Origin of the sequence: Streptomyces sp. NPDC053069, from assembly GCF_044546895.1 — a bacterium.
In the GTDB taxonomy this organism is placed as follows: domain Bacteria; phylum Actinomycetota; class Actinomycetes; order Streptomycetales; family Streptomycetaceae; genus Streptomyces.
Genome location: NZ_JBITZN010000004.1, coordinates 338013 through 394259, shown reverse-complemented (window position 1 = coordinate 394259; position 56247 = coordinate 338013). Strand labels below are relative to the sequence as shown.

Sequence of the window (56247 nt, the reverse complement as noted above, 5' to 3'; positions counted from 1 at the left end):
CGAGGGCGGCGCCGACGCCGTGCGCTCCCTCCTCGATACGTACGGCGGCACTCGTATCGTTCATGGCCACAGCCCGATTCCCTACCTCCTCGGCGAGGTCGGCTCCGAGGACGGCGAGGAGGGCACCGGCCCGGTCGTGGAGGACCCGCACGTCTACGCCGACGGGCTCGCCATCGCGATGGACGGCGGGGTGACCATGGCCGGAAAGCTACTGGTCCGGCAACTCCCTCTGACTATCTGACCGTCCTGCGGGCAGGCGTCCCCAGGCAGAGCACACGCACGCCGGGGGCAATTTCCGGCAACCCCCTGTCACCGTGTGCCGTCGCGGCTCTACCATCGGCTTATCCGTAGCAGGCTCCCCTCCGTTTCTGCCCGACGGCTCGCCGGCGTGCGAGCCCCAAGCCCTACGGAGCATCGGGGGATGCACATGAACAGCGTTCCGCAGCACCTGCAGAGCGAGGACCGCCAGGAATTCGAGCGGCTCCTCAATGAGGCGCTGCGCTCCGCACCACACCGACCGGAACTGGCCGCTGTCGGACAGCGACTCAATCCCGAACAACTGCGCACCATGGCACTCAACGCCAGTGCCCTGATCACGGCCGCAGCAGCGGCCGAATACCAGCACTATGTGAAGGTCCGCCAGGAACTGCGCCACCCGGCCATGACCCCGTCGGCCGCCGGCGACTCGGCCGCCGCGGACCCGACTTCGGCCACGGCGGGGCTCGTCACCACCCTCGGCGAGGCCGCCGAGAGCACCGGTGCGGGCGCCATCGCGGTCATCGCCGTCCTGGCTCCCGTCCTCTCCGGAACCGCCGCGGCGATCTTCCTCCTCGTCGGCTACATCCTGAAGACGCTCAGCCCCGGACAGGCCTTCGCCCAGACCATGCTCACCGCCGGCTGGGTGTTCGGCGCGGTGACCGCGGCCTCGGCCCTCGTCGCCGCTGTCGGCCTGCTCCTCACCGCCCTGCGCAACGGCAGCTCGCCCCAGGCCCAGGCACTGGACGCGGCGCACCGGGAGCTGGACAGGGCCAGAGAGGCCTGGCGGGACGCCCTGCTGGAGCGAGGCATCGTGCCGTTCCTGCGTGAGGCACTCGCCGAACCCGGACCGGCCGCACTGCACCGCACGACGCCGCCCGCCCCGAGCGGCCGCATGCCCCGCCTCGGGTACGACCGCCCCGGCTTCAGCAGCCCCGACGACGGCACCGAGTCCGGCCGCCCGAGCTTCACCAGCCCGGACTACACGAGCCCGGACTTCGGCGGCCCGGAGCACCAGCCCGACTGACCCGCATCAGCACCCGAACAACCCGGCTTGCGCTCTCAAGCGGGGGCCCGGCCGGGCGGACGGAGCGGCCAACCGGTGTGGCCTCACCACCCGGTCAGCCGCACTCCCGCCGGCCCCCCGGCCGCACCGGACGCCTCAAGGGGCGACCCGGCGCGGCGAGTTGCTCCCACCTGTCTCAGTCGGCGATCGGCAGATACACCCTGTTGCCGCTCGCCGCGAACTCCTTCGACTTCTGGGCCATGCCCTCCTCGATCTCGGCGCGGTTGCCACCGTGTTCGCGGCGGATGTCCTGCGAGATCTTCATGCTGCAGAACTTCGGTCCGCACATGGAGCAGAAGTGGGCCGTCTTGGCGGGCTCGGCCGGCAGGGTCTCGTCGTGGAACTCCCGTGCCGTGTCCGGGTCCAGAGCGAGGTTGAACTGGTCCTCCCACCGGAACTCGAAGCGGGCGTCGGACAGCGCGTCGTCCCACTCCTGGGCTCCCGGGTGTCCCTTGGCGAGATCGGCCGCGTGCGCGGCGATCTTGTAGGTGATGACGCCGGTCTTGACGTCATCCCGGTTGGGCAGGCCCAGGTGCTCCTTGGGCGTTACGTAGCAGAGCATCGCCGTGCCCCACCAGGCGATCATCGCAGCGCCGATGCCGGAGGTGATGTGGTCGTACGCCGGCGCGATGTCCGTGGTCAGCGGGCCGAGCGTATAGAACGGAGCTTCATCGCAGATCTCCTGCTGAAGGTCGATGTTCTCCTTGATCTTGTGCATCGGGACGTGTCCCGGGCCCTCGATCATCGTCTGTACGTTGAAACGCCTGGCGATCCGGTTGAGTTCCCCGAGGGTTCGCAATTCCGCGAACTGTGCCTCGTCGTTGGCGTCCGCGATCGAGCCCGGCCGCAGACCGTCGCCCAGCGAGTACGTGACGTCGTAGGCGGCGAGGATCTCGCACAGCTCCTCGAAGTTCTCGTACAGGAACGACTCCTTGTGGTGTGCCAGGCACCACGCGGCCATGATCGAGCCGCCGCGCGAGACGATGCCCGTCTTGCGGTTGGCGGTGAGCGGGACGTACGGCAGCCGCACGCCCGCGTGGACCGTCATGTAGTCCACGCCCTGCTCGGCCTGCTCGATGACGGTGTCCTTGTAGATCTCCCAGGTCAGTTCCTCGGCCCTGCCGTCAACCTTCTCCAGCGCCTGGTAGAGCGGCACCGTGCCGATGGGGACGGGGGAGTTGCGCAGCACCCACTCACGCGTCGTGTGGATGTTGCGGCCGGTGGAGAGGTCCATGACCGTGTCGGCGCCCCAGCGGGTCGCCCAGGTCATCTTCTCCACCTCCTCCTCGATGGAGGAGGTCACCGCGGAGTTGCCGATGTTGGCGTTGACCTTCACCAGGAACCGCTTGCCGATGATCATCGGCTCGATCTCCGGGTGGTTGACGTTGGCCGGCAGTACCGCCCGGCCTGCCGCGAGCTCCTCGCGGACCACCTCGGGAGAAACGTTCTCCCGGATGGCCACGTACTCCATCTCCGGGGTGATCTCGCCCCGACGGGCGTACGCGAGCTGCGTCACGGCCTCTCCGCTGCGGCCCCGGCGCGGCTGACGCGGCCGTCCGGGGAAGACCGCGTCCAGATTGCGCAGCCCGCCACGCGGCGACGTGTGCTTGATGCCGTCGTCCTCGGGACGGACGGGACGGCCCGCGTACTCCTCGGTGTCGCCGCGGGCGATGATCCAGTTCTCCCGCAACGGCGGCAGGCCCCTGCGGACATCGGTATCAACGAGTGGATCGGTGTACGGGCCCGACGTGTCGTACAGCGTGACCGACTGCCCGTTGGTGAGGTGCACCTGGCGGACCGGCACGCGCAGGTCGGGGCGCGAGCCCTCGACGTACGCCTTGTGCCAGCCGATGGACTTCCCGGCCTCCTGGGACTTCTCGTCCTGAACGGAGGCAGGCGTGCGTGCGTCCTTGTTGGTCATGAGACCTACTCCCTACGCCGGCATTACCCGGTAACAGGTTCGGCGGTCGACGCAGCGGTTTCCGTCTGCCGACGTTTCCTGCGGAACATCGCCTGTTCCACGTGAAACATCGCGTGTACGGAGGTCAGCGCCCTCTCAGCCCGGTGCTCCGAGCTCCCGCGTGTGCAAAGGTGCCTCCACGCTAGCGTCATATGTGGCGCGGTGAACAGTGGGCCCCCCGCCGTTCTTGCAATGATCGGGCGGTGACCAGGATGGAGCAGTACCCCTATCAGCCGCACGAGCCGCACCATCGAGAGGGCTCGGGGCAGGCAGCCGGCTTCGGCGGGAGCGGCGGCGACCAGGGTCCCGAGCGGGGATCCGGTGGGGACGACGGCCGCGGTCACGGCCGCGGGCACAGTCACGCGCACGGCCACAGCCACAGCCACAGCCACGGTCCCGCGGCCCCGGTCTCCCAGCACCTGCGCAAGGTCATCGCCGCGATCCTGGTCCCGTTCACCGCGGCGGTCGTCGTCGGGCTGCTGGTGCTCTGGCCCGGGGGAGCCCCGGCCCACAAGCGCACCGGCGTCGGCTTCGACCGGGAGACACAGCAGGCCACGGTCACCAGGGTCGTCGAGGTGAGCTGCCGGTCGGTGAACGCCTCCGGTGACACCCCGACCGGCGACACCTCCACCGCCGAGGGCGCCTCGGCGCAACAGGAAGCGAAGGGACGCTGCAAGAAGGCGACCGTCCGGGTCGACACCGGCAAGGACAAGGGCCGTACGTTCACCGAGATCGTGCAGCCGGACCAGACCCGGCAGTTGCACCAGGGCGAGAAGGTCGTGGTCGCCTACGAGCCTTCGGCACCGAAGGACCTGCAGTACTCGGTGGCGGATGTGAACCGCAAGTTCCCCATGACACTGCTCGCGGGGATCTTCGCGCTCGCCGTGGTGGTGGTCGGCAGGCTCCGCGGCGTCATGGCGCTCATCGCACTGGCGGTGAGCTTCCTGGTGCTGACCCTGTTCATCCTGCCCGCGATCCTCCAGGGTTCGAACCCGCTGCTCGTGGCAGTGGTCGGATCGAGCGCCATCATGCTGATCGCCCTGTACATGTGCCACGGCCTGTCGGCGCGGACGTCGGTGGCGGTGCTCGGCACGCTGATCTCCCTGTCGCTGATCGGTGCACTCGGGTCCCTCTTCATCGGCTGGGCCGCCCTGACCGGCAACACGGACGACAACACCGGCCTGATCCATGGCCTGTATCCGTCGATCGACATGAGCGGCCTGCTGCTGGCCGGCGTCATCATCGGCTCGCTCGGTGTCCTGGACGACGTGACCGTGACCCAGACGTCAGCCGTCTGGGAGCTGCACGAGGCCAATCCGTCAATGGGCTGGCGCGGGCTGTACCGGGCCGGCATCCGTATCGGCCGCGACCACATCGCCTCCGTGGTCAACACCCTTGTCCTCGCCTATGCCGGTGCCGCGCTGCCGTTGCTGCTGCTGTTCTCGATCGCGCAGAGCAGTGTCGGGACCGTGGCCAACAGCGAACTGGTGGCCGAGGAGATCGTGCGCACGCTGGTGGGCTCGATCGGTCTCGTCGCCTCGGTCCCGGTCACCACCGCGCTCGCCGCCCTGGTGGTCTCGGCCGACCGCGCCAGCGGGGACGCCCCGGCGCTGCCCGTGACCGCACGCGGTGGCCGCGGCCGGCGCCGGAAGCGGTGAGCCCGAGCTGAACGGTCCGGGACAGGGCGCCACGCAGAAGCGTTACTTCATGCGTCCACGCGGCATGGTGGAGCGCTCGGCGACCCTGCCGTAACGCTTCAGCCCGCGCTCTGCTCCTCGGCCAGAATGCGGTCCAGTGCCTCCTCCAGATGGGCGTCGAAGTCGGCCAGGGCGCCCTCCTGGCCCAGCGGCACGAGCTTGTCCGTACGGTCCAGGAAGGCCACCAGTGGAGGCGCGGAGGACCGGAACAGCGCCTGGTCGCAACCGACCTGAAGCCTGATCAGCACCTCGCCCAGCACATCGGTACTGACCGGAGCAATGTGCACGTCCCCTTCCCCGCACGGCCGGCCGACGCCGTCGATCAGCAGCTCACGGCCGAACGCCCACGTCACCGGGGCGTCACCGGGCAGATGAAAGGTGAGCCGCACGGCATAGGGATCACTGGTCTCGTAGCGCAACTCCACCGGGATACGGAAGGAGAGTTCCTCCGACACGAGAAAGCTCATCATGACCTCTGCCTGTACGGACTCGCGCATCGTCCATCCCGTCATATGACATCACTGGCCGGGTTTGATCCCCTGTAGCCGTGGTCAAATCTTGCTGAACGTACACGGGAGATCACAAGGAGTAAGTTTTCAGATACTGATAGAGAGGGTGAGTGTCCCCAGATGCCGCCCGATCTCCGTCTGCAGCCGACGGGCGGCGGGCAGCAGCCGGTCGGCCTGGTCGGCCGGCAGCGACATGGCCATCGTGGCCACGGTCGTGCCGACCGTGATCGGCACCGCCGCGCAGACCGTCCCCAGCACGTACTCCTGACGCTCCACCACCGGCTCCATGCGCGGCATCCGGGCCAGCCGCCGCAACAGGGCATCGTTGTCGCGCACGGTGTACGGCGTGAGGGACTGGACGGGGTAGCGGGCGAGGTGGTCGCGGCGGGCGTCCTCGTCCAGTTGGGAGAGCAGACACTGCCCGATGGCGTGCGCGTGGCCGGTCTCGCGGAAGTCGGCCCACTCTTCGACCGCCGGCGCCTCGGGGGAGTCGGAGACGCACATGACCTCGATCTCGCCGTCCCGGTACATCGCGTAGTACACCGGCACCCCGATGGCATCGCGCCAGTGTGCGAGCGTGTCGGCCACCGCGCTGCGACGTTTCTGCTGCGCTCCGCTGCTGCCCAGCCGCTCAGCCGCCTCGCCGAGGAAGAACAGCCCTCTCTCGCGGCGCAGATAGCCCTCGTGCACCAGGGTGCGCAGCAAGTGGTACGTCGTCGGCAGGGCCAGGCCCGTCTCCCGGGCGAGTTGCTTGGCGGGGGCGCCGTATCCGTGTGTGGCCACGGTCTCCAGCAGACGCATGGCGCGCTGGACGGACCCGATGAGCGTCGCGGCGGCCGGTGGTGCGGAGGTGTCGGCGGGATGCGGCGGCCCTGAGGCGCCGGTGCGGTGCGGCGGGGCCGAGGCGCCGCTGGGATGCGGTTGTTCGGGGACCGCGACGGTCGGCGGCCGCTGGGCGGGGGGTGCGGGGGGCTCTGCCGGTGTGGTGTCAACCGTGGCCAAGGAGTTACTCCCGGAGCGCGAGGGGCAGCCCGTGCGGAGGAGGAGCACGGAGGGGATCTGCGCCGCCCGCGGGGCCGGTCCCCGCGGGAGTTCCGGACTCTAACCGTCGGCCCCCGACCACAGACGGCCTCCCGGGGAAACTTCCCTCCCCCGAGGGAAACCGGTGATCACCTTGCCGGCAACCGGTGATCCCGTGAGCGGTCACCAGTTACCGCGGCCGTCACCAGTCGCTGCGTGACGAGGAGCCCGCCATGAACTTGCGCACGAGGTAGATGAGTCCGCCGACCAAGGCCACGAAGACCAGGGCCTTGAACAGCAGGTCGATCACGAACCCGACCACGGTCGCTATCAGGCCGCCGAACACGAGCAGGGCGATGACCGGCACCGCGACCCACTTCACCCACCACGGCAGTCCCGCGAAGATCTCTCGCATCGCCCTCGTCCTTTGCGTTCTCGTACGTCTGTGTTGTCGGTACAGCGTTGGCGTTCTGCACTCGATGCTAGGTCCGCCAAGGGGCCCCGCGGGGGCCTCGCGTCCCTTGTCCTCCCCTGACCCGTCCCCTAGGGAACCCCGAGGTGCGGACTCACGCCTCAGGCGGAGAGAAGACGACGAGAACCCTCAGGTCCTCGCTGATGTGGTGGAACTTGTGGGCAACGCCGGCCGGCACGTAGACCACGCTGCCCCGCGCCACTTCGGTCGTCTCCAGGCCCACTGTGATCGACGCCCGGCCGCTCACGACGAAGTACACCTCGTCCTGGTTGTGCGGCTTCTGCGGGTCGTGCTCGCCCGCGTTGAGGGCGTACAGGCCGACGGACATGTTCCGCTCGCGCAGGAACTGAAGGTAGGCCCCCTCGTTGGCGGTGCGCTCCGCCTCCAGTTCGTCCAGCCGGAATGCCTTCATCGCCGTTGTCCGCCCTTTGCCACTCTGCTCGTCGTCGGTCCGGTCTGCCACGATCAGACACATGAAGAATTTCGTAGTCAAGACGATCGCCAACGCGGGCGCCCTGGCGGTCGCCGTGTGGCTGTTGGACAAGATCACTCTTACGGGTGACAGCACGGCCAGGAAGGCCGGCACGCTGGTGGTCGTCGCGTTGATCTTCGGCCTGGTGAACTGGCTGGTCAAGCCGATCGTGAAGGTGCTGACCTTCCCGTTGTTCATCCTGACCCTGGGCCTGATCACCCTGGTCGTGAACGCGTTGATGCTGCTGTTGACCTCCTGGGTGTGCGGCAAGCTCGATCTGAGCTTCCACGTGGAAGGCTTCTGGACGGCCGTGGTCGGCGGCCTGATCATCTCGGTCGTCTCCTGGGCCCTGCACATGGTCCTGCCCGATGAGGACTGAGCGGGCATGACCTACCGCGTCTGCTTCGTGTGCACCGGCAACATCTGCCGCTCCCCCATGGCCGCGTCCGTCTTCCGCGCGCGGGTGGCGGAGTCCGGCCTCGAGGACCGGGTGGAAGCCGACAGCGCCGGCACCGGCGGCTGGCACGAGGGCGAACCCGCCGACCCCAGAACCGTCTCGGTCCTCGAAGAGCACGGCTACGGCAGCGACCATGTCGCCCGCCAGTTCCAGCCGTCGTGGTTCTCCCGCCTCGACCTCGTGATCGCCCTCGACACCGGCCACCTCAAGGCCCTGCGCCGCCTCGCGCGCACGGAGGAGGAGGCGAACAAGGTCCGCCTCCTGCGCTCCTACGACCCCGCTGCGCGTGACGACCTCGATGTGCCGGATCCGTACTACGGACACCGGAACGGCTTCGAGGAGTGTCTTGAGATGGTGGAGAGGGCGAGCACCGGCCTGCTCGCCGCCGTACGCGAGCAGCTGGAAGGACGGGCCGCATGAGCGACACCGCCAAGCACGAGGGCCGTAGCGGCGACGGCACGCGCGCGGTGCGCGCCGGACTGCCCGAGCCGGTCAAGCACGAGCCGACCCTGCCGGGACCGGTGTTCGCCGCGCACTTCCACCTGCCCGGGGAAGTGACGGGTCCGTACGCGTACGGCCGGGACGACAACCCGACCTGGACGCTGCTGGAGCGTGCCATCGGCGAACTGGAGGCACCCGGCCGGGACGACGTCGAGACGCTGGTCTTCGCCTCCGGCATGGCGGCGACCTCGTCCGTGCTGTTCTCCCAGCTGCGCGCGGGGGACGCGGTCGTACTGCCCTCCGACGGCTACCAGGTGCTGCCGCTGGTCCGCACCCAGCTGGAGGCGTACGGCATCGAGGTGCGCACCGCACCCACCGGCGGCGACGCACAGCTGGAGGTTCTCGACGGAGCACGGCTGCTGTGGATCGAGTCCCCGGCGAACCCGGGGCTCGACGTGTGCGACATCCGGCGGCTGGTGGAGGCGGCCCACGCACAGGGCACCCTGGTGGCCGTCGACAACACCCTCGCCACCCCGCTCGGCCAGCGCCCGCTGGAGCTCGGTGCCGACTTCTCCGTGGCCAGCGGCACCAAGCAGCTCACCGGCCACGGCGACGTGCTGCTGGGCTACGTCACCGGTCGCGACGCCGAGGCGATGGCCGCCGTACGGCGCTGGCGCAAGATCGCCGGAGCGATCTCCGGGCCCATGGAGGCCTGGCTCGCGCACCGGTCCATCGCCACGCTCCAGCTGCGCGTCGACCGGCAGAACGCCACCGCCCTCGCGGTCGCCAAGGCCCTCAAGCAGCGGCCCGAGGTGTCGGACCTGCGCTATCCGGGGCTGCCCGACGACCCCTCGCACAAGATCGCCTCGGAGCAGATGCGCCGCTACGGCTGCGTGGTCTCCTTCACGCTGTCCACGCGCGCGCGTGCCGAGCGTTTTCTCCAGGCCCTGCGCCTCGTCGAGGACGCGACGAGCTTCGGCGGCGTACGTTCCACGGCCGAGCGCCGCCGCCGCTGGGGCGGGGACGCCGTCCCGGAGGGATTCATCCGCATGTCCGTGGGCGCCGAGGACCCCGAGGACCTGATCGCCGACCTGTTGCGCGCCCTGGACGAGTCCGCCGAGTGAGCCCGTCCCCTTCGCCCACTGAGGTCGCGGGACGGTCCGAGCCTCCCCCCTCGTGGCTCGGACCGCCATCGGTTCCGCGTGCGAAGAACCGCGCGCACAAGGCTAGTTGACTCTGTGTCAGTGTCCAATCACGCTAGCGACAGAGACCTATCGACTTATTTATAGTTGGGACCTGCCTGGGGCCGAAGGAGGGCAGGGATAGGGGAGGGCACGCCATGGATCTGGCCTTGTTGCGCACCTTCGTCACTGTGCACCGGGCTGGTTCCTTCACCCGCGCCGCCGCTCTGCTCGGCCTCTCCCAGCCCGCCGTCACCTCGCAGATCCGCACGTTGGAACGACAGGTGGGCCGACCGCTCTTCCTTCGTCAGGCGCGCGGGGTGACCCCGACGACCATCGGTGACGAACTCGCGCACAAGGCCGCGCCCCATCTCGACGCCCTGGTGGAGATAGCCGAGAGAGGGCTGGACGACGAGTCCTCGCTCAGGACCCTGCACCTCGCCGGCCCGCCCGAGTTCACCGCCGAACGCGCCCTGCCCGCCCTGACGGAGCTGACCGGCGACGACGGCCAGGGTTTCGCACTCCGCGCCTCCTTCGGCACGGCGGAGGAAACCCTGGAAGGACTGGCCTCCGGACACCATGATCTGGCCATCAGCACAGCCCGACCGCGCGGTGCCCTGCTCACCGCGACTCCGCTGTGCGACGAGGAACACGTCCTGGTCGCCGCCCCTCGCTGGGTCGAGCGGATCGATACGGAGGCGTTGCGTCTGAAGGGTGCACCCGCGCTGGAGAATCTGCCCGTCGTCGAGGTCCACGAGTCCCTGCCGCTCGTCTCCCGCTACTGGGCCTCCGTCTTCGACTCCCGCCCCGCCGCCTCGGGTACGGTCATCGTCCCTGATCTGCGGGCTGTGCTCGCCTGCACGACCTCGGGTGCCGGACTCGCGGTGCTGCCCCGCTACCTGTGCGCTGCGGCCCTCAGCGAGGGCACGGTCGCGGCCCTGCACGACCCGGCGGTGCCGCCGCTGCGCACCTACTTCCTGGTGGTGCGGACCGGGACCCTCGCCATGCCCCCTATAGCGCGAGCTCACGAGTGGCTTCTGCGGGCGGCCACGACCTGGTGCTGAGGCACTGCCGCACAGCGTCCACGGACGGCGGTCATGCGGTGACGCTTTGCGATGTTTCACGTAGAACCAGCCGGGCCACATTTCTCCCATGACCGTCCGACCCGTGGTCAAGCGCACCGCCCGTGCCGTTCTTCTGGACGGCGACGACCTGATCTTGATCAAGCGCACCAAGCCCGGTGTCGATCCCTACTGGGTCACTCCCGGTGGCGGGGTCGAGCCCGGAGATCCCACCGTCGTGGACGCCTTGCACCGGGAAGTGTCCGAGGAACTCGGCGCCAAGATCACCGATGTGGTCCCGTGCTTTGTGGACACTGTCGAGCACATCGGCGAGGACGGCGGCGCGACCGGCGTGAAGGTGCAGCACTTCTTCGTCTGCCGGCTGGAATCCATGGACCCGGCCCTGCGGCACGGCCCCGAAGTGGAGGAGCCGGCCGGTGAGTACGAGATCGTCCGCGTCCCCTTCACTCGCGTCGGCATCGCCTCCGTCCATCTGGTCCCCCTGTCGCTGCGCCACTACCTGGACGGCAACATCGAGGGCGTACGCGCCATGCACGCCCCCGACCTCGGTTGAGCAGCAAACAGGTCCTTGTCGGACAGGGCGTCCAACCGGCGGTCGGTGTTTCACGTGAAACACCGACCGCCGTCCACAGGCTGTGCATATGGCCACGGCATGACCAAAAGCACGTGTGTCTGCGTCGAAACGGGTGGACGCCGAGGGCGCCGGTCGGCCAGCCTGACCTGCGTGTCGACTCCTTCCCTCGCCGCTCTGCCCATCCGTCGTCTGACGCTTCGCGATCTCACCGCCTGCGCCGACTTGTCCGAGGACCGGGGGTGGCCACGCGAGGAACACAAGTGGGGGTTCCTTCTCGCGGCCGGAAAGGGCCTCGGCATCGACGATCCCCGGGGTGGTCTCGTCGCCGCGTGTGTCGTCACGGAGTACGGCTCGTGGGACCGCCCGGCTCTCGGCGCCATCGGCATGGTCCTGGTGGCCGAACGCCATGCCCGTCAGGGCGTCGGGCGCCGCCTGATGCGCCATGTCCTCTCGACCATGGGCCCCACCCCGCTCACCCTGCACGCCACGCCCAACGGCCGTCCCCTGTATGAGGAGCTGGGGTTCAAGGTGACGGGCCGGGCGGAGATGCTGATGGGCCACTTCGTGCCCGGCGGGCCGGAGACCGGCGTGCTCACCCGAGCGGCCACCGCCGAGGACCTTCCGGCGATCCTGCGCCTCGACGAGGAGGTCTTCGGCGCCGACCGCACCCCCCTGATCACCCGGCTGCCCGCCTTCGCCGACCAGTTGCGGGTAGCCGAGGAGAACGGCCGGATCATCGGCTACACGGCCGCGTGGCCCAATATGGACACCCACGTCGTCGGTCCGCTGATCGCCCGGGACACCGAGACCGCCCAGGCTCTCCTCACCTCGCTGGCGGCCCGTACGGACCGTCCGCTGCGCACCGACATCGATGTGCGCCATGAGGAGCTGCTGGCGTGGGCGAAGGCGCGGGGGCTGGCTTCCGTGGCCTTCAACGCGGTAATGACGTACGGCATCACGGACCTCCCGGGTGATTGGACCCGGCGGTTCGCGCCCCTGACCGTGGCCGCGGGCTGATCCCTCGTACGACGAGCGCCGGCCCCGCCGCGTCGTGCGGTGGAGCCGGCGCTGTCCGTCCGGGGCCGAGTGATCAGGCGAGCGCCCGCACCGCTGCGGTGGCGAAGCCGTGGTCCTGCTCCGGCGCACCGCCGCCGACACCGATCGCGCCGATCAGCCGGCCGTCCCGGTGGACGGGCACACCGCCCGCGATGAAGAGCAGGGGCCGGTCGAGGGCAGTGGGCAGCGTGTGGAACAGGCCGCCCGGCTGGACGGCGTCGACCAGGTCGGCGGTGGCGGCGTTCAGCTGGAGGGCGGTGTAGGCCTTGCGGGTGCTGGTCTCGCCGGAGATCAGCACGGCCCGGTCGTCCCGGCGGAAGGCGAGCAGATGGCCGCCGGCGTCCAGGACGGTCACGCTGACGGTGACCCCGGCGTTCTCGGCCGCGTTGCGGGCCGTGGCGACGAGCAGTTCGGCGTCCTCGATGGACAGCGGGGCGACGGCAGTGGTGCTCATGGAGGTTCTCTCCTCGGGTGTTGCTGAGATGGTTGCGTGCCGTACCGGGGGACGACCCCGGCACGGAGGCAGTGGGGTACGGGCGTTGAGGCGGGCCCGGATCCCAGGGGCTCAGTGGTGGACCGGCGTCTGCTGCCCAGCGGGCGTCCCGGAGGCGACCACGGTGCTGGGGGCACCGGCGCGCCGCTCCAGCGCCGACGAGAGCACGGCGAGGGCCAGGGCGGCCGCTGCGAGGGCGGCACCGACCCAGTTGGGGGACGTGTAGCCGAAGCCGGCCGCGATCACGATGCCGCCGAGCCAGGCGGACAGCGCATTGCCCAGGTTGAAGGCGCCGATGTTCACGGCCGACGCGAGCGTCGGGGCTCCGTGCGCCTGGTCGAGCACGCGCTTCTGCAGCGGCGGTACGGTCGCGAAGCCCAGGGCGCCGATCAGGGCGATCGTCACGGCCGCCGCGATCTTGTTGTGGGCGGTGAGCGTGAAGAGGCCCAGAACGAGGGCCAGGGCGCCCAGGGAGACGTACAGGATCGGCATCAGGGCGCGGTCGGCGAACCTTCCGCCGATGAGGTTGCCGCCGACCATGCCGAGGCCGAACAGGACCAGCAGCCAGGTGACCGAGCCGTCGGCGAAGCCGGCGACGTGCGTCATCATCGGCGCGATGTAGGTGATGGCCGCAAAGACGCCGCCGAAGCCGAGAACGGTCATCGCCATGGCGAGCAGGACCTGGGCGTTCTTGAAAGCGGCCAGTTCGTGCCGCAGGTGCACACCCTGGGGCCGCGGCACCTCCGGCACCAGCTTGGCGACGCCGGCGAGACCGATGACCCCGAGAGCGGCGACGACGCCGAAGGTGACGCGCCAGCCGGCGTGCTGGCCGATGAGCGTGCCCAGCGGAACACCCACGACATTGGCGACGGTCAGGCCGGTGAACATCATGGCGATGGCGCCGGCCTTCTTGTCGGGCGTCACCAGCTCGGCCGCCACGACCGAGCCGATGCCGAAGAAGGCACCGTGCGCGAGGGAGGCGACCACGCGTCCGAGCAGCATGATCGCGAAGGTGGGCGCCACGGCGGAGAGCAGGTTCCCGACGATGAACAGGCCCATCAGCAGCATGAGCATCCGCTTGCGCGCGACCTTGGTGCCGAGCACGGTCATCAGCGGGGCGCCGATGACCACGCCGAGCGCGTAGCCCGTCACCAGGAGGCCCGCCGTGGGGATGGAGACTCCGAAGTCGCCCGCGACCTGGGGCAGCAAGCCCGTGATCACAAACTCGGTCGTTCCGATTCCGAAGGCCCCGATCGCGAGGGCCACAAGCGCGAGAGGCATGGAGGGGTACACCTTCCCAGAAGATTGCAGGAGCGCTTTGCGTGCGTTCACAATAGTTGCAGACGCCGTTTAATTGCAAGCGCGCACTATTGCGGGCGTGCTCTACCCTGGATGCAGCCGCTCCGGGACGGAGGAAACGCCAATGACAGCGACGGACCCCGCGCTCACCGCCCTCGCACAGGGCTGGTGCGCTCTCTCTGCGCTGCACGGAAGGATCGAGGCGCACATCGAGCGCGCCCTGCAGGCGAAGCACGACCTGAGCGTGCGCGAGTACTCCCTGCTCGATGTGCTGAGCCGACAGCACGACGGCGAGGGCGGCCATCTGCAGATGAAGCAGGTCGCCGACGCCGTCGTCCTCAGCCAGAGCGCCACCACCCGCCTGGTGACCCGACTGGAGGACCGAGGCCTGCTGGAGCGCTACCTCTGCCCCACCGACCGGCGCGGTATCTACACCAACGTCACCGAGACGGGTCTGCGGCTGCTGGAGGAGGCGCGGCCGACCAATGACTCCGCCCTGCGTGAGGCTCTGGACGAGGCCTCCCGGAACCCTGAACTGGCCCCGCTCGTCCGGGTCGTGGAGTCCCTGAACGTACCGGCATGAGGTGCGCGCACGGGAGATCTTCCCTGCTCATCGAATGAGCGATCGGCACCCCGCCGCTCAGGAGCTAGCGGACACCGCGCCACCCCTCGGGGTCCACTCCGCCGGGGATCGGCGCCTCAGCGTCGTACGGCTGCCGCGTGAACACGAAGGAGCCGAGGTCGAGGTGGCTCACGGCCCCGTCCGGACGTCGTACGGGCCGCAGCAGCTCTCCGGCGAAGTAACCCTCCAGGCCCGTCCAGCTGCCGTCACCGTTCGAGCGGAAGCGGGCGCGCCGGCCGCTGCCGGTCAGGGGGCCGAGTGCGAGCAGACCGTCGGCAGTCACCCGCAGGCCGAAGGCGTTGGTCCCCCAGTACCACTGCCCCGCCAGCTCCAGGACCGCCGGGTCGACCTCACGCAGCGGCCGCCAGGGCTCCGGGATCCGCGGCTCCGCCTCGGCGACGATCCGGACGAGGTCCGCACCGACCGCTCCGAGTAGCGGTCCGCTCGTGCAGTTGGCGAGCACCACTGCCGCCACGTCGTCCTCCACGGCGATGGTGAGGTTCGCCAGGAAACCCGGCAGTGAACCGGAGTGCCCGACCAGAAGCCGGCCGTCGCGGCGCTGGATCTGCAGACCGAGGCCGTAGGTGGCCCCGTCCAGCAGGTCCGCGGCCTCGGCGGGCGCCGCGGGCGTACGCATCTCCCGCACCGACTCCGCACTCAGTACCCGGTCGTCCCCCACGGCCAGAAACGCGGCGAACCGCGCCAGGTCCCCCGTGGTCGACCACAGCTGACCGGCCGGCGCCATCCTGCCCAGGTCCTCCAGCGGCTCCGGCAGCATGGCGTCCGCCCACGGATGCACGGCCCATCCGCCGGCGTGCGGAGCCTCGGGCTGCATGCTCGTGCGGTGCAGACCGAGCGGCTCGAGGATCTCGCTGCGCAGCACCTCCTCCCAGGAAGCGCCACGCACCTCCTCCACCAGCGCGCCGAGCAGCGTGTAGCCGGGGTTGGAGTAGTGGTGCCGCCGCCCGACGGGGTGCAGCAGGGGCTGCTCGCCGAGCACATCGGCCAGTTCCGGGCGAAGGGTGCCCGGGGTCCGCTCCCACCAGGGGGCGGGCGACTCGGCCGCCAGTCCCGCGGTGTGCGCGAGCAGGTCCGCGATCGTCGCCTCGCCCGCGCCGGTACCCGGCAGATGCTTCTCCAGGAGATCACCGAGGTCGAGCAGGCCCTCGTCGCGCAGCCGCATCACCAGGACGGCTGTGAAGGTCTTGGTGATGGATCCGATCCGGTACTGCACGTTCTCGTCCGGGCCGTGGCCGTCCACCGAGGTGCGCGCCCCGTGCCACACGGCCCGCCCGCCCCGCACGACAGCCGCGACCAGCGACGGCGACCGCCCTTCGGCCTGTGCGACGGCGATCCGGTGCAGCAGGGCTCGTCGGGTCGTGGGCAGCAGATCTTCGTGGGGTGTCGTCATGGGCCCAGTCCACCGGGTGAAGCAGCGGCCGTCGAGTTGTTTCGCCGACGGCGTCCGCGGAGTACGACGCGCTCGGACAGGCTGGCCGCCCGAGCGTCCGCGATCACCGGGGCCGACGCGCTGTTCTGCCAACGGCGAAGACCGGCCCGGCCGGGCTCGACGATCACTACGGTCCAGGATCATGACGACGGTCACCACGCGCACGGTCACCTACCCGGCCGACGGCCTGACGATGGTCGGGCATCTCGCGCTCCCCGCCGGAGCCGACCGCCGGCCCGCAGTCCTGATCGGGCCCGAGGGCATGGGTCTCAGCGACGTCGAGCGCCGCCGTGCCGATGCCCTAGCTGAGCTGGGATACGTGGCGCTGGCCTTCGACCTCCACGGCGGACGCTATCGGGGCGACCCCGCGGAGATGCTGGACCGTTGCATGCCGCTGCTCGCCGACCCCGGGCGGATGCGGGGTATCGGCCGTGCGGCACTCGATGTGCTGCGTGCCGAGCCGCGGACCGACCCCGACCGGATCGCCGCCATCGGCTACGGCACCGGGGGCGCGATCGTGCTGGAACTCGGCCGCGACGGCGTCGACCTGCGGGCGATCGGGACGGTCAACGCCCTGACCACGGGCCGACCGGGCGAAGCGGCGCGCATCCGCTGCCCCGTGTGGGCCGGTGTCGGATCGGAGGACCCGATCATGCCCGCCGGCCAACGGGACGCCTTCGCCGCCGAGATGCAGGCCGCGGGCGTCGACTGGCGCCTCGTGGTCTACGGCGGCGCCTTGCACGCCTTCCACCACCCGCCGGTCGACCACCCCGTGGTCCCCGGCGTCGGCCACCACCCACGGCACGCGCAACGAGCCTGGCGCGACATTGTCGGCCTGCTCGCCGAGTGCCTGCCCGTGAGGGAGTGAGCCGAGAAGCCACACGGTGTACAGGGCCCCGAACGCGCGTCACCTTGAGAAGCGGGCTTCGATGCCGTCGAGCAGGAAGTCGAGGCCGATCCGGAAGGTGTGGTCGGCGTCCAGGTGGGCGGCATCGCGCACCACCTTGGCCAACGCGGGGAATCGGCCGGTGGCGAAGGTTCGCACCAGATAGGGCCCGAGTGAGGCCTGCCAACGCTTCTCGTCCATCCCGGTGGCCCGCTCGGCACGCCGCTCGGCGATCTCCCTGCGCACGGCGCCGATCACATACGCGTTGACCGCGCCGACCACCGGCATGACAGCGTCCAGGTCCATGTCGCCCAGTGCGGCCACCACGGTCTCCCCGGTGGCCAGCGCGTGCGGCCCGAGCTGGGGTCGGCCGCCCAGCAGATCGGCGAGCCATTCGTGCTCGTGAGCGGCGTGCCGAGTGGCTTCGGCAAGCGACCGGAGCACCTCCCGCCAGCCGTCTCCGACCGGCCTGATCTCGGCGTAGGCGGCGTCGACCATCAGGTCGAGCAGCTCCTCCTTGCCGGCGATGTAGCCGTACAGCCGCATCGGGCGGACGTCCAGCGCGGTGGCGACCTTGCGCAGCGACACCGCTTCCAGGCCGTCCGCGTCGGCCAGCCGGATCGCCGCGCCCACGATTCGTTCCCGGCTCAGCGGGGCCGGCACCGGTCGATTCGGCGGCTCCGGCCTCTCCCACACCAACATGCGGCCAACAATACATCGCATCGGGACGATACAGTGTATCGATCAGTACGGCGTATCGGCGTATCGAAGGAGGATCAACCATGGCCATTGCCATCGTCGGAGCCGGCCTCGGCGGCCTGGCTCTCGCCCGTGTGCTGCACGTCAACGGCATGGATTCCGTCGTGTACGAACGTGAAGCGTCACGGAGTGCGCGCAGTCAGGGCGGCATGCTCGACATCCACTCCGGCCAGCGGGCGTTGCGCGAGGCCGGTCTGATCGACCAGTTCTACGCAATTGCCCGTGGCGAGGGCCAGGACATGCGGCTTCTCGAGCCGGACGGCACCCTGCTGCTGCAGGAGGACACGCCCGAGGGCGCCCCTCTTGAGCGCCCCGAGGTGGACCGTGCCGACCTGCGCAACCTGCTGCTGGACTCTCTCCCTGAACACACGGTGCGCTGGGGGCACGCGTTCGAATCCGCCGACAATGGCGTGCTGTACTTCGCCGACGGCAGCAGTGCGACGTACGACCTGCTGGTCGGCGCGGACGGCGCGAACTCCCGGGTCCGCGCACTGCTCACCGACGCCCGCCCGGCGCACATCGGCCAGAACGTCGTCGAGGTCGGCATTCCCGACATCGACCGCACGCACCCCGACCTCGCGGCCATGGTCGGGCGCGGCAACTACTGGGTGCTCGGCAACGGCATATCCCTCGGGGCGCAGCGCAACGGTGACGGCCGCGTGCGCATCGGCCTGAGCTTCTACAACACCGCCGAGGACTGGTTCGACACCAGCGGGATCCCGTTCGACGACCCGGCCGCCGCCCGGGCACGGCTGATCGACCTGCTCACCGGCTGGGACTCACGGTTCACCGCCCTGATCGCGGCCTGCGACGACACGATCGTGCCGCGGTCGCTCACCGCTCTCCCGGCCGGCCTGACCTGGCCGTCGACGCCGGACATCACGCTGCTCGGCGATGCCGCGCACCTGATGCCGCCGGTGGGACAGGGCGCCAACATGGCGCTGCTCGACGGCGCCCTGCTCGGCCTCGCCCTGGCCGCGCACCCGGACGACCTTCCCGCCGCCGTCGAAGAATACGAACGCGAGATGTTCGAGCGCACCAGCGCTGCCGCCCGGATGTCCGCGGACATGCAGGAATTGCTGACGTCGCCGGACGCTGCCCGGAAAATGCTCGCATTCTTCCAGCCCGACGGTCCCTGAGACCCCGCAGTGTTGGGCGATCAGGTCTGGGCCATGTCCACGAAGCGGGAGTAGTGACCCTGGAAGGCGACCGTGATGGTGGCGGTGGGGCCGTTTCGGTGCTTGGCCACGATCAGGTCGGCCTCGCCCGCGCGCGGGGACTCCTTCTCGTAGGCGTCCTCGCGGTGCAGCAGGATGACCATGTCGGCGTCCTGCTCGATGGAACCCGACTCACGCAGGTCGGAGACCATCGGCTTCTTGTCGGTGCGCTGCTCGGGACCACGGTTGAGCTGCGAGAGCGCGATGACCGGGATCTCCAGCTCCTTGGCGAGCAGCTTGAGGTTACGGGACATGTCCGAGACCTCCTGCTGACGGCTCTCGGCGCGCTTGGAGCCACCCGACTGCATCAGCTGGAGATAGTCGATGACGACCAGCTTCAGGTCGTTGCGCTGCTTGAGGCGCCGGCACTTGGCGCGGATCTCCATCATCGACAGGTTGGGCGAGTCGTCGATGTAGAGCGGTGCGGCCGAGACGTCCGGCATGCGGCGGGCGAGCCTGGTCCAGTCCTCGTCGGTCATCGTGCCGGACCGCATGTGGTGCAGGGCGACCCGGGCCTCGGCGGACAGCAGACGCATCGCGATCTCGTTGCGGCCCATTTCCAGCGAGAAGATGACGCTCGGCAGGTTGTGCTTGATCGAGGCGGCCCGCGCGAAGTCCAGCGCGAGCGTCGACTTACCCATGGCGGGACGGGCCGCGATGACGACCATCTGGCCCGGGTGCAGGCCGTTCGTCAGCGAATCGAAGTCGGTGAAGCCGGTCGGCACACCGGTCATCTCACCGCTGCGCGAGCCGATCGCCTCGATCTCGTCGAGCGCGCCTTCCATGATGTCGCCGAGCGGCAGATAGTCCTCGCTGGTGCGCTGCTCGGTGACGGCGTAGATCTCGGCCTGGGCACGGTTGACGATCTCGTCCACGTCGCCGTCGGCCGCGTAACCCATCTGCGTGATACGCGTGCCCGCCTCGACCAGGCGGCGCAGGACGGCACGCTCGTGGACGATCTCGGCGTAGTACTCGGCGTTCGCCGCCGTCGGCACGGTCTGGACGAGGCTGTGCAGATACGCGGCTCCGCCGACCTTGTTGATCTCGCCGCGCTTGGTGAGCTCGGCAGCGATGGTGATCGGGTCGGCCGGCTCGCCCTTGGCGTAGACGTCCAGGATCGCCTGGTAGATCGTCTCGTGCGCCGGCTTGTAGAAGTCGTGGCCCTTGAGGATCTCGACGACGTCGGCGATGGCGTCCTTCGACAGCAGCATGCCGCCCAGCACCGACTGTTCGGCGTCCAGGTCCTGCGGCGGCACCCGCTCGAAGGAGGAGCCCCCGCCGTCCCAGGAGGCGTTCTCCCGGCCCCGGTCGTGCTGTTCCTCACGGCTCCGGCCGCCGTCACCGCGTCGCCGGGAGGCCGGCAGACGATCACTGGGTCCGGCATCGGCCCACGGATCGTCCAAGGGCTCGGAAATGCTCACCGAGCCACCTCCTCCCCGTCCGCAGGGCGGACCTCGCCGTGTCCTCTTTTGTACGGCACGGCACTGACAAATGAGAGGCCCAACTCCGGTTCCTACACGTCGGGTTTGTGACGATTCCAGGGCTGAGGGAAGGACGCTCCCCAGGCCTGGGGAAGGAGCGGGCGCCGGACCACGGTAGGCCCGTCGGCACCGTCAGCCAATCTGGTTATCCACAGGCCATGTGGACGACAGCCCCGATGCTGTGGAGAACTCGCCGAAACCTGTGCACGACCCGGTGGACAGCCCTGTGAACAAGCCCTCTCTCATACCCACCAGACCGCACTGACCTGCATCTTTACCGTCCACCGGCTGTGCAGAAGAAAAACTTCCCCAGTCGGACCAAGATCGTGTCGAACGGTGCGCCGAAGGACACACCCGCAAGGGCGGAGTAAGGGGCGTGAGCTATTTGCATCACTTACCTGTGGACGATTAGATTAGTGCTCATGACACAGGCTCCCGCGATACCCGAGGTCACCCGTCGGCGGCACGACAGAGAGATCGTCGCGCTGGCCGTCCCGGCCTTCGGCGCGCTCGTCGCCGAGCCTCTCTTCGTCATGGCGGACAGTGCCATCGTCGGCCATCTCGGGACCGCTCAGCTCGCCGGCCTGGGCGTTGCCTCAGCCCTCCTCACCACCGCGGTGAGCGTCTTTGTCTTCCTCGCTTACGCGACCACCGCCGCCGTGGCCCGGCGTGTCGGCGCCGGCGATCTGAAGGCGGCCATTCGCCAGGGCATGGACGGCATCTGGCTGGCGCTGCTGCTCGGCATCGCCGTCATCGCCGTCGTGCTTCCGCTGGCACCCGGCATCGTGGACCTCTTCGGCGCCTCCACGACCGCGGCCCCTTACGCCACGACCTATCTGCGCATCTCCTCACTGGGCATCCCGGCCATGCTCATCATCCTTGCCGCCACCGGAGTGCTCCGCGGCCTGCAGAACACCAGGACCCCGCTCTACGTCGCCGGGGCAGGCTTCGTCGCCAACGGTGCACTCAATGCAGGACTCGTTTACGGCGCCGGTCTCGGCATTGCCGGCTCGGCCTGGGGCACGGTCATCGCACAGTGCGGCATGGCAGCCGTCTATCTGACCGTGGTCGTCCGCGGGGCTCGTCAGCACGAGGCCTCGCTTCGCCCGGATGTCGCCGGCATCCGTGCCTCGGCTCAGGCAGGCGTTCCGCTGCTGGTGCGCACGCTGTCACTGCGGACGATCCTGATGATCGCGACAGGGGTGGCGGCGCATCTGGGCGACGCCGACATCGCCGCGCATCAGATCATCCTGTCCCTGTGGAGCCTTCTGGCCTTCGCTCTCGACGCGATAGCGATCGCGGGACAGGCCATCATCGGCCGCTGTCTCGGCGCGGACGACGCCCGAGGAGCGCGTGAGGCCTGCCGCCGCATGGTCCAGTGGGGCACCGCGACCGGGGTGGTGCTAGGTCTGCTCGTGGTGGCTGCCCGGCCGGTCTTCCTGCCACTGTTCACCAGCGACTCCGTGGTCAAGGACGCGGCACTGCCCGCCCTGCTGATGGTGGCGCTCTCGCAACCCGTCTGCGGGATCGTCTTCGTGCTGGACGGCGTACTGATGGGCGCGGGCGACGGGCCGTATCTGGCCTGGGCGATGGTCGTCACCCTGGCGGTGTTCGCTCCCATCGCACTGCTCGTCCCCACACTCGGCGGCGGCCTCACCGCACTGTGGGCTGCGATGACACTCATGATGGCCATTCGCATGCTGACCCTGTGGCTGCGCACCCGCTCAGGCCGCTGGATCGTCACGGGCGCCACCCGCTGACCGTTTCACGTGAAACAGGCCGGCTGTCGCGTTTCACGTGAAACACCCAGCTCATGTGAAGGGGGCCGCGCCCGTGAAGGCGCGGCCCCTTTCAGAGCTGCTCAAGCAGAGCGCAGCGATCAGGCCGCGATGACCTCGATGTTGACCTTGGCGGCAACCTCGGGGTGCAGACGCACGGACGTCTCGTGGGCGCCCAGGGTCTTGATCGGAGCGGACAGCTCGATGCGGCGCTTGTCGACCTCGGGGCCACCGGAAGCCTTGATCGCGGACGCGATGTCGGCCGGGGTGACGGAACCGAAGAGACGGCCGGAGTCGCCGGAGCGGACGGCCAGACGGACCTTCACGCCCTCAAGCTGGGCCTTGACCTGGTTGGCCTGCTCGATGGTCTGGATCTCGTGGATCTTGCGAGCGCGGCGGATCTGCTCGACGTCCTTCTCGCCACCCTTGGTCCAGCGGATAGCGAACTTCCGCGGGATCAGGTAGTTGCGAGCGTAACCGTCCTTGACGTCGACGACGTCGCCAGCGGCACCGAGGCCGGAGACCTCGTGGGTGAGGATGATCTTCATGAGTCGGTCACCCTTCCCTTAGCGCGCGGTGGACGTGTAGGGCAGCAGCGCCATCTCACGGCTGTTCTTCACGGCCGTGGCGACGTCACGCTGGTGCTGCGTGCAGTTGCCGGTCACGCGGCGGGCACGGATCTTGCCGCGGTCGGAGATGAACTTCCGCAGCATGTTCGTGTCCTTGTAGTCCACGTACGTGACCTTGTCCTTGCAGAAAGCGCAGACCTTCTTCTTCGGCTTGCGCACAGGCGGCTTCGCCATGGTGTTTCTCCTGTGTGATCAAGAAGTTTGGGGTACGGCCCCGCCCTTGGTCCGAGGACCTAGAAGGGGGGCTCGTCCGAGTAGCCGCCACCGCCGCCGGAGCCTCCGCCCCAGCCGCCGCCACCCTGGTTGCCACCGGCGGGAGCGCCGGTCGCCCACGGGTCGTCGGCCGGAGCGCCGCCGCCCTGCTGGCCGCCACCGGGGCCCGAGCCCCAGCCGCCGCCACCCTGGCCGCCACCGCCGCCGTAACCGCCCTGGCCACCGCGAGCGCCACCGGCGGTCTTGGTGACCTTGGCCGTGGCGTTGCGCAGGCTGGGGCCGACTTCCTCGACGTCCAGCTCGTAGACCGTGCGCTTGACGCCCTCACGGTCCTCATAGGACCGCTGCTTCAGCCGGCCCTGCACGATGACGCGCATGCCTCGCTGGAGCGACTCGGCGACGTTCTCCGCCGCCTGGCGCCAGACCGAGCAGGTCAGGAACAGGCTCTCGCCGTCCTTCCACTCGTTCGTCTGGCGGTCGAAGGTGCGGGGAGTGGACGCGACGCGGAACTTCGCGACCGCCGCACCGGACGGGGTGAAGCGCAGCTCGGGGTCGTCGACAAGATTGCCGATGACCGTGATGACGGTCTCGCCTGCCATGGGGGAACCTCTCGGCGGGTTTGCTGCTGGCTGCTTGCTGCTACTCGAATCCCGAGATCAGCTGAGCGGAAGAGCTCAGTGGGTCTCGGGGCGGAGGACCTTGGTCCGGAGGACCGACTCGTTCAGGTTCATCTGGCGGTCGAGCTCCTTGACGACCGCAGGCTCGGCCTGCAGGTCGATGACCGAGTAGATGCCCTCGGGCTTCTTCTTGATCTCGTAGGCGAGACGACGACGGCCCCAGGTGTCGACCTTCTCAACCTTGCCGCCACCGTCACGGACGACGGACAGGAAGTTCTCGATCAGCGGGGAGACCGAACGCTCCTCGAGATCGGGGTCGAGGATGACCATCACCTCGTAGTGACGCATGTGGAACCCACCTCCTTTGGACTCAGCGGCCACGGTCGTTCCGTGGCAGGAGGGTTGTGATGCGTACGCAACGGTATCGGCCGCCACTGACAATCGGGGGTCCTGAAGGATCCCGCAGTGTTACCTGGGCAGGCGTGGGCAGACACCAGTGCAGACGGTACAGACTACCCGCACACCCGCTTCCGGTTGAAATCCGGGCGTGAAGACCGTCACCCTGTACACGTCGGGTGTGTACGGCGCTACTATGCGCCGCCTTCCGCAGGAGGTGCCCATGGCACAGACATTGCATCCCAACGTCGCCGGTTCCCTCTTCGCCACGGACGGCAAGGCTCGTCCGCTTCAGGACACCCTGATGGCGGTGACCTTCCTCCTCGGCGTGCTGTCCTTCGCCACGTCCTTCTTCCACGGCCTCCACCTGCTCAGCTCGTGGACAGGTCTGGTGGGTCTCGCCGTCGGCGTCTACGGACAGTGGATCTCGGTGACGACTCGGGAGCGATTCGTTCTGATCCTGGGTCTCGGCGCTGCGGGGGTGGGTTTCCTGATCAGCATGGCGCACGGCGGACTGTTCGGCGGAATCGTCGGCGGCTGAGCGCCGGACGACCTCCGTACAACGCCTTTTCGAACACCGCGGACCGCCCCGGCCGCCCGTCCGGCCGGGGTTAAGGCCCGTACGCCCAGTCGAGGCGTTCGCAAGGCGCAGTAGGCTTCGGCGCGAGAGCCGGAGCCCCTGTACCCATGGGGACACACCAGCCCGAGGAGCGCCCCGACATGAGCCTGACCCTGAGGACCATCAGCCGCGAGCAGCATCTGGCCTACATCCAGAGCCTGCCGTCGGCGAGCCACATGCAGGTCCCGGCCTGGGCCGATGTGAAGGCGGAGTGGCGCTCGGAGAACCTCGGCTGGTTCGACGACCGCACCGGCGAGATGGTCGGTGCCGGCCTGGTCCTCTACCGCCAGCTGCCCAAGATCAAGCGCTACCTCGCCTATCTCCCCGAGGGCCCGGTCATCAACTGGTTCGCCCCGAATCTGGACGACTGGATCCAGCCGATGCTGGCGCACCTGAAGCAGCAGGGCGCCTTCTCGGTGAAGATGGGCCCGCCGGTGATCATCCGGCGCTGGAATGCCGAGACGATCAAGAAGGGCATCCAGGACCAGGACGTCAAGCGGCTGCGCGACCTGGAGGCCGACTTCATCGAGCCGCGTGCCTTCGAGGTGGCGGACAAGCTGCGCCGTATGGGCTGGCAGCAGGGCGAGGACGGCGGCGCCGGCTTCGGCGACGTGCAGCCGCGCTATGTCTTCCAGGTGCCGCTGGCCAACCGCTCCCTGGAAGAGGTCCACAAGAACTTCAACCAGCTGTGGCGCCGCAACATCAAGAAGGCCGAGAAGGCCGGCGTCGAGGTCGTACAGGGCGGCTACCAGGACCTGGCCGAGTGGCAGCGGCTGTACGAGATCACGGCGGTGCGCGACCACTTCCGGCCCCGCCCGCTGTCGTACTTCCAGCGCATGTGGACGGCCCTCAACACCGAGGACCCGAACCGCATGCGGCTGTACTTCGCCCGCCACAACGGCGTGAACCTGTCCGCGGCGACGATGCTGATCGTCGGCGGGCACGTCTGGTACTCCTACGGTGCCTCCGACAACATCGGCCGTGAGGTCCGGCCCTCGAACGCGATGCAGTGGCGGATGCTGCGCGACGCCTACGCGCTCGGCGGCACCGTCTACGACCTGCGCGGCATCTCCGACTCGCTGGACGAGACGGACCACCTCTTCGGTCTGATCCAGTTCAAGGTCGGCACCGGCGGTCAGGCCGCCGAGTACCTCGGTGAGTGGGACTTCCCGCTGAACAAGCTGCTCCACAAGGCACTGGACATCTACATGTCGCGCCGCTGAGCGGCGGGCGTTTGATTCCATAGGCTTCACAGCGTTCACACCTCTGATACACCGCAGCCACGAGAAAGGTTCCAGGTCCGGCCATGGCGCTCACGCTCTACGTCGACACCGCGCGCTGGCGGGCGCACCACAAGCACGTGCACGAGCAGTTCCCGGGCCTGGTCCCGGTCTGCAAGGGCAACGGCTACGGCTTCGGGCACGAACGGCTGGCGGAGGAGGCGACGCGGCTGGGCGCGGACCTGCTCGCGGTCGGCACGACGTACGAGGCCGCGCGCATCAAGGACTTCTTCAGCGGTGACCTGCTGGTGCTGACGCCGTACCGGCGCGGCGAGGAGCCCGTGCCGCTGCCCGACCGGGTGGTGCGCTCCGTGTCGTCGGTCGACGGTGTGTACGGCCTGGTCGGCGCGCGGGTCGTCATCGAGGTGATGTCCTCGATGAAGCGCCACGGCATCAGCGAGCAGGATCTGCCCCAGCTGCACCAGGCCATCGAGAACGTCCGGCTGGAAGGCTTCGCCATCCATCTGCCGCTGGACCGCACCGACGGCTCGGACGCCGTCGAGGAGGTCATCGGCTGGATGGACCGGCTGCGCGCGGCCCGGCTGCCGCTGCACACGATGTTCGTCAGCCACCTCAAGGCCGACGAACTGGCCCGGCTGCAGCAGCAGTTCCCGCAGACACGGTTCCGTGCCCGCATCGGCACTCGGCTGTGGCTGGGGGACCACGAGGCGACCGAGTACCGCGGCGCCGTCCTGGACGTCACGCGCGTGACCAAGGGCGACCGGTTCGGCTACCGGCAGCAGAAGGCGGCCTCGGACGGCTACCTGGTGGTCGTGGCGGGCGGAACGTCGCACGGGGTGGGCCTGGAGGCCCCGAAGGCCCTGCACGGCGTGATGCCGCGCGCCAAGGGCGTCGCACGGGCCGGCCTCGCCACGGTCAACCGGAACCTTTCTCCGTTCGTCTGGGGGGGCAAGCAGCGCTGGTTCGCCGAGCCGCCGCACATGCAGGTGTCGATCCTGTTCGTCCCGTCGGACGCTCCGGAGCCGAGGGTCGGCGACGAGCTGGTGGCCCATCTGCGGCACACCACCACACAGTTCGACCGGCTCGTGGACCGCTGAGCCGGCCCGTACCGCAAGAGGCCGTACACGCAGTGTGCGTGTACGGCCTTCTTCATGACCTTCCGCCGGTGTGTTCGCTCAGAGCGAACGGTCCTCGGCGGACGGGGGGACCGGCCGGCCCCAGTCCACCTGAGGTCCCTCGAAGTGGGCGGCGTGCCGCGGCGGATGGGCTGCCGCGCCGAACACGAAGACGTCCTGCGCGCCGTCGAGCACCCCGCCCGACGGGTCGTCGTCGCCGGACCGCCGCACCACGTCCCGCTCCGGCATGAGGATGTCCCGTACGACGACGGCACACAGGTACAGCGTGCCCACCAGATGCAGCACGATCGCCCATTGGTAGCCGTGCGTCGGCAGACCCTTGTGGGCGTCTCCGCTGGTCGTGTAGGCGAGATACATCCAGATGCCCAGGAAGTACGCCACCTCGCAGGCCTGCCAGACCAGGAAGTCACGCCACTTGGGCCGGGCCAGGACCGCCAGCGGCACCAGCCACAGGACGTACTGCGGTGAGTAGACCTTGTTGGTGAGGATGAACGCCGCCACCATCAGGAAAGCCAGCTGCGCGAAGCGCGGCCGGCGCGGGGCGGTGAACGTCAGCGCGGCGATGCCGAGGAAGCACAGCACCACCAGCACCAGGGCAGCGGTGTTCACAAAACCGGTACCGGGCGGGTTGGTGGAGTTCTGCGCCCAGATCAGCCAGAACGAGCCGAAGTCGACGCCCCGCTCCTGGCTGAACGTGTAGAACTTCGACCAGCCCTGGAAGGCGAAGAGCATCACCGGCAGGTTCACCACCAGCCAGGCGATCGCCGCGCCGCCGAAGGCCTGGGAGTACTCCCGCCACTTGCCGGCCCGCCAGCACAGCACGAACAGCGGAGCGAGCAGGAACACGGGGTAGAGCTTGGCGGCCGTGGCGAGGCCCAGGAGCACGCCGAAGGCGACGGGACGGCTCCGGGACCACATCAGCATCGCGGCGGCCGTGAGCGCCACGGCCAGCAGGTCCCAGTTGATGGTCGCGGTGAGCACGAAGGCGGGCGCCAGGGCGACCAGCAGGCCGTCCCAGGGGCGCCGGCGGTGGGTGCGGACCACACAGACCGCGATGACGGCCGCGCAGACCATCAGCATCCCGGCGTTGACGAACCAGTACCACTGCTCCTGGCGCTGGATGCCGCCGCCGTGCGGGGTCAGCCAGGACGCCACCTCCATGAACACGCCGGTCAGCACCGGGTATTCGAGGTAGTCCATGTCGCCCGAGAGCTTGTCGAAGTACGGCACGAGATGATCGGCGAACCCACGCCCCTGGTAGAGGTGGGGGATGTCCGAGTAGCAGGCGTGTGTGTACTGGCTGCTCGCGCCGAAGAACCAGGCACTGTGGTAGCAGGGCGCCTTCTGGACCAGGCCGAGGGCGAACATGCCGATCGCCACGAGCGCGACGACCCGTACGGGGGTCCACCAGGAGGTCGCGAGCAGGGCGCGCCGTCCCAGCGGACCGCCGATCAGCTCACTGCCTGCCCGGGCGATCTCGTCCTCACTGGTCGGCCGCACCGGCTCTGCCGGGGTGGGCCGCACGGGCTCGGGCTCGTGCATGCTCGCGGGAGTCATCTCTGCACTGGGCATGGGGCACATCCTGCCGTATGCCGCTGTGAGCGTCGCGGGATCTGCCCCTCCACCGGTACGGCAGGCGCCGGAGAGCCGGTCTTGTCCTGCAGAAGGCGCGGAGGCCGGTGTCCGGCACCTGAAAGGGTGCTGAACACCGGCCTCCGGCCGTTCGGTCAGCCTGTCGGCCCGCCGAAGATGCCTCCATTGCCGTTGCCACGGGTGTTACCGCCGGGGCCGGTCGAGTCCGTGACGCTGGGCGACGGTTCGGTGCCTCCGGTGGTTCCGGTGGCTCCGCCCGTGTCCGTGCCGCCGTTGCCGTTTCCGTTGCTGTTGCCGTTGCAGGGGTTGGTCCAGCTCCACTGGCAGCTGTCGCTCGGGGACGGGGACGGAGACGGGGACGGGGACGTGTCGCTGGGCGTCGGGCTCGGCGAATCGCTGGGCGTCGGGCTCGGCGTGATGCTGGGGGTCGGCTTCGGGGACGGGGCACCGGCCTCGTCCTGGATCTTGCCGATCTCGGTGGCGTCCGGGAAGCCGGTGTCGTTGGCGTTCTTCAGCGCGGCCTTCATGTACTCGGTCCACACGGACGTCGGGATGTCACCACCGTGGATCGACGGGACGCCGGCCGTGCCGTTCATCGACAGCAGCTCATGGTCCTTCGGGTTCTCCCGGAACATCGCCACCGAGGTGGACAGCTGCTGGGTGTAACCGACGAACCAGGCCGACTTGTTGCTGTCGGTGGTACCGGTCTTGCCCGCCGCCGTACGGCCCAGGGCCTTGGCGTTCTTACCCGTACCGTTCTGGATGACGTTCTGCAGGACGTCCGTGACGTTGTTGGCCACGTTGGCCGGCATCGCCGTGGTGACCTTGGGCTGAGTGAAGCCCTGCACGTCCGCGCCGTCCTTCTTGACGGAGATCACCGAGTACGGGTCCGCATGCTTGCCGGACGCTGCGAACGTCGCGTACGCGTCGGCCATGCGGATCGCGCTCGGGGTCGAGGTACCGATGGCGAAGGACGGGTTCAGCGTGGAGAAGCTGTCGTCCAGGATGCCGCACGCCTTGGCGACGTCCCGGACCTTCCGCATCCCCACATCCATGCCCAGCTGGACGAACGGCGTGTTGACGGACTGCTCCATCGCCTTGCGCAGCGTGATGTAGCCCCAGGGGCGTGGGCTCTCGTTGACCTGGTAGAAGGGCTCGTTGTCCTTGTTGAGATACGGGGTGCCGTCCGGATTCATGACCTTGAGGTGGTCATTGCCGTTGTACTTGCTCAGCGGGGAGATTCCCTGCCCCCCGGACCTGTAGGTCCCGTCCTGCATGGCCGCGGCGAGCACGAACGGCTTCCACGTCGAACCGACCGGGACGCCGGAGGTGTCGGCGTTGTTCGTGAAGTGGCCGTTCTCGTAGCCGTCGCCGCCGTAGAGAGCGACGATCGCGCCGTCCTGGGGCTTCACCGACGCCGCGCCGAACTGGACGTACTTGTCGAGGTCACGGCGTTTGGGATCGATCCGCTCCTTCTGGATCTTCTTCACGGCCGCGCTCAGCTCGTTGACCTTGTCCTTCTCGAAGGTCGTCTTGATCTGGTAGCCGCCCCGGTCGAAATCCGCCTCCGTGATGTCGGAGTGGGCGAGAACGTACTTCTTCGCCGTGTCGACCAGGTAGCTGATCTGGCCGGTCATCCCCTTGGTCGCCTTGCGGCCGTCGGGCATGGGGTACTTCGCGATGGCTTTCTGGTAGTCGGTGTCGCTGAGGTGGTGGTCGTTGTGCATCTGCTCGAGGATCCACTGCCAGCGTTCCTGCGAGCGCCTCTTGTTGTCCTTCGCGGTCGCCGATGGGTCGAGGTCCGCGTTGCCGGCCGGGTCGTAGTACGTCGGGCCCTTGAGCAGCGCTGCGAGGACCGCGCACTGGCTCGGCGTCAGGTCCACCGCGTTCTTGCCGTAGTACGTCTGCGCAGCCGCCTGGATACCGTACGCGCCGCGACCGAAGTACGAGGTGTTGAGGTACCCCTGCAGGATCTGGCTCTTCTTGAGCTTCGTCCCCACCTTGATGGAGATGAACAGCTCCTTGAACTTACGGGTGAGGGTCTGCTGCTGGCTCAGATAGGTGTTCTTGACGTACTGCTGGGTGATCGTCGAACCGCCCTGGGTCTGGCCGCCCCGCGCCATGTTGACCACGGCGCGCGCGATACCCATTGGGTCGACGCCCGAGTCCTGGTAGAAGCTCTTGTTCTCGGCCGAGATCACAGCCCACTGCATGGCGTCGGGGATCTGCGAGATGTCGACGTTCTGCCGGTTGACCCCCGTGCCCGTGGCCACCATCTGCTTGCCGTCGGCCCAGTAGTAGACGTTGTTCTGGGACTTGGCGGCATCCTGTTCGTTGGGGATCGAGACCATCGCGTAGCTGACGCCGACCAGCACCACCAGGCTTCCGACGAACCCGATGAAGAGCCCGGAGACGAGCTTCCAGGAGGGCACCCAGCGGCGCCAGCCGTACTTCCCGGCCCGGGGATAGTCGATCATCCGCTTCTTGCCGGGTGCGGTCGATGCACGGCCCCTGCCGCGCCCGGGACCGGCCGGGCCGCCGCGCCGGCCGCTCGGGCCGGCGTTGTCCATGCCTCTGCGGCGACTGCCTCTCTGCGCCGCCCGGCGGGCCTCGGCACGGCCGCCGTAGGCACGCTCATCACCTCCCGGCTCGTTGGCTCCCGACCCATAGGAACTGGACCCATAGGAGTCGGCTGGGGACCCAGTGGCGCCCCGCGGTGCCGCGCGGCGACCGGAGGACGAGCCGGACGGGCCGCGTCGGGCCGCGGCACGTCCGCCTCCCTGCGGCTGCGGCGGTTTGCGACGGTGCTCGCTCATCGAACGATTACTCCTCGGGCAGGCGCACCCGTGCGCGCCTGGAACGGCGGCTGGTTTCCGGTCCCCCCGGAGTACGGATGTGGTCGGTTCTGCATTCACCCGTACTGCACCGGGGACGACGACGCTCCCCGGGCGTCACGCGGTTCCCGGTGGTGTGCATGGCGCACAGACTACGCATCCCCAAAACCTGCCGAGCCCTGAAGTTCACCCCAAAAAGTGCAACTTGCATCGTATGAATCGGTGATGTGATCCCGTTCACCACCGTCGCTCTTGTCGCCTGCGGAAGGCCGTTCTATCGTCATGATGTATCGAGTCGATACATCAGCGCGAGATAAAGACGCTGAGAGGTACCGCGAGACCCGCGGGAGCGATCAGCCGGACCGAGGGGAGGCGACGATGAGCCGACGTTCCGGCATCCTCGAGTTCGCCGTGCTCGGCCTGCTGCGCGAGTCCCCGATGCACGGCTATGAGCTGCGCAAACGACTCAACACGTCCCTCGGTGTGTTCCGGGCGTTCAGCTACGGGACCCTGTATCCCTGCCTCAAGACGCTGGTCACCAACGGCTGGCTGATCGAGGAACCGGGCAGCACTCACGAGGACGCCCTCGCCGCTCCGCTCGCCGGACGCCGCGCCAAGATCGTCTATCGACTGACGGCGGAAGGGAAGGAGCACTTCGAGGACCTGCTCTCGCAAACCGGCCCCGACGCGTATGAGGACGAGCACTTCGCCGCACGCTTCGCCTTCTTCGGGCAGACGTCGCGCGATGTGCGCATGCGCGTCCTGGAGGGCCGGCGCAGCCGTCTGGAGGAGCGCCTGGAGAAGATGCGCGCCTCCCTGACGCGCACGCGGGAGCGCCTCGACGACTACACGCTTGAGCTCCAGCGCCACGGGATGGAGTCCGTGGAGCGCGAAGTGCGCTGGCTGAACGAGCTCATCGAGAGCGAGCGGGCCGGGCGGGACCTGAGAGGTTCCGCGTCCGGGGGGTCCGCTCAGCAGGACACCACCACTGGATCGACGGGCGGCCTGCCCCGTCCCGGGGACACCCCCCGGACGGATACGCCCGACGACACCGCCACGTGAGACCCAGTCAGGGCCTCACTCGTACACACAGGGAGCAACCGGAATGGGTTCGGTTCGCGTAGCCATCGTCGGCGTGGGCAACTGCGCGGCGTCGCTGGTGCAGGGAGTCGAGTACTACAAGGACGCCGACCCGGCGTCGAAGGTCCCCGGCCTCATGCACGTGCAGTTCGGTGACTACCACGTGCGTGACGTCGAGTTCGTCGCCGCGTTCGACGTCGACGCCAAGAAGGTCGGCCTCGACCTCGCGGACGCGATCGGCGCCTCCGAGAACAACACCATCAAGATCTGCGACGTGCCCTCCACCGGTGTCACCGTCCAGCGCGGCCACACCCTCGACGGCCTCGGCAAGTACTACCGCGCCACCATCGAGGAGTCCGCCGAGGAGCCGGTCGACGTCGTCCAGGTCCTCAAGGACAAGCAGGTCGACGTCCTGGTCTGCTACCTGCCGGTCGGCTCCGAGGACGCGGCGAAGTTCTACGCCCAGTGCGCCATCGACGCCAAGGTCGCCTTCGTCAACGCTCTCCCGGTCTTCATCGCCGGCACCAAGGAGTGGGCGGACAAGTTCACCGAGGCCGGTGTGCCGATCGTCGGTGACGACATCAAGTCCCAGGTCGGCGCCACCATCACGCACCGCGTCATGGCGAAGCTCTTCGAGGACCGCGGTGTCCGCCTGGAGCGCACCATGCAGCTGAACGTCGGCGGCAACATGGACTTCAAGAACATGCTCGAGCGTGACCGCCTGGAGTCCAAGAAGATCTCCAAGACGCAGGCCGTCACCTCCCAGATCCCCGACCGGGACCTCGGCGACAAGAACGTTCACATCGGCCCGTCCGACTACGTGGCCTGGCTGGACGACCGCAAGTGGGCCTACGTCCGCCTTGAGGGCCGCGCCTTCGGCGAGGTGCCGCTGAACCTGGAGTACAAGCTCGAGGTCTGGGACTCCCCGAACTCCGCCGGCATCATCATCGACGCCCTGCGCGCCGCGAAGATCGCCAAGGACCGCGGCATCGGCGGCCCGATCCTGTCGGCGTCCTCGTACTTCATGAAGTCCCCGCCGGTCCAGTACTTCGACGACGAGGCCCGCGAGAACGTCGAGAAGTTCATCCGCGGTGAGGTCGAGCGCTAAGCCCCTTAGGGCGAACGCTCGCACGAGAACGCTCCTGCCAGGGCTGTGAAGGTCCCCGGGTTCACCGACCCGGGGACCTTCCGCATATGTGAGGCTGTGCCCCATGCCCGTCGTCCGTGACCTGCGCGTCCTGTTGCGCCTGCGGTACTTCCGACGCCTGCTGTACATCCGCCTCCTGTCCCAGGGCGCCGACGGCGTCTACCAGGTCGCGCTCGCCGCGTATGTCGTCTTCTCCCCGGAGAAACAGACCTCGGCCACCGCCATCGCCTCCGCGATGGCGGTCCTGCTGCTCCCCTATTCACTGGTCGGTCCGTTCGCCGGCGTCCTGCTGGACCGCTGGCGGCGCCGACAGGTCTTCGTGTACGGCAATCTGCTCCGCGCCGTGCTGGCCGCGGCCACCGCCGCGCTGATGGTCAGCCAGGTACCGGACTGGCTGTTCTACGTCTCCGCGCTGTGCGTCACGGCCGTCAACCGCTTCATCCTCGCCGGACTGTCCGCGTCTCTGCCCCGTGTGGTGGACGCCGAGCGTCTGGTGCTCGCCAACTCGCTGTCGCCGACAGCCGGGACGCTCGCCGCGACCGCGGGCGGTGGTCTGGCCTTCGCCGTACGGCTCGTGGCGTCGGGATCCGACGCGGCGGTGGTCCTGCTCGGCGCCTTCCTCTATCTGTGCGCCGGTCTCAGCGCCCTCACCCTGGCGCCCTCGCTCCTCGGCCCTGACCAGCAGCCGAAACGCCCGCACATGTCCACCGCACTCGCCGACACCGCACGCGACCTCGTCGCGGCTGTCCGTCACCTGGCCGCCCCCCAGCGCAGGGCGGCCGCCTGGGCGCTGGCCGCGATGACGCTGATGCGCTTCTGCTACGGCGCGCTGCTGGTCCTTCTGCTCATGCTGTGCCGCTACGCCCTCTCCACGACGTCCGAGGAGGGGCTTCGACTGCTCGGACTCGCGCTGGCGGCGTCCGGTGCGGGATTCTTCGCGGCCGCTGCGGTGACGCCGTGGGCGGCGGGGCGCCTCGGTCCCGAGCGGTGGATCGCGGTGTGCTCCGGAGCCGCCACCGTACTGGAGCCTGCCCTCGGGCTGCCCTTCGCCGCCCCGCCCCTCCTGGCCGCGGCCTTCGTTCTTGGCCTGATCACCCAGGGCGCCAAGATCGCCACCGACACCATCGTCCAGGCCGGCGTCGACGACGCATTCCGCGGCCGGATCTTCTCCGTGTACGACGTGCTCTTCAACGTGGCCTTCGTCGGCGCGGCGGGAGTGGCGGCTCTGATGCTGCCGCCGGACGGCCGCTCGACACTCCTGGTGATCCTGGTCGCCGTGCTGTACGGCGGGGTCACCGTGGCCTTGGCTCGCTTCGAGCGGCACTGAGGCTGCGGCCGGGAAACGGAGAGGGGTGATGTTTCACGTGAAACATCACCCCTCGACACCGGAAGCCCAGGCGGATGTTTCACGTGAAACATCGCCGAGCCAAACTCGGCAGAGATCAGCTCTGCTCGGCCCACCAGTCCTTGAGGGCCGTCACGGCCGCATCATGCTCCATCGGGCCGTTCTCCAGACGCAGCTCCAGCATGTGCTTGTACGCCTTGCCGACCACAGGGCCGGGACCGACACCCAGGATTTCCATGATCTGGTTGCCGTCGAGGTCCGGGCGGATCGCGTCCAGCTCCTCCTGCTCCTGCAGTTGGGCGATGCGCTCCTCCAGGCCGTCGTAGGCCCGGGACAGCGCGGCAGCCTTGCGCTTGTTGCGGGTGGTGCAGTCCGAGCGGGTCAGCTTGTGCAGGCGATCCAGCAGCGGGCCCGCGTCACGGACGTAACGCCGCACCGCCGAGTCCGTCCACTCGCCGGTGCCGTAGCCGTGGAAGCGCAGATGAAGTTCGACCAGCCGCGAGACGTCCTTCACCAGCTCGTTGGAGTACTTCAGGGCGGTCATGCGCTTCTTGGTCATCTTGGCGCCGACCACCTCATGGTGGTGGAACGAGACCCGGCCGTCCTTCTCGAAGCGGCGCGTCCGCGGCTTGCCGATGTCGTGCAGCAGCGCGGCCAGCCGCAGCGTGAGATCGGGACCGTCCTGCTCCAGCGCGATCGCCTGCTCCAGGACGATCAGCGTGTGCTCGTAGACGTCCTTGTGGCGGTGGTGCTCGTCCCGCTCCAGCCGCAGCGCCGGCAGCTCCGGCACCACATGAGCGGCGAGCCCGGTGTCGACGAGCAGGCTGAGCCCCTTGCGCGGGTGTGCGGACAGGATCAGCTTGTTCAGCTCGTCACGGACCCGTTCGGCCGAGACGATCTCGATGCGTCCGGCCATCTCGTTCAGCGCGGTGACGACCTCGGGGGCAACCGTGAAGTCCAGCTGGGCGGCGAACCGCGCGGCCCGCATCATCCGCAGAGGATCGTCCGAGAACGACGCCTCGGGCGTACCCGGCGTCCGCAGCACCCGTGTGGCGAGATCCTCCAGGCCACCGTGCGGGTCGATGAACTCCTTCTCGGGCAGCGCCACGGCCATCGCGTTCACCGTGAAGTCCCGGCGGACCAGATCCTCCTCGATGGAATCGCCGTACGACACCTCGGGCTTGCGCGAGGTGCGGTCGTAGGCCTCCGACCGGTAGGTGGTGATCTCGATCTGGTAGCCACCCTTGTACGCGCCCACGGTGCCGAAGGCGATACCGACCTCCCAGACGGCGTCCGCCCATGGCCGGACGATCTTCAGTACGTCCTCGGGGCGGGCGTCGGTCGTGAAGTCCAGGTCGTTGCCGAGCCGGCCGAGCAGCGCGTCGCGCACCGATCCGCCGACCAGGGCGAGCGAGAACCCGGCCTCCTGGAATCGACGGGCGAGATCGTCGGCGACGGGCGCCACCCGCAGCAGCTCAGCGACCGCGCGCTGCTGCGCCTGGCTCAGGGCAGAGGGAGTGTCTTCGTTGGGGTTCGGCACAACAGAAGAGGGTACGTGCCCCGGCGACCAGGGGCGCCCTCCATTTCCTCCAGGGACGGCCCTGGCCGGGGCTGCGGACGGCTCCCGGCATACCACCGCAAGCACTGCCCTCACGGCGTTCGGAAGGTCTCCCCTCGATACTGGATATAGAGGACGGGCTGTCGAGGTTTCCCGATCTTGTGGAGGAGACCGCGGCACTTCCGCTCAGCGCACATCGTTACCATGCGTGGACGCACATTCCGACGACCACTGACGACGACGAGGGACGGGCGAGCGCGTGGCCGAGGCGGCAGACTTCCAGGGGACCAGTGCCTCACCTGCCCGCCGGTGGCTGCGGCGCACCGGCGCGCTGCTCGCGGGGGCGCCTCTGCTGGCCGGGCTGCTGCAGCTGCCCGCCGCGGCGCCTGCCCAGGCCGCCTCCTCGGACACGGTCTCCGTCTCCCTGGACTCGCTCGGCCCCAGCGCCCCCACGGACGGGGACACGCTGACCGTGTCGGGCACGGTGACCAACAACGGCAAGCAGACCGTCACCGGCGCCCACGTGGGTCTGCGGGTGGGTCCCCAGCTGAACACCCGCTCGGCGATCGACGCCGTCGCCCGGCACTCCGACGCCCTGCAGGGCGACACCGGCTCCGAGGTCGGCGGCAAGTACGAGGAGAAGTTCTCCAAGCTGCCCCCGGGCGTCGCCGAGCACTTCAGCATCTCCGTCCCCGTCGACAAGCTCGATCTCGGCGACGACGGCGTGTACGAGTTCGGTGTCTCCCTCTCCGGCCAGACCGCCGCGCAGCCCTGGGACCAGGTGCTCGGCATCCAGCGGACGTTCCTGCCGTGGCAGCCGTCCGAGGCCGGCACCAAGACCAGGACGACGTTCCTGTGGCCGCTGCTCTCCACGGTCCACATGACGGCCAAGACGGGCGCCGGCGAGCTCCAGACGCCCGTGTTCCTCAACGACGACCTGGCCAAGGAGCTGGCGCCGGGCGGCCGGCTGGCCCAGATGGTGGAGCTGGGCAAGGACCTCGACGTCACCTGGGTGATCGACCCGGACCTGCTGGCCTCGGTGGACAGGATGGCGACCGGTAACTACCGGCTGCCGGGCGACGGGGACACCACCACACCCGGCCCGCGGGAGCACCAGGCAGTCGCCAAGCAGTGGCTGGCGAACCTGCAGAAGGCAGTGGCGGGCAAGGAGGTCGTCGCGCTGCCCTTCGGTGACCCGGACCTGGCCTCCCTCGCGCACAACGGCACCAGCGTCACCGGCTCGCTCAGCCACCTCAAGGACGCCACCGACGTCGCCGCCACCACCGTCAAGACCGTGCTTCACGTCACACCGAGCACCGACTTCGCCTGGCCGGTGGAGGGTGCCGTGGATCCGGCGATCATGAAGGTGGCGACCTCCGCCGGAGCCGACCGCGTGATCGCCCGCAGCGACAGCCTCCAGGAGACGGCCGGGCTGTCGTACACGCCGTCCGCCGCCCGCCCGGTCGGCGGTGGCACCACGGCGGTGGTCTCCGACGCCCGGCTGTCCACGGCCTTCGAGGACGATCTGACGAAGGCGGGCTCGGCCACGCTCGCCGTGCAGGAGTTCCTGGCCCAGAGCCTCGAGGTGAACGCGCAGACCGACAAGCAGCGCAGCGTCGTCGTCGCCCCGCAGCGCATGCCCACGGGGAGCCAGGCGCAGGCGATGGCGGCGGCGCTGAAGGCGCTCCAGGGCGGGAACTGGTCCCAGTCCCAGGATCTCGGCGCGGCAGCCAAGGACAAGCCCGACCCGGATGCCACCACGCGCATCCCGTCGGGGTCCGCCTATCCCTCCTCGCTGCGCTCGCGGGAACTGCCGCGGACGGCCTTCGAGCAGATCGCGCGCACCGAGGACAAGCTCGACAGCTTCCAGGTGATCCTCTCCGACCAGTCCCGTGTCGTGACCCCGTTCGGGCGGGCCATAAACCGTGAGATGTCCACGTCGTGGCAGGGCAGGAGCGCGGAAGCGAGCAGCTACCGGGACGGTGTCGAGGGCTGGCTCGACCACCTGGCCGACCAGGTCAAACTGATCGACAAGTCGGAGACCAAGCTCTCCGGCCGCAGCGCCACCATCCCGGTGACCGTCCAGAACAACCTCGTCCAGCCCGTCGGACATCTGGTCCTGCGCCTCACCTCGAGCATGCCGACCCGTCTGAAGATCGGCGGCAAGGCCTACTCCGAGCAGCGGGTCGAGATCTCCGGCGGGCACAGCCAGTCCGTGAAGTTCACCACCTCGGCCAATGCGAACGGCCGGGTCACAGTGGTCGCCCAGCTGTACACCGAGGACGGCGTGAAGTACGGCGACCCCGTCAGCTTCGATGTGAAGGTCACCGAGATCACGCCCACCGTGATGCTGGTCATCGGCGGCGGCGTACTCCTCCTCGTCCTCGCGGGCTTCCGGATGTACACCCAGCGCAAGCGCGCCGCGGCCCGCCAGAACGAGGACGGCACCGGCACGGCGGAAGAGGCCACCGACGAGCCGGGGAACCCCGGCGCCCCGACGGATCGTCTCCCGGAAAAGCCGGAGGAATCCGGCTCCCCCTCCGGGGCAGACGACCCGGAGCACCCGAGTGACCCTGCGCCGGACACCGCACCGGAAAGCACCGACCCGTCCGGGACGGGTGAGAGAGTGGACCGTTGAGCGATGTCGTGGCCGGTGAGCCAGGGACGATGAGGTGGGGTAAGCATGAACGCGCCGTACGACGGTGATCGCGGCCAGGGCGCGGCCGGCTCGGGCTACCCCGAGACGCCGCCCGAGCCCGGTCAGGTACCGCCGCAGCAAGCGGCGGACATGTACCTCCAGGACGCCTACGACCAGGACCCCTACCGCGCGCACGACCTGGCCGCGCAGGACCCGGTCGCCGAGGCGCTCTACGACCGCGCCGCGCACCCGCCGCCCCCTGCCGGCAGCTACGAGCACCAGCAGCCGCTGTACGGCCCGCCCGCCCCGTCACCGTATGCGCCCGACCCGCGGGTGTGGGCGCAGACGCCCGCACCGGAGCCGGAGGGCGCGACCCCGTACATGCCGTACGGCGACGACCCGCGCACGACCCAGTTCGTGGGCGTGGACGACCTGGTCACGCACTCGGGCGAGGAGTACCACGAGCCGGACGCGTTCGCGCACCTCTTCAAGGACCAGCAGCAGAGCGGTGGGCAGCCGCCCATGGATCAGCCGGGCTTCTCCGCACCGGCCGCCGCTCCGGGCACCGGATACGGTCCCGACGGCCACTACCCGGCCGCCCCGGCGAACCCGGTGCAGCCGCCGGTGCCCGCCCCGGCACCCGCACCGGACCCCGCAGGTCCGCAGGGGGACGCCGCGCCCGTGACGGCAGCGGCTCCCGCGGCCGCTGTCGCCCCCGCGAAGAAGGGCGGCAAGGCCGCCGGGCTGCTGAAGTCCAGTGCCGTGATGGCGGCGGGCACGATGGTCTCCCGCCTCACCGGCTTCATCCGCTCCGCGCTGATCGCCGCGGCGCTCGGCATCGGCTTCCTCGGTGACTCCTTCCAGGTGGCCTACCAGCTGCCGACCATGATCTACATCCTCACCGTCGGCGGCGGGCTCAACTCCGTCTTCGTTCCGCAGCTGGTGCGGTCCATGAAGGAGGACGAGGACGGCGGCGAGGCGTTCGCCAACCGGCTGCTGACCCTGGTGATGGTGGCCCTGGCCGCACTCACCGGTCTGGCGATGTTCGCGGCGCCGCTGCTGGTGCGGTTGCTGTCTCCCACCATCGCCGGCAACCCGGCCGCCAACGACGTGGCGGTCACCTTCACCCGCTACTTCCTGCCCTCGATCTTCTTCATGGGCATCCATGTGGTGATGGGACAGATCCTCAACGCCCGCGGCAAATTCGGCGCGATGATGTGGACGCCGGTCCTGAACAACATCGTCATCATCGTGACGCTCGGCATGTTCATCTGGGTCTACGGCACCTCCGCCAACTCCCATATGGCGGTCGAGAACATCCCGCCGCAGGCCCAGCGCCTGCTCGGTGTCGGTGTGCTCCTCGGCCTGGTCGTCCAGGCGCTGGCGATGATCCCGTATCTGCGCGAAACCGGGTTCCGCATCCGGCTGCGGTTCGACTGGCGGGGCCACGGCCTGGGCAAGGCCGCGATGCTCGCCAAGTGGACAGTGCTGTTCGTCCTCGCCAACCAGGCGGGCGCCATGGTCGTCACCCAGCTGTCCACCGCCGCCGGCAAGAACTCCGGCGTCGGCGGCACCGGCTTCGCCGCCTACGCCAACGCCCAGCTGATCTGGGGTCTGCCGCAGGCCATCATCACCGTGTCGCTGATGGCCGCCCTGCTGCCGCGCATCTCGCGCTCGGCCGCCGAGGGTGACGCCGGTGCCATCCGCGACGACATCTCGCACGGCCTGCGCACCACCGCCGTTGCCATCGTCCCGATCGCGTTCGGTTTCCTCGCACTCGGCATCCCGATGTGCACCTTGATCTTCGGTTCCGCAGGCACCGGCTCGGCCACGAACATGGGCTACATGCTGATGGCCTTCGGTCTCGGCCTGATCCCGTACTCGGTGCAGTACGTCGTCCTGCGCGCCTTCTACGCGTACGAAGACACCCGCACCCCCTTCTACAACACCGTCATCGTGGCGGCGGTGAACGCGGGCGCCTCCGCGCTCTGCTACTTCCTGCTGCCCGCCCGCTGGGCGGTCGCCGGGATGGCCGCCGCGTACGGCCTCGCCTACGCGATCGGCGTGGGTGTCGCCTGGCGGCGGCTGCGCAAGCGGCTCGGCGGTGACCTGGACGGCACCCGGGTGCTGCGGACGTACGCGCGCCTGTGCATCGCCTCGGTGCCCGCGGCCCTGCTCAGCGGCGCGGCCTGCTACGGCATCGGGCACACCCTCGGCCAGGGCGTCCTCGGCTCCTTGGCCGCGCTGGTCGCCGGCGGTGCCGTCCTGTTCGGCATCTTCTTCGTGGCCGCCCGTCGGATGCGTATCGAGGAACTCAACTCGCTCGTGGGCATGGTCCGCGGACGTCTGGGCCGTTGAGGCGGGGGTAAGTGCACAACCATCGTCCGCCGCCGTGTGTCGTGCATAGCGGCGGACTGTGGGCACAATTGGTTTCGGCGTCGGACAGCGTGCAACGGATGGGGAGGCAGGGACGACGGTGGCGGAACGGAGCACGGCTGCCGTCGACGTGGCAGACAACAGCGGTGAGCAACCGCTGACCGCCAAGGCGGACCAGTCCACGGCCGACGGGGTGGCCAAGAACCCGGAGCGGGACACGGACAGCGACGAGGCACGGGGGAGCGGCGTGACCGAGGGTCCGGGGAAGAAGGCCTCGCCTCCCGAACTGCACAGCGGTCACAAGCTCGCCAGACGCTACCGACTGGAGGAGTGCGTCACCCGTCTGGACGGATTCAGCAGTTGGCGTGCGGTCGACGAGAAACTCCGTCGTGCCGTCGGCGTGCACATCCTTCCCGCGGACCATGTACGAGCCCGTTCCGTCCTGGCTGCCGCCCGTTCTTCCGCGCTGCTCGGTGATCCGCGCTTCGTCCAGGTTCTGGACGCCGTCGAGGAGAACGACCTCGTCTACGTCGTGCACGAGTGGCTGCCCGACGCCACCGAGCTGACCACGCTCCTCACGACCGGCCCGCTGGAGCCGCACGACGCCTACCAGATGGTCAGTCAGGTCGCCTCCGCCATGGCCGCCGCGCACCGCGAGGGCCTCGCCCATCTGCGGCTGAACCCGAACGCCGTGCTGCGTGCCTCGACCGGCCAGTGGCGCATCCGGGGCCTGGCCGTGAACGCCGCGCTGCGCGGCATCAGCTCCGACACCCCGCAGCGCACCGACACCGAGGGGATCGGCGCCCTGCTGTACGCCGCGCTGACCCAGCGCTGGCCGTACGAGAGCGACGCATACGGTCTGTCCGGCCTCCCCAAGGGCGTCGGTCTGATCGCACCGGACCAGGTACGGGCCGGTGTCCACCGGGGCCTGTCCGAATTGGCCATGCGCGCACTCGCCAACGACGGGGCCACTGCCTCCCGGCACGAGGCTCCGTGCACCACGCCGGAGGAGCTGGTGAAGGCGATCGGCGAGATGCCGCGCATCCGCCCGCCGGAGCCGGCGTTCACGGCTCCGCCCGAGTACCAGCGCACGACCTACCAGCAGGGCACGTACGGCCGCCCGGCGCCGCACCCCGGCGTGGCCCAGCCGATCGTGCCTCCGCCGCCCCCGTTGCAGAGCCGCACCGGCAAGGCCCTGAAGTGGGCGGTGTCGGCCCTGCTCATCGCCGCCCTCGGTCTGGGCAGCTGGCAGTTGGCGGACGCCCTGATGGACCGGGGTGGCAAGTCGGAGGACACCAACAAGAGCCAGACGACGGACGACGGCGACAAGGGCGCGGCGAAGCCGAAGCCACAGCCAATAAAGATCCAGAACGCCCGGGAGTTCACCGCCGACGGCCCCACCCAGAACTCCGGTGCCGAACCCAAGACCTACGACGGCAACCCGTCGACGTACTGGAAGACCAAGAGCTTCCTCGCGGGTCCGCCGATCGCGCCGTACAAGCCGGGTGTGGGCATCGTGTACGACCTCGGCTCGGCGAAGAACCTCAGCACCGCCACCCTCGACATGCGCTACGGCGGCGATCACACGACGGTCGAGTTGTACGCTGCGGATTCGCTGACGCCGGCGTCGCTGGGCTCCATGACGAAGATCGGCAGCGTCACGACCACGGGCACCACCGCCACGGTGAAGGTCACCAAGTCGGTCAAGACGCAGTACGTCCTCGTCTGGCTGACGGCCGTGCCGAACTCGGGGTACGACTCCACCCTGTACTCCACGGCGGGCTGGAAGCAGGCCATCGGCGAAGTGAAGTTCACAGGCTGACGTCGCACCCGGACCGGAGGGGGCAGATGGCGGAGGACGCCGGATACGACGGAGTGAGCGACAAGGACCTGCTCGCCCGCCATGTGGAAGGCGACTCCCATGCCTTCGGCGAGATCGTCCGGCGGCATCGGGATCGGCTCTGGGCGGTCGCGCTGCGGACGCTGGGGGACCGCGAGGAAGCCGCCGACGCGGTCCAGGACGCCCTGGTGTCGGCTTACCGGGCCGCTCATACCTTCCGGGGCCAGTCGGCTGTCACAACATGGCTGCACCGGATCACGGTGAACGCCTGCCTGGACCGTGCCCGCAAGGTGGCCTCACGGAAGACGTCACCGGTCGACGACACCGAGCGGCTGGAGCAGCTGCTGGAGCCGCATGAGGCGGCCTCGGCGCCGGCCGAGCGGAACGATGTGCAGCGCCAGCTCTTCGAGGCACTCGGCACCCTCCCGCACGACCAGAGAGCCGCCCTGGTCCTGGTGGACATGCAGGGATACCCCGTGGCCGAGGCCGCCGAGATTCTCGACGTGCCGACGGGCACGGTGAAGAGCCGATGCGCCCGGGGCAGAGCGCGACTGCTGCCTCTCCTCACTCATCTACGGCCGGAAGGTTCCGGAAACGGGAAAGAACCCGGCACGGGACGGAACCGGGTGGAGGGGACATCCGTCCCACCTGCAACGGGGTCTCCGAGAGGAGCCCCGAAGAACGCCAGACCGAGCGATTCAGCCGTAGTGAAGGGCGGAGGTGGGCGAGCGTGACTTCCACGACAGACACGGCCGGGCACCCGGACGTCGCGGAGATCTCCGACCTCACCGAAGGCCTTCTGCCTCCGGCCCGCAGCGCGGATGTACAGCGCCATCTGGACACATGCGAGCTGTGCGCGGACGTCCATGCCTCACTGGAGGAGATCCGGGGGCTGCTGGGATCCGTATCGGAAGCAGAGCGTATGCCGGCTGACGTGGCCAGTCGTATCGATGCCGCCCTCGCCGCCGAGGCACTCCTCGGCGCCTCCGCCCCCGGACCGTCGAGCGCCGGAGTCCCCGGCGAGATCGAGCCGGGGAGGGAGAACGGCGAGGGTCATGTTTCACGTGAAACATCGGTTGCCTCGGACCGGCCTCCTGGTCGTCCACAGGCGACGACCGGTCCGGGACGCCAGGGGCGCGAGCGAGGGCGGCGGCGCAGGCGCGTGATGCTCGGGGCCGTTCTCACCGCGGCCGTCCTCGGGGCCGGGTCGCTGGTGATCGAGTCGCTGGGCGACCATTCCTCCGACACCACCGCCCACGGAGAGCCTTCGCCCTCCGTCGGGCCCTTCTCCGGCGCGAGTGTCCAGAGCCAGGTGAAGGATCTACTCGTCACCAAGAAGAGCACCCAGCGGGGATCCCCCAGCCAGCGGCCTCGTTCGGGCCTCAAGTCCGACCAGAACACCCCCGGGTCGACCGAGAGCGCGAACACCCTGATCCAGACCGAGGCATCCGTCCCCGATTGCATTCGGGCCGCACTCCACCAGGGGGACGACGTCTTGGGTGCCAAGGCCGGAAGGTACGACGGAAAGTCCGCCTATCTGGTCGTGGTGCCCGACGCCGGCGACAGCGCACGGGTCACGATCTACATCGTCGATGCGGCCTGTATCGGACAGCAGCCCGCTTCATCGGGCACCGTGCTGTTGAAGAAGTCCTATCCACGCCCCTGAGCTGCCGGCCACGACAGCAGCCACCGCAGCGACCGATCACATGTGGCGTGTGCCCCGGCACAGTGGGAATGCGCGCCCCGTAGGATCCGTTGGGTGGGGTGAGAGTTCTGAAAGGCACTCCCACCGGTCGACCGACGCAGACCAGAGACGAGGAAACAAGCCGTGAGCGACGTCCGTAACGTGATCATCATCGGCTCCGGGCCCGCAGGCTACACGGCGGCGCTCTACACCGCGCGCGCGTCGCTGAAGCCCCTGGTGTTCGAGGGCGCCGTCACCGCCGGTGGCGCGCTGATGAACACCACCGAGGTCGAGAACTTCCCGGGCTTCCGCGACGGCATCATGGGCCCCGACCTCATGGACAGCATGCGGGCGCAGGCCGAGCGTTTCGGCGCCGAACTGGTCCCGGACGACATCGTCTCGGTCGACCTGGAGGGTGACATCAAGACCGTCACCGACACCGCCGGCACGGTGCACCGGGCGAAGGCCGTCATCGTCGCCACCGGATCCCAGCACCGCAAGCTGGGCCTGCCGAACGAGGACGCGCTCTCCGGTCGCGGTGTCTCCTGGTGCGCCACCTGTGACGGCTTCTTCTTCAAGGACCAGGACATCGCCGTGATCGGCGGCGGCGACACCGCGATGGAGGAGGCCACCTTCCTCTCGCGCTTCGCCAAGTCCGTGACGATCGTCCACCGCCGGGACACCCTGCGCGCCTCCAAGGCGATGCAGGAGCGCGCCTTCGGCGACCCGAAGATCAAGTTCGTGTGGGACAGCGAGGTCGCCGAGATCCAGGGCGAACAGAAGCTCTCCGGTCTGAAGCTGCGCAACGTCAAGACCGGCGAACTGTCGGAGCTGCCCGTGACCGGTCTGTTCATCGCGATCGGCCACGACCCGCGCACCGAGCTGTTCAAGAGCCAGCTGGACCTGGACGAGGAGGGCTACCTGAAGGTCGCCTCCCCGTCCACCCGCACCAATGTCACCGGTGTCTTCGCCGCCGGTGACGTGGTCGACCACACCTACCGCCAGGCGATCACCGCGGCCGGCACCGGCTGCTCCGCTGCCCTCGACGCCGAGCGCTTCCTCTCCGCCCTCGCGGACGAGGACAAGGCGGAGCCCGAGAAGACCGCCGCCGTCTGACCTTCCCCCTTCCCCCTCGCCTCACCGCACGATCGAGTTAAGGAGCCCGCCGTGGCCGGCACCCTGAAGAATGTGACCGACGATTCCTTCGAGCAGGACGTCCTCAAGAACGACAAGCCCGTCCTGGTGGACTTCTGGGCCGCCTGGTGCGGCCCGTGCCGCCAGATCGCCCCGTCCCTCGAAGCCATCGCTGCCGAGTACGGCGACAAGATCGAGATCGTCAAGCTCAACATCGACGAGAACCCGAACACGGCCGCCAAGTACGGCGTCATGTCCATCCCGACCCTGAACGTCTACCAGGGTGGCGAGGTCGCCAAGACGATCGTCGGCGCCAAGCCGAAGGCCGCGATCGTTCGCGACCTTGAGGAGTTCATCGCCGAGTGACGTTTCACGTGAAACACGAATGGGCCAACCCGCATGGGCTGGCCCATTCGCTTTAGAGCGGTCGCAGCGCAGGCTCCTTCTGTACCGCTCCCAGAAGCCGGTCGAGCGCCATCTCCACGTCTTCCTTCCAGGAGAGCGTCGAGCGCAGCTCCAGCCGCAGCCGGGGATGTGTGGGGTGTTGCCGGACGGTCTTGAACCCCACGGCCAGCAGATGATCCGCCGGCAACAGGCAGGCGGGCTCCTTCCAGCGGGCGTCGCCGAAGGCCTCGATCGCCCGGAAGCCTCGGCGCAGCAGGTCCTTGGCGACCGTCTGCACGAGCACACGGCCCAGCCCCTGGCCCTGATAGCCGGGCATGATGAACGCCGTCATCAGCTGTACGGCGTCCGGCGAAACGGGGCTGGTGGGGAAGGCCATCGAGCGCGGGACATAGGCCGGAGGGGCGTAGAGCGCAAAACCCACCGGCACGTCATCGACGTACGCCACGCGGCCGCACGATCCCCAGTCCAGCAGGACGGCAGAGATCCAGGCCTCCTTCTCCAGCGCGGAGGTGCCCGCCTTTACCGCCGCTTCACCGCTGACAGGGTCCAACTCCCAGAAGACACACGAACGGCAGCGGGAGGGAAGGTCCTGAAGGTTGTCCAGCGTGAGCGGCACGAGCCGACGCCCCATGAAGGCTGTTCCTCGCTTCCTTCGCCCGCCGCATCACGAGCGGCTGTCAGAGCGCTCCGCTCCCTGAGCAGGCTGCCGACGAATCCGCCGACCACCCCAAGGCCCAGGCCCGCGCTCACCAGTCCGGTGCGGCTCATCGATCGCATGGCCCCCGTCTCCCCACTCAGAGATACAGACGCTGTCCGGTGGATGTGCCATACCCGATCGCATCGTATCCACGATGCGATGCGATCGATAGCGACTCGAAGCAAAAGAGCGGGCCGTGTCCGATACACACCGGACATGACCCGCTCCCGTTACGACCGAGTCGGTCGAGCCAGGATCAGTCGTCCTGGTCCTCCGCCACGTTCTCCTGAAGCTCGCCGTGCAGCACCGGCCCCTCGCCCGGCGCGAGCGTGCTCAGAATCCGCTGCAGATCGTCCACGGAGGCGAACTCGACGGTGATCTTGCCCTTCTTCTGACCGAGGTCGACCTTCACCCGGGTCTCGAAGCGGTCCGACAGTCGGGTCGCCAGCTCGTTCAGTGCTGGGGAGAGCCGGGAGCCGGCGCGCGGGCCCTTGGAGCGCTGAGGCTTCTGGGGCCGCGAGCCCATGAGGGTGACGATCTCCTCGACGGCTCGCACGGACAGCCCCTCGGCCACGATGCGGTGAGCCAGCCGGTCCTGCTCCTCAGAGTCCGTGACTGACAGCAGGGCTCGGGCGTGACCGGCGGAGAGGACCCCGGCGGCAACCCGCTTCTGAACCGTCGGTGAGAGCTTCAGCAGACGCAGGGTGTTGGAGACCTGGGGCCGGGAACGCCCGATCCGGTCGGCCAGCTGGTCGTGCGTGCAATTGAAGTCCTTCAGCAGCTGGTCGTAGGCGGCTGCCTCTTCCAGCGGGTTCAGCTGCGCACGGTGCAGGTTCTCCAGCAGCGCATCAAGAAGGAGCTTCTCGTCCTCCGTGGCGCGGACGATCGCCGGGATGGCCTCCAGGCCGGCCTCACGGCAGGCCCGCCAGCGGCGCTCACCCATGATCAGCTCATAGCGGCCGGGCCCCAGCTGCCGTACGACGACCGGCTGGAGGAGACCGACCTCCTTGATGGAGGTGACCAATTCATGGAGCGCGTCCTCGTCGAAGACATCACGCGGCTGCCGGGGGTTGGGAGAGATCGCGTCAAGAGGGATCTCGGCGAAGTGCGCGCCCATCGGAGGAGCCGGCGTCTCCGCGCCCGGGCTTGCCGAGGGCTCCTCGGTTTCATGTGAAACAGGCGGCAGCGTGGCCACCTTCGCCGCGGCGACTCCGCGGTCAGTCGTCAGCACCGGGACCGCTGCCGGCGAGGTGGAGGCTCCGCCTCCCAGCGCGGCCGGAGCCGGGGTCTTTTCGGTCGGTGCAGCGGGGATCAGTGCGCCGAGCCCACGGCCCAGCCCCCTCCGTCGCTCGCTCACTGGATCCCCTCCACCATGCTCGGGTCGTTCTGAGCGCCGATGTGGGCCTGGCTCGCGTCGTAGCTGATGCCAATGCCTTTCAGCGCGATTTCTCGGGCCGCCTCAAGATACGAGAGGGCACCGCTCGATCCAGGATCGTAAGTCAGCACCGTCTGCCCGTAACTCGGCGCCTCGGAGATACGGACCGAGCGGGGGATGCTCGTCCGCAGCACCTCGTCGCCGAAGTGGGTGCGCACCTCTTCGGCGACCTGGGAAGCGAGACGCGTCCGGCCGTCGTACATGGTGAGCAGGATGGTCGACACATGCAGCGTGGGGTTGAGGTGCCCCCGCACCAGGTCGACGTTGCGCAGCAGCTGGCCCAGACCCTCCAGTGCGTAGTACTCGCACTGGATCGGGATCAGGACCTCCTGGCCCGCCACCAGCGCGTTGACCGTCAGCAGGCCGAGCGAGGGCGGACAGTCGATGAGGATGTAGTCCAAGGGCTGTTCGTACGCCTGGATCGCCCGCTGCAGTCGGCTCTCCCGGGCCACCAGGGAGACCAGCTCGATCTCGGCACCGGCGAGATCGATGGTGGCGGGAGCGCAGAAGAGACCTTCCACGTCGGAGACCGGTTGGACGACCTCGGCCAGAGGCTTGCTCTCCACCAACACGTCGTAGATCGAAGGGACTTCGGCGTGGTGGTCGATGCCGAGCGCGGTGGACGCGTTGCCCTGGGGGTCGAGGTCGATCACCAGGACACGGCCGCCATGCAGAGCCAGCGAAGCGGCAAGGTTGACGGTCGTCGTCGTCTTACCCACGCCGCCCTTCTGGTTGGCGACCACGATGACTCGGGTCTGCTCCGGTCGTGGCAGGCCTTCGCCGGCGCGGCCCAGAGCCTCCACCGCCAGTTGGGCCGCACGACCGATGGGAGTGTCGTCCATCGGAGGCGGTGTTTCACGTGAAACATCCGCCCCCATCGACTCGGTACGGGGACCGGGGACCGGATCGGTCATCGGTCCCGCGATGTTGGCGTCGGACCGCAAGGATTCACTCTCCTCGACTTCAGGCTCGCAATGAACAGAGCCTCCCATGCCTTCGGGGTCGTGAACCAGTGAGGCCTGGTGTTCTGTGGAGAAATCCACCTCTGTGGACAACTCCGTTGCCCCTCTGAGTGAACCGAGAGGCTTACGGTCGCGGGGTTCGGCCGCGGCGCGGCCACGACTGATGATGCCGTGCAGCAGTGAGCGACGTTTCACGTGAAACACGATGCACAGTGGCTGCGACCGGACCCCTGCGACACTCCGTCCTGCGTAGGTTTGGCACCTTGTGTGGAGTACGTTTCGTGGTCAGGACGGGTCAGCGACGGCGACGTGCCCGGCCCGTCCGTGCCGCCTTCGCCCGCTTCGCCGCGAACCGCACACCGCCGGGGCTCTCGCCGACCTCGACCCGCACGACGGTGGACAGCGGGTCCACCACTCCCTCGCCCACATGCAGGATGGACGTCTCCACCGCGCCGAGCTTGCTGAGTGCCGTGGCCGCGGCCTTCAGCTCCTCTTCGGCGGTGTCCCCCTTGAGCGCGAGCATCTCGCCGTAGGGACGCAGCAGCGGGATGCCCCACGTGGCCAGACGGTCCAGCGGGGCCACGGCCCGGGCGGTCACCACATGGACGGGCGGCAGCTTCCCCAGCACCTCCTCGGCACGCCCTCGCACGACCGTGACGTGATCCAGGCCGAGCAGCTCGACGACCTCGGTGAGGAAGTTGGTGCGCCGCAGCAGCGGCTCCAACAGGGTGATGTTCAGGTCGTCCCGGACCAGAGCGAGCGGAATGCCAGGCAATCCGGCGCCGGAGCCGACATCGCAGACCGTCACTCCCTCGGGGACGGCCTCGGAGAGCACCGCGCAGTTCAGCAGATGCCGCTCCCACAGGCGGGGCACTTCCCGCGGGCCGATCAGCCCACGCTGAACGCCCGCCTCGGCGAGCAGCTCCGCGTAGCGGACCGCATCGGCGAAGCGATCACCAAATACTTCCCGCGCCTGTTCGGGCGCGGGGGGAAGCTCCGCTGCCTCCGTCACGGGGACCGTCCTTCCGTACAGCGCCGGCGCTTCACGCACCGGCCACCAGAACTACCAGGCTGACAAAGTTCGGCCCCGTCTGCTCAACAGACGGGGCCGGTGAAACGTGGGGTCCGATCAGGCGGGCAGTACGACGACGAACCGCTGCGGCTCCTCGCCCTCGGACTCGCTGCGCAGTCCCACGGCCTTGACCGCGTCGTGCACGACCTTGCGTTCGAACGGAGTCATCGGCTTGAGCTTGACGGGCTCACCGGTGCTCTTCACCTCGGCGGCGGCCTTGGCGCCGATCTCGGACAGCTCGGCCCGCTTCTTGGCCCGGTAACCCGCGATGTCCAGCATCAGCCGGCTGCGGTCGCCGGTCTCCCGGTGCACGGCGAGGCGCGTCAGCTCCTGCAGTGCCTCCAGCACCTCGCCGTCCCGGCCGACCAGCTTCTGCAGGTCGCGGCTGCCGGTGTCACTGATGATCGACACGGAGGCGCGGTCGGCCTCGACATCCATGTCGATGTCGCCGTCGAGGTCGGCGATGTCCAGCAGACCCTCCAGGTAGTCCGCCGCGATCTCACCCTCCTGCTCCAGGCGGGTGAGGGTGTCTGCACCCTCGGCAGCGGCGGAGGTGGTGCCTTCCGTCACGGGATGGGCTCCTTCTTACTTCTTGGACGGGGACTTGGGCCGCTGCGGGCCACCCTTGCGCTGGCCGGACTGGGCCTTGCTGCGGGTGCCGGAGCCGGACTTCGGGGCCTGCTTGGCAGCCGCGGGCTTGGCGTCCTGCGGCTCGTCGGACTTCTCCAGCGAGGTGGACGAGGTGGTCCCGCCCGCCTGCTTGGGCCCGCCGGACTGACGCTGGGCCTTGGACTGGCGCTTGGGCTGCTGGCGCCGCGCCGCGGCGCCGGCTGCCGTCGAGGTGGTCTCCGCACCGTCTGCGGTCTCCACCTCGGCCTGGGCCACGCTCTTCACCACGGTGCCGTCGGCCTGGGCGGCGAGACCGGCCTTGTTCAGGGCGTTGATGAACTTCCGCTCGAACTCGTTGCGGTCGCGGCCCTTGGCGACGATCGCCTTGACGATGGTCTTCTCGCTGCGGCGACGGACCTTGCCGGCGTGCGTGACGTGCTTGGTCAGGCGCTCCAGGTAGGCGGCCTGGGCCTTGGAACCCGGGGTCGGGTTGTTGCGGATGACGTACATCTGCTGGCCCATGGTCCACACGTTGGTGGTCAGCCAGTAGACGAGGACACCGACCGGGAAGTTGATACCGAAGACGGCGAACATGACCGGGAAGACGTACATCAGCATCTTCTGCTGCTGCATGAACGGCGTCTTGACCGTCGTGTCGACGTTCTTCGTCATCAGCTGACGCTGCGTGTAGAACTGCGAGAACGACATCAGGACGATCATGACCGCGGTCACGACCCGGACGTCGGTCAGCGAGGCGCCGAGCGCTGCGACCGTCTCCGAGCTGTTCATGAACTTCGCGGCGAGCGGGGCGCCGAAGATGTGCGCATGACGGGCGCTGGCGAGCAGCGGCTCGTTGATGACGCCGATGGTCTTGCCCGTCGCGATGCCGTTGAGCACGTGATACAGGGCGAAGAAGAACGGGGACTGCGCCAGGATGGGAAGGCACGAGGAGAGCGGGTTGGTGCCCGTCTCCTTGTACAGCTTCATCATCTCTTCGGACTGGCGCTGCCGGTCGTTCTTGTAGCGCTCCTGGATCTTCTTCATCTCCGGCTGGAGCGTCTGCATCGCGCGCGTCGACTTGATCTGCTTCACGAAGAGCGGGATCAGGCAGATACGGATCAGGATCACCAGGGACACGATGGACAGGCCCCAGGCCCACCCGGTGTCAGGCCCGAAGATCGCCCCGTACACCTTGTGGAACTGGACGATGACCCAGGAGACGGGCCAGGTGATGAAACTGAAGAGGCTGGCAATCGTGTCCACTAATCATGCTCCTTGGGCATGGGACGAAGTCTCTGCGGCCGGGCTCGGAGGAAGCTCGGAAGAGAGCTTCTCTTCGGTGGCCGGTTCGGCGGCGGAGGGCCCGCCCCTGCGTGCACGCCAAGCGTCGCGCAGCATTTCGTGCCACCGCGGACGCTTGCGCGGCGGAACATGGTCCACACCGCCCAGCGACCACGGATTGCACCGGAGGATGCGCCAGGCGGTGAGTGCCGTTCCCTTGATCGCACCATGCCGGTCGATGGCCGTATAGCCGTAGTGGGAGCACGACGGGTAGTACTTGCACACCGGCCCCAGCAGTGGACTGATCGTCCACTGGTACAGCTTGATCAGAGCCAGCAGCGGGTACTTCATCGCGTGCCCCCTCCCAGCAGCCGCTGAAGGGCGGCATCCAGGTCTCGGGCCAGCTGTGCGTGGCCTGCGTCGCCCGCTCCGGGCAGCGCTCGTACGACTACCAGGCTACCGGGGGGAAACAGGGCGACTCGGTCACGCATCAGATGACGCAGTCTGCGCTTCACTTTGTTGCGCACGACCGCACCACCCACGGCCTTGCTCACGACGAAACCCGCACGCGTCGGGGGAGCGCTCTCCCCAGGCGCGTGCGGGTCCGTGGCACCGCTACGAAGGTGGACGACGAGAGTCGGGCGTCCTGCCCGGCGTCCTCGTCGGACCGCGGTCGCGAAGTCCTCGCGCCGCCTCAGCCGGTTCTCGGTAGGCAGCACGACGTCATGACCTGATCGAAATCAGGCGGACAGGCGGGCGCGACCCTTGCTACGGCGGGACGCGAGAATCGCGCGGCCGGCACGGGTGCGCATACGCAGCCGGAAGCCGTGGGTCTTCGCGCGACGACGGTTGTTCGGCTGGAAGGTGCGCTTGCTCACTCGGGGGCTCCAGAAAATCGGTAGTGGCGGGGTGCCGTCTTGGCTGTCACCGTGCGCCCACGAGTAGCTCGCGTCACGCCCGAGTGCACCGCTTCCCGATCACCTGACGTGATCTGTGCCCATCGGAGGCAGGCGGCAGCAGCCATCGACAACTCGACCTGGTTACGGTACGCGGGGCTACGCCATCCGGTCAAACCGAGAGTCACGGAGAGACACTATCCACAGGCTGGGGACAACAACTTGAACCGCACCCGCCGCGCTGACTACCGTGGCTGGACTCCGATTCGTTCTTTTGTCCCCCGCCCCGGCGGGTTTGACCCACCGACCACCCGATGTACACCCCGACCCGTTCCGCGATCACACGTTCGTGGGACCTGTGAGAGAGCGTGCCCTGTGGCTGACGTACCTGCCGATCTTGCCGCAGTGTGGCCACGAGTACTGGAGCAGCTCCTCGGAGAGGGCCGCGGACAGGGTGTCGAGGCGAAGGACGAACACTGGATCCGGCGCTGCCAGCCGCTCGCGCTGGTGGCGGACACCGCTCTGCTCGCCGTACCGAACGAATTCGCGAAGGGTGTCCTGGAGGGCCGTCTCGCGCCGGTCGTCAGCGAGACGCTGAGCCGCGAGTGCGGCCGCCCCATCCGCATCGCGATCACCGTGGACGACTCCGCCGGCGAGCCGCAGGCTCCCGCGGCGCCGGTGCAGCAGACGCCGAAGCCGCGCTACGAGGAGCCGGAGCTGCCGTCCGGCCCGTCGTACGAGGAACGGTCCTACGAGGAGCGGTCGTACGAGGGCTACGGCCGCCACCGCGCCGCCGAACAGCCGCCTGCCGACCATCAGACCCGCGCCGACCAGCTTCCCGCCGTGCGCCCGGCCTACCCTTCCGAGTACCAGCGCCGCGAGCCCGGCAGCTGGCCGCGTCCCGCTCAGGACGAGTACGGCTGGCAGCAGCCGCGCCTCGGCTTCCCCGAGCGCGACCCGTACGCCTCGCCGTCGTCCCAGGACGCCTACGGCTCCGGTCCGGACGCCTACGGCCCGCCGTCGTCGGACTACCGCCCGCAGGGCATGGACCGGTCGCCGTACGAGCAGCAGCGCGGCGAGTACGACAGCCCGCGCGCGGACTACGACCCCGGGCGCCCCGACTATGACTCCGCGCGCCCCGAGTACGAACCGGCGCGCGCCGAGTACGACCAGCGCGACCCCGTCCGCCGTGAGCTGCCCGAGCAACCGGCGGGCGCCGGCCCGGCGCACCGCGGCGGTCCCGGCCGCCCGGACCTGCCCGCGACCGGCGGCACCGGAGCGCCCGGCCCGCTCGCCGCACAGCCCGCGCCGGCGAGCGGCCCCGGCGAGCCGACGGCACGGCTGAACCCCAAGTACCTCTTCGACACGTTCGTCATCGGCGCCTCCAACCGGTTCGCGCACGCCGCCGCCGTCGCCGTGGCCGAGGCACCGGCCAAGGCCTACAACCCGCTCTTCATCTACGGGGAGTCGGGACTCGGCAAGACGCACCTGCTGCACGCGATCGGGCACTACGCGCGCAGCCTCTACCCGGGTACGCGGGTGCGGTACGTCAGCTCGGAGGAGTTCACCAACGAGTTCATCAACTCCATCCGCGACGGCAAGGGCGACAGCTTCCGCAAGCGCTACCGCGAGATGGACATCCTGCTGGTCGACGACATCCAGTTCCTCGCGGACAAGGAGTCGACGCAGGAGGAGTTCTTCCACACCTTCAACACGCTCCACAACGCCAACAAGCAGATCGTGCTGTCCTCCGACCGGCCGCCCAAGCAGCTGGTCACGCTGGAGGACCGGCTGCGGAACCGTTTCGAGTGGGGTCTGATCACCGACGTCCAGCCGCCCGAGCTGGAGACGCGCATCGCGATCCTGCGCAAGAAGGCGGTGCAGGAGCAGCTGAACGCGCCGCCGGAGGTGCTGGAGTTCATCGCCTCCCGGATCTCCCGGAACATCCGTGAGCTGGAGGGCGCGCTGATCCGGGTGACGGCGTTCGCCTCGCTCAATCGCCAGCCGGTGGACCTGGGCCTGACCGAGATCGTCCTGAAGGACCTGATCCCCGGCGGCGAGGACACCGCGCCCGAGATCACGGCCACGGCGATCATGGCGGCCACCGCGGACTACTTCGGGCTGACGGTGGAGGATCTGTGCGGTACGTCGCGCGGGCGGGCCCTGGTCACCGCGCGGCAGATCGCCATGTACCTGTGCCGTGAGCTGACGGATCTGTCATTGCCGAAGATCGGGGCGCAGTTCGGCGGGCGCGACCATACGACCGTGATGCACGCCGACCGCAAGATCCGGGCGCTGATGGCCGAGCGGCGGTCGATCTACAACCAGGTGACCGAGCTGACCAACCGGATCAAGAACGGGTGAGGTGCGGCTGACGCCGGCTGCACGACTGCGCCGAGGGCGCCTTCGGGATACGGATCCCGGGGGCGCCCTTCGCCATGTGGGTGCGTTCCCTGTTCGCCACCAGGTGTTCGATTTTCCGCCGGGTTACGGCTGCTCTCCACAGATTCGGGGACTTTTTTCCATCCACATCCTGGGGACTGCGGAGTTGTCCCGAACGGCGTCCACAGGTAGTCGGCTCAT

At 68.9% G+C, this 56247-nt stretch carries 53 protein-coding genes and 1 riboswitch (1 of these 54 cut by a window edge); of the genes, 27 read left to right on the top strand and 26 right to left on the bottom strand.

Annotated features, from left to right (window positions below):
* Positions 1-241, top strand: partial view of a metallophosphoesterase gene (locus ACIGXP_RS11660; protein ID WP_399766908.1) — the 3' portion only. The gene continues 839 nt to the left of window position 1, outside the view; only the last 241 of its 1080 coding nucleotides appear in the window; the start codon falls outside the window, past its left edge; it ends in the stop codon at positions 239-241.
* Between the two features lie 180 nt (positions 242-421).
* Positions 422-1282, top strand: coding sequence for a hypothetical protein (locus tag ACIGXP_RS11655; protein ID WP_363214087.1), 861 nt, complete (start codon positions 422-424; stop codon positions 1280-1282).
* Between the two features lie 175 nt (positions 1283-1457).
* On the opposite strand, the gene thiC is transcribed toward ACIGXP_RS11655, so the two are convergent.
* Entirely contained in the window at positions 1458-3242 is a 1785-nt protein-coding gene (gene thiC, locus ACIGXP_RS11650; protein WP_399766904.1) for a phosphomethylpyrimidine synthase ThiC, read from the bottom strand.
* A riboswitch (TPP riboswitch) is annotated at positions 3235-3412 on the bottom strand. (Overlaps the previous gene by 8 nt.)
* Before the next feature lie 81 nt (positions 3413-3493).
* On the opposite strand from thiC, the gene ACIGXP_RS11645 reads away from it, so the two are divergent.
* Positions 3494-4939 carry a YibE/F family protein gene (locus ACIGXP_RS11645; RefSeq protein WP_399767245.1) on the top strand — a complete coding sequence of 482 codons (1446 nt, stop codon included), beginning with the start codon at positions 3494-3496 and terminating at the stop codon, positions 4937-4939.
* 98 nt (positions 4940-5037) lie between these two features.
* Here ACIGXP_RS11645 and ACIGXP_RS11640 read toward each other — a convergent pair whose 3' ends face one another.
* The 4 genes from ACIGXP_RS11640 to ACIGXP_RS11625 all read right to left on the bottom strand — a co-directional run bounded on the left by ACIGXP_RS11640 (position 5038) and on the right by ACIGXP_RS11625 (position 7391).
* Positions 5038-5475, bottom strand: coding sequence for an SsgA family sporulation/cell division regulator (locus ACIGXP_RS11640; RefSeq protein ID WP_399767243.1), 438 nt, complete (start codon positions 5473-5475; stop codon positions 5038-5040).
* A gap of 99 nt (positions 5476-5574) precedes the next feature.
* Positions 5575-6489, bottom strand: a complete 915-nt coding sequence (locus ACIGXP_RS11635; protein ID WP_399766901.1) for an IclR family transcriptional regulator — start codon at positions 6487-6489, stop codon at positions 5575-5577.
* A 220-nt stretch (positions 6490-6709) separates the two neighbouring features.
* Positions 6710-6922 (bottom strand): DUF5326 family protein, encoded by a 213-nt coding sequence (locus ACIGXP_RS11630; protein WP_399766898.1) that lies wholly within the window; start codon positions 6920-6922, stop codon positions 6710-6712.
* A 151-nt stretch (positions 6923-7073) separates the two neighbouring features.
* Positions 7074-7391 carry a cupin domain-containing protein gene (locus tag ACIGXP_RS11625; RefSeq protein WP_069779870.1) on the bottom strand — a complete coding sequence of 106 codons (318 nt, stop codon included), beginning with the start codon at positions 7389-7391 and terminating at the stop codon, positions 7074-7076.
* A gap of 61 nt (positions 7392-7452) precedes the next feature.
* On the opposite strand from ACIGXP_RS11625, the gene ACIGXP_RS11620 reads away from it, so the two are divergent.
* From ACIGXP_RS11620 to ACIGXP_RS11595, 6 genes are all read left to right on the top strand, one after another.
* Positions 7453-7830, top strand: a complete 378-nt coding sequence (locus ACIGXP_RS11620) for a phage holin family protein (RefSeq protein WP_363214091.1) — start codon at positions 7453-7455, stop codon at positions 7828-7830.
* A gap of 6 nt (positions 7831-7836) precedes the next feature.
* Positions 7837-8328 (top strand): low molecular weight protein-tyrosine-phosphatase, encoded by a 492-nt coding sequence (locus ACIGXP_RS11615; RefSeq protein WP_399766895.1) that lies wholly within the window; start codon positions 7837-7839, stop codon positions 8326-8328.
* Positions 8325-9473 (top strand): cystathionine gamma-lyase, encoded by a 1149-nt coding sequence (locus ACIGXP_RS11610; protein WP_399766892.1) that lies wholly within the window; start codon positions 8325-8327, stop codon positions 9471-9473. The genes ACIGXP_RS11615 and ACIGXP_RS11610 overlap by 4 nt, the downstream gene beginning before the upstream one ends.
* A gap of 215 nt (positions 9474-9688) precedes the next feature.
* On the top strand, positions 9689-10594 hold the full coding sequence (locus ACIGXP_RS11605; RefSeq protein WP_363214095.1) for a LysR family transcriptional regulator: 906 nt from the start codon (positions 9689-9691) through the stop codon (positions 10592-10594).
* A gap of 88 nt (positions 10595-10682) precedes the next feature.
* Entirely contained in the window at positions 10683-11165 is a 483-nt protein-coding gene (locus tag ACIGXP_RS11600) for an NUDIX domain-containing protein (RefSeq protein ID WP_023548662.1), read from the top strand.
* 171 nt (positions 11166-11336) lie between these two features.
* Entirely contained in the window at positions 11337-12203 is an 867-nt protein-coding gene (locus tag ACIGXP_RS11595) for a GNAT family N-acetyltransferase (RefSeq protein WP_399766887.1), read from the top strand.
* Positions 12204-12276: 73 nt separating this feature from the next.
* Here the strand turns inward: ACIGXP_RS11595 and ACIGXP_RS11590 are convergent, their stop codons facing one another.
* Positions 12277-12696 (bottom strand): heme-binding protein, encoded by a 420-nt coding sequence (locus ACIGXP_RS11590; RefSeq protein WP_363214097.1) that lies wholly within the window; start codon positions 12694-12696, stop codon positions 12277-12279.
* Positions 12697-12807: 111 nt separating this feature from the next.
* A complete protein-coding gene (locus tag ACIGXP_RS11585; protein WP_399766884.1) occupies positions 12808-14016 on the bottom strand; it encodes an MFS transporter in 1209 nt (402 codons plus the stop codon).
* Positions 14017-14158: 142 nt separating this feature from the next.
* On the opposite strand from ACIGXP_RS11585, the gene ACIGXP_RS11580 reads away from it, so the two are divergent.
* Complete coding sequence (locus ACIGXP_RS11580; RefSeq protein WP_363214099.1) at positions 14159-14617, top strand: MarR family transcriptional regulator; 459 nt, start codon at positions 14159-14161, stop codon at positions 14615-14617.
* Positions 14618-14681: 64 nt separating this feature from the next.
* Here ACIGXP_RS11580 and ACIGXP_RS11575 read toward each other — a convergent pair whose 3' ends face one another.
* The gene (locus tag ACIGXP_RS11575; protein ID WP_399766879.1) at positions 14682-16067 is read right to left on the bottom strand and encodes a serine hydrolase domain-containing protein; all 1386 of its coding nucleotides are present in this window, start codon (positions 16065-16067) and stop codon (positions 14682-14684) included.
* A gap of 181 nt (positions 16068-16248) precedes the next feature.
* On the opposite strand from ACIGXP_RS11575, the gene ACIGXP_RS11570 reads away from it, so the two are divergent.
* On the top strand, positions 16249-16974 hold the full coding sequence (locus ACIGXP_RS11570; RefSeq protein WP_399766876.1) for a dienelactone hydrolase family protein: 726 nt from the start codon (positions 16249-16251) through the stop codon (positions 16972-16974).
* Positions 16975-17013: 39 nt separating this feature from the next.
* Here ACIGXP_RS11570 and ACIGXP_RS11565 read toward each other — a convergent pair whose 3' ends face one another.
* Positions 17014-17694 (bottom strand): TetR/AcrR family transcriptional regulator, encoded by a 681-nt coding sequence (locus ACIGXP_RS11565; RefSeq protein WP_399766873.1) that lies wholly within the window; start codon positions 17692-17694, stop codon positions 17014-17016.
* An 80-nt stretch (positions 17695-17774) separates the two neighbouring features.
* Between ACIGXP_RS11565 and ACIGXP_RS11560 the strand changes: the two genes are divergently transcribed.
* On the top strand, positions 17775-18890 hold the full coding sequence (locus tag ACIGXP_RS11560; RefSeq protein WP_399766870.1) for an FAD-dependent oxidoreductase: 1116 nt from the start codon (positions 17775-17777) through the stop codon (positions 18888-18890).
* A 20-nt stretch (positions 18891-18910) separates the two neighbouring features.
* Here the strand turns inward: ACIGXP_RS11560 and dnaB are convergent, their stop codons facing one another.
* Entirely contained in the window at positions 18911-20389 is a 1479-nt protein-coding gene (dnaB, locus tag ACIGXP_RS11555; RefSeq protein WP_363214105.1) for a replicative DNA helicase, read from the bottom strand.
* Between the two features lie 482 nt (positions 20390-20871).
* Here dnaB and ACIGXP_RS11550 point away from each other — a divergent pair, with 482 nt between their 5' ends.
* Positions 20872-22209, top strand: a complete 1338-nt coding sequence (locus tag ACIGXP_RS11550) for an MATE family efflux transporter (protein WP_399766867.1) — start codon at positions 20872-20874, stop codon at positions 22207-22209.
* Between the two features lie 119 nt (positions 22210-22328).
* On the opposite strand, the gene rplI is transcribed toward ACIGXP_RS11550, so the two are convergent.
* The 4 genes from rplI to rpsF all read right to left on the bottom strand — a co-directional run bounded on the left by rplI (position 22329) and on the right by rpsF (position 24034).
* Positions 22329-22775, bottom strand: a complete 447-nt coding sequence (gene rplI / locus ACIGXP_RS11545; protein WP_399766864.1) for a 50S ribosomal protein L9 — start codon at positions 22773-22775, stop codon at positions 22329-22331.
* 18 nt (positions 22776-22793) lie between these two features.
* The gene (gene rpsR / locus ACIGXP_RS11540) at positions 22794-23030 is read right to left on the bottom strand and encodes a 30S ribosomal protein S18 (protein WP_003949403.1); all 237 of its coding nucleotides are present in this window, start codon (positions 23028-23030) and stop codon (positions 22794-22796) included.
* 59 nt (positions 23031-23089) lie between these two features.
* Positions 23090-23668 carry a single-stranded DNA-binding protein gene (locus ACIGXP_RS11535; RefSeq protein ID WP_363214108.1) on the bottom strand — a complete coding sequence of 193 codons (579 nt, stop codon included), beginning with the start codon at positions 23666-23668 and terminating at the stop codon, positions 23090-23092.
* Positions 23669-23743: 75 nt separating this feature from the next.
* Positions 23744-24034, bottom strand: coding sequence for a 30S ribosomal protein S6 (gene rpsF / locus ACIGXP_RS11530; RefSeq protein ID WP_009189556.1), 291 nt, complete (start codon positions 24032-24034; stop codon positions 23744-23746).
* A gap of 271 nt (positions 24035-24305) precedes the next feature.
* On the opposite strand from rpsF, the gene ACIGXP_RS11525 reads away from it, so the two are divergent.
* From ACIGXP_RS11525 to ACIGXP_RS11515, 3 genes are all read left to right on the top strand, one after another.
* A complete protein-coding gene (locus tag ACIGXP_RS11525; RefSeq protein WP_399766860.1) occupies positions 24306-24623 on the top strand; it encodes a hypothetical protein in 318 nt (105 codons plus the stop codon).
* 179 nt (positions 24624-24802) lie between these two features.
* Entirely contained in the window at positions 24803-25924 is a 1122-nt protein-coding gene (femX, locus tag ACIGXP_RS11520) for a peptidoglycan bridge formation glycyltransferase FemX (RefSeq protein ID WP_363214110.1), read from the top strand.
* Between the two features lie 83 nt (positions 25925-26007).
* The gene (locus ACIGXP_RS11515) at positions 26008-27039 is read left to right on the top strand and encodes an alanine racemase (protein ID WP_363214111.1); all 1032 of its coding nucleotides are present in this window, start codon (positions 26008-26010) and stop codon (positions 27037-27039) included.
* Between the two features lie 78 nt (positions 27040-27117).
* On the opposite strand, the gene ACIGXP_RS11510 is transcribed toward ACIGXP_RS11515, so the two are convergent.
* Complete coding sequence (locus ACIGXP_RS11510) at positions 27118-28650, bottom strand: glycosyltransferase family 87 protein (RefSeq protein ID WP_399766857.1); 1533 nt, start codon at positions 28648-28650, stop codon at positions 27118-27120.
* Between the two features lie 155 nt (positions 28651-28805).
* Positions 28806-31487, bottom strand: coding sequence for a transglycosylase domain-containing protein (locus ACIGXP_RS11505; RefSeq protein ID WP_399766855.1), 2682 nt, complete (start codon positions 31485-31487; stop codon positions 28806-28808).
* Between the two features lie 396 nt (positions 31488-31883).
* Between ACIGXP_RS11505 and ACIGXP_RS11500 the strand changes: the two genes are divergently transcribed.
* The 3 genes from ACIGXP_RS11500 to ACIGXP_RS11490 all read left to right on the top strand — a co-directional run bounded on the left by ACIGXP_RS11500 (position 31884) and on the right by ACIGXP_RS11490 (position 35059).
* Entirely contained in the window at positions 31884-32567 is a 684-nt protein-coding gene (locus tag ACIGXP_RS11500; protein WP_363214115.1) for a PadR family transcriptional regulator, read from the top strand.
* Positions 32568-32610: 43 nt separating this feature from the next.
* Positions 32611-33693, top strand: coding sequence for an inositol-3-phosphate synthase (locus tag ACIGXP_RS11495; RefSeq protein WP_363214116.1), 1083 nt, complete (start codon positions 32611-32613; stop codon positions 33691-33693).
* Positions 33694-33796: 103 nt separating this feature from the next.
* Positions 33797-35059, top strand: coding sequence for an MFS transporter (locus ACIGXP_RS11490; protein ID WP_399766851.1), 1263 nt, complete (start codon positions 33797-33799; stop codon positions 35057-35059).
* Between the two features lie 115 nt (positions 35060-35174).
* Here the strand turns inward: ACIGXP_RS11490 and ACIGXP_RS11485 are convergent, their stop codons facing one another.
* Entirely contained in the window at positions 35175-36617 is a 1443-nt protein-coding gene (locus ACIGXP_RS11485) for a CCA tRNA nucleotidyltransferase (protein ID WP_399766849.1), read from the bottom strand.
* 277 nt (positions 36618-36894) lie between these two features.
* On the opposite strand from ACIGXP_RS11485, the gene ACIGXP_RS11480 reads away from it, so the two are divergent.
* The 7 genes from ACIGXP_RS11480 to trxA all read left to right on the top strand — a co-directional run bounded on the left by ACIGXP_RS11480 (position 36895) and on the right by trxA (position 46673).
* Entirely contained in the window at positions 36895-39273 is a 2379-nt protein-coding gene (locus ACIGXP_RS11480; protein ID WP_363214119.1) for a DUF6049 family protein, read from the top strand.
* Between the two features lie 45 nt (positions 39274-39318).
* Positions 39319-41631, top strand: a complete 2313-nt coding sequence (gene murJ / locus ACIGXP_RS11475; RefSeq protein ID WP_399766844.1) for a murein biosynthesis integral membrane protein MurJ — start codon at positions 39319-39321, stop codon at positions 41629-41631.
* 118 nt (positions 41632-41749) lie between these two features.
* Entirely contained in the window at positions 41750-43471 is a 1722-nt protein-coding gene (locus ACIGXP_RS11470) for a protein kinase family protein (RefSeq protein ID WP_399766842.1), read from the top strand.
* A gap of 26 nt (positions 43472-43497) precedes the next feature.
* Positions 43498-44223, top strand: coding sequence for an RNA polymerase sigma factor SigM (gene sigM, locus ACIGXP_RS11465; RefSeq protein WP_363214122.1), 726 nt, complete (start codon positions 43498-43500; stop codon positions 44221-44223).
* On the top strand, positions 44220-45155 hold the full coding sequence (locus tag ACIGXP_RS11460; RefSeq protein WP_399766839.1) for an anti-sigma factor family protein: 936 nt from the start codon (positions 44220-44222) through the stop codon (positions 45153-45155). Before sigM ends, ACIGXP_RS11460 begins: the two co-directional genes overlap by 4 nt.
* A gap of 162 nt (positions 45156-45317) precedes the next feature.
* Positions 45318-46289, top strand: a complete 972-nt coding sequence (gene trxB, locus ACIGXP_RS11455) for a thioredoxin-disulfide reductase (RefSeq protein WP_363214124.1) — start codon at positions 45318-45320, stop codon at positions 46287-46289.
* 51 nt (positions 46290-46340) lie between these two features.
* Positions 46341-46673, top strand: coding sequence for a thioredoxin (gene trxA / locus ACIGXP_RS11450; protein ID WP_363214125.1), 333 nt, complete (start codon positions 46341-46343; stop codon positions 46671-46673).
* Between the two features lie 52 nt (positions 46674-46725).
* Here trxA and ACIGXP_RS11445 read toward each other — a convergent pair whose 3' ends face one another.
* From ACIGXP_RS11445 to rpmH, 9 genes are all read right to left on the bottom strand, one after another.
* Positions 46726-47343, bottom strand: coding sequence for a GNAT family N-acetyltransferase (locus ACIGXP_RS11445; RefSeq protein WP_399766835.1), 618 nt, complete (start codon positions 47341-47343; stop codon positions 46726-46728).
* A 322-nt stretch (positions 47344-47665) separates the two neighbouring features.
* A complete protein-coding gene (locus tag ACIGXP_RS11440; protein ID WP_399766831.1) occupies positions 47666-48766 on the bottom strand; it encodes a ParB/RepB/Spo0J family partition protein in 1101 nt (366 codons plus the stop codon).
* Positions 48763-49836 (bottom strand): ParA family protein, encoded by a 1074-nt coding sequence (locus ACIGXP_RS11435; RefSeq protein ID WP_363214176.1) that lies wholly within the window; start codon positions 49834-49836, stop codon positions 48763-48765. The genes ACIGXP_RS11440 and ACIGXP_RS11435 overlap by 4 nt, the downstream gene beginning before the upstream one ends.
* 265 nt (positions 49837-50101) lie before the next feature.
* A complete protein-coding gene (rsmG, locus tag ACIGXP_RS11430) occupies positions 50102-50818 on the bottom strand; it encodes a 16S rRNA (guanine(527)-N(7))-methyltransferase RsmG (RefSeq protein ID WP_363214128.1) in 717 nt (238 codons plus the stop codon).
* 117 nt (positions 50819-50935) lie between these two features.
* Positions 50936-51448, bottom strand: a complete 513-nt coding sequence (locus ACIGXP_RS11425; RefSeq protein WP_399766828.1) for a protein jag — start codon at positions 51446-51448, stop codon at positions 50936-50938.
* A gap of 15 nt (positions 51449-51463) precedes the next feature.
* Positions 51464-52750 (bottom strand): membrane protein insertase YidC, encoded by a 1287-nt coding sequence (gene yidC, locus ACIGXP_RS11420; RefSeq protein ID WP_399766825.1) that lies wholly within the window; start codon positions 52748-52750, stop codon positions 51464-51466.
* 3 nt (positions 52751-52753) lie between these two features.
* A complete protein-coding gene (gene yidD, locus ACIGXP_RS11415; RefSeq protein WP_363214132.1) occupies positions 52754-53119 on the bottom strand; it encodes a membrane protein insertion efficiency factor YidD in 366 nt (121 codons plus the stop codon).
* Positions 53116-53487: a ribonuclease P protein component gene (gene rnpA / locus ACIGXP_RS11410; protein WP_399766821.1), complete on the bottom strand. Its 372-nt coding sequence runs from the start codon at positions 53485-53487 to the stop codon at positions 53116-53118. Before rnpA ends, yidD begins: the two co-directional genes overlap by 4 nt.
* 21 nt (positions 53488-53508) lie before the next feature.
* Positions 53509-53646 carry a 50S ribosomal protein L34 gene (rpmH, locus tag ACIGXP_RS11405; RefSeq protein ID WP_003956500.1) on the bottom strand — a complete coding sequence of 46 codons (138 nt, stop codon included), beginning with the start codon at positions 53644-53646 and terminating at the stop codon, positions 53509-53511.
* Positions 53647-54039: 393 nt separating this feature from the next.
* Here rpmH and dnaA point away from each other — a divergent pair, with 393 nt between their 5' ends.
* Positions 54040-56028 (top strand): chromosomal replication initiator protein DnaA, encoded by a 1989-nt coding sequence (gene dnaA, locus ACIGXP_RS11400; protein WP_399766817.1) that lies wholly within the window; start codon positions 54040-54042, stop codon positions 56026-56028.
* Positions 56029-56247 lie beyond the last annotated feature (219 nt).

Excerpts from the sequence above, each read along its gene's own strand:
- ACIGXP_RS11505 (WP_399766855.1), bottom strand. The coding sequence starts at position 31,487 with ATGAGCGAGCACCGTCGCAAACCGCCGCAGCCGCAGGGAGGCGGACGT.
- ACIGXP_RS11445 (WP_399766835.1), bottom strand. The coding sequence starts at position 47,343 with ATGGGGCGTCGGCTCGTGCCGCTCACGCTGGACAACCTTCAGGACCTT.
- ACIGXP_RS11605 (WP_363214095.1), top strand. The coding sequence starts at position 9,689 with ATGGATCTGGCCTTGTTGCGCACCTTCGTCACTGTGCACCGGGCTGGT.
- ACIGXP_RS11655 (WP_363214087.1), top strand. The coding sequence starts at position 422 with ATGCACATGAACAGCGTTCCGCAGCACCTGCAGAGCGAGGACCGCCAG.
- yidD (WP_363214132.1), bottom strand. The coding sequence starts at position 53,119 with ATGAAGTACCCGCTGCTGGCTCTGATCAAGCTGTACCAGTGGACGATC.
- ACIGXP_RS11610 (WP_399766892.1), top strand. The coding sequence starts at position 8,325 with ATGAGCGACACCGCCAAGCACGAGGGCCGTAGCGGCGACGGCACGCGC.
- ACIGXP_RS11500 (WP_363214115.1), top strand. The coding sequence starts at position 31,884 with ATGAGCCGACGTTCCGGCATCCTCGAGTTCGCCGTGCTCGGCCTGCTG.
- rplI (WP_399766864.1), bottom strand. The coding sequence starts at position 22,775 with ATGAAGATCATCCTCACCCACGAGGTCTCCGGCCTCGGTGCCGCTGGC.
- ACIGXP_RS11515 (WP_363214111.1), top strand. The coding sequence starts at position 26,008 with ATGGCGCTCACGCTCTACGTCGACACCGCGCGCTGGCGGGCGCACCAC.
- ACIGXP_RS11580 (WP_363214099.1), top strand. The coding sequence starts at position 14,159 with ATGACAGCGACGGACCCCGCGCTCACCGCCCTCGCACAGGGCTGGTGC.
- murJ (WP_399766844.1), top strand. The coding sequence starts at position 39,319 with ATGAACGCGCCGTACGACGGTGATCGCGGCCAGGGCGCGGCCGGCTCG.
- ACIGXP_RS11510 (WP_399766857.1), bottom strand. The coding sequence starts at position 28,650 with ATGCCCAGTGCAGAGATGACTCCCGCGAGCATGCACGAGCCCGAGCCC.
- ACIGXP_RS11585 (WP_399766884.1), bottom strand. The coding sequence starts at position 14,016 with ATGCCTCTCGCGCTTGTGGCCCTCGCGATCGGGGCCTTCGGAATCGGA.
- ACIGXP_RS11435 (WP_363214176.1), bottom strand. The coding sequence starts at position 49,836 with ATGGGAGGCTCTGTTCATTGCGAGCCTGAAGTCGAGGAGAGTGAATCC.
- ACIGXP_RS11590 (WP_363214097.1), bottom strand. The coding sequence starts at position 12,696 with ATGAGCACCACTGCCGTCGCCCCGCTGTCCATCGAGGACGCCGAACTG.
- sigM (WP_363214122.1), top strand. The coding sequence starts at position 43,498 with ATGGCGGAGGACGCCGGATACGACGGAGTGAGCGACAAGGACCTGCTC.
- ACIGXP_RS11615 (WP_399766895.1), top strand. The coding sequence starts at position 7,837 with ATGACCTACCGCGTCTGCTTCGTGTGCACCGGCAACATCTGCCGCTCC.
- ACIGXP_RS11600 (WP_023548662.1), top strand. The coding sequence starts at position 10,683 with ATGACCGTCCGACCCGTGGTCAAGCGCACCGCCCGTGCCGTTCTTCTG.
- ACIGXP_RS11575 (WP_399766879.1), bottom strand. The coding sequence starts at position 16,067 with ATGACGACACCCCACGAAGATCTGCTGCCCACGACCCGACGAGCCCTG.
- ACIGXP_RS11645 (WP_399767245.1), top strand. The coding sequence starts at position 3,494 with ATGGAGCAGTACCCCTATCAGCCGCACGAGCCGCACCATCGAGAGGGC.
- ACIGXP_RS11535 (WP_363214108.1), bottom strand. The coding sequence starts at position 23,668 with ATGGCAGGCGAGACCGTCATCACGGTCATCGGCAATCTTGTCGACGAC.
- rpsF (WP_009189556.1), bottom strand. The coding sequence starts at position 24,034 with ATGCGTCACTACGAGGTGATGGTCATCCTCGACCCCGATCTCGAGGAG.
- thiC (WP_399766904.1), bottom strand. The coding sequence starts at position 3,242 with ATGACCAACAAGGACGCACGCACGCCTGCCTCCGTTCAGGACGAGAAG.
- ACIGXP_RS11620 (WP_363214091.1), top strand. The coding sequence starts at position 7,453 with ATGAAGAATTTCGTAGTCAAGACGATCGCCAACGCGGGCGCCCTGGCG.
- ACIGXP_RS11490 (WP_399766851.1), top strand. The coding sequence starts at position 33,797 with ATGCCCGTCGTCCGTGACCTGCGCGTCCTGTTGCGCCTGCGGTACTTC.
- rpsR (WP_003949403.1), bottom strand. The coding sequence starts at position 23,030 with ATGGCGAAGCCGCCTGTGCGCAAGCCGAAGAAGAAGGTCTGCGCTTTC.
- ACIGXP_RS11625 (WP_069779870.1), bottom strand. The coding sequence starts at position 7,391 with ATGAAGGCATTCCGGCTGGACGAACTGGAGGCGGAGCGCACCGCCAAC.
- ACIGXP_RS11495 (WP_363214116.1), top strand. The coding sequence starts at position 32,611 with ATGGGTTCGGTTCGCGTAGCCATCGTCGGCGTGGGCAACTGCGCGGCG.
- ACIGXP_RS11560 (WP_399766870.1), top strand. The coding sequence starts at position 17,775 with ATGGCCATTGCCATCGTCGGAGCCGGCCTCGGCGGCCTGGCTCTCGCC.
- ACIGXP_RS11525 (WP_399766860.1), top strand. The coding sequence starts at position 24,306 with ATGGCACAGACATTGCATCCCAACGTCGCCGGTTCCCTCTTCGCCACG.
- ACIGXP_RS11630 (WP_399766898.1), bottom strand. The coding sequence starts at position 6,922 with ATGCGAGAGATCTTCGCGGGACTGCCGTGGTGGGTGAAGTGGGTCGCG.
- ACIGXP_RS11640 (WP_399767243.1), bottom strand. The coding sequence starts at position 5,475 with ATGCGCGAGTCCGTACAGGCAGAGGTCATGATGAGCTTTCTCGTGTCG.
- ACIGXP_RS11550 (WP_399766867.1), top strand. The coding sequence starts at position 20,872 with ATGACACAGGCTCCCGCGATACCCGAGGTCACCCGTCGGCGGCACGAC.
- femX (WP_363214110.1), top strand. The coding sequence starts at position 24,803 with ATGAGCCTGACCCTGAGGACCATCAGCCGCGAGCAGCATCTGGCCTAC.
- ACIGXP_RS11570 (WP_399766876.1), top strand. The coding sequence starts at position 16,249 with ATGACGACGGTCACCACGCGCACGGTCACCTACCCGGCCGACGGCCTG.
- ACIGXP_RS11565 (WP_399766873.1), bottom strand. The coding sequence starts at position 17,694 with ATGTTGGTGTGGGAGAGGCCGGAGCCGCCGAATCGACCGGTGCCGGCC.